Annotated in this window: 57 protein-coding genes and 2 pseudogenes; 44 read left to right on the forward strand and 15 right to left on the reverse strand. The window is 49.3% G+C overall.

Going from position 1 to position 49911, the window contains the following annotated elements; genetic code table 11:
- The 7 genes and pseudogenes from ACMGGX_RS19190 to ACMGGX_RS19220 all read right to left on the reverse strand — a co-directional run.
- A partial coding sequence (locus ACMGGX_RS19190) for a RecT family recombinase (RefSeq protein ID WP_420298769.1) occupies positions 1-1077 on the reverse strand: 1077 nt, incomplete at its 3' end.
- Between the two features lie 9 nt (positions 1078-1086).
- Positions 1087-4224 (reverse strand): RecE family exodeoxyribonuclease, encoded by a 3138-nt coding sequence (locus tag ACMGGX_RS19195; RefSeq protein WP_182383653.1) that lies wholly within the window; start codon positions 4222-4224, stop codon positions 1087-1089.
- 140 nt (positions 4225-4364) lie between these two features.
- A complete protein-coding gene (locus tag ACMGGX_RS19200) occupies positions 4365-4529 on the reverse strand; it encodes a YdaE family protein (RefSeq protein ID WP_182383652.1) in 165 nt (54 codons plus the stop codon).
- Positions 4522-4677 (reverse strand): annotated as a pseudogene (locus ACMGGX_RS19205) (hypothetical protein); the annotation flags it as partial. The gene ACMGGX_RS19200 and the pseudogene ACMGGX_RS19205, both read right to left, overlap by 8 nt.
- A gap of 323 nt (positions 4678-5000) precedes the next feature.
- Positions 5001-5354 carry a hemolysin XhlA gene (locus tag ACMGGX_RS19210; RefSeq protein WP_249421950.1) on the reverse strand — a complete coding sequence of 118 codons (354 nt, stop codon included), beginning with the start codon at positions 5352-5354 and terminating at the stop codon, positions 5001-5003.
- Entirely contained in the window at positions 5347-5799 is a 453-nt protein-coding gene (locus tag ACMGGX_RS19215; RefSeq protein WP_182383651.1) for a hypothetical protein, read from the reverse strand. The genes ACMGGX_RS19210 and ACMGGX_RS19215 overlap by 8 nt, the downstream gene beginning before the upstream one ends.
- A gap of 1 nt (position 5800) precedes the next feature.
- Positions 5801-6232 carry a helix-turn-helix domain-containing protein gene (locus ACMGGX_RS19220; RefSeq protein ID WP_249421949.1) on the reverse strand — a complete coding sequence of 144 codons (432 nt, stop codon included), beginning with the start codon at positions 6230-6232 and terminating at the stop codon, positions 5801-5803.
- A 49-nt stretch (positions 6233-6281) separates the two neighbouring features.
- On the opposite strand from ACMGGX_RS19220, the gene ACMGGX_RS19225 reads away from it, so the two are divergent.
- The 4 genes from ACMGGX_RS19225 to ACMGGX_RS19240 all read left to right on the forward strand — a co-directional run bounded on the left by ACMGGX_RS19225 (position 6282) and on the right by ACMGGX_RS19240 (position 8739).
- Positions 6282-6500 carry a transcriptional regulator gene (locus ACMGGX_RS19225; RefSeq protein WP_100170173.1) on the forward strand — a complete coding sequence of 73 codons (219 nt, stop codon included), beginning with the start codon at positions 6282-6284 and terminating at the stop codon, positions 6498-6500.
- Between the two features lie 2 nt (positions 6501-6502).
- Complete coding sequence (locus tag ACMGGX_RS19230; protein ID WP_182383650.1) at positions 6503-7054, forward strand: toxin YdaT family protein; 552 nt, start codon at positions 6503-6505, stop codon at positions 7052-7054.
- An 84-nt stretch (positions 7055-7138) separates the two neighbouring features.
- Positions 7139-8056, forward strand: a complete 918-nt coding sequence (locus ACMGGX_RS19235; RefSeq protein ID WP_182383649.1) for a replication protein — start codon at positions 7139-7141, stop codon at positions 8054-8056.
- Positions 8053-8739 (forward strand): replication protein P, encoded by a 687-nt coding sequence (locus tag ACMGGX_RS19240; protein ID WP_420298770.1) that lies wholly within the window; start codon positions 8053-8055, stop codon positions 8737-8739. Before ACMGGX_RS19235 ends, ACMGGX_RS19240 begins: the two co-directional genes overlap by 4 nt.
- A gap of 186 nt (positions 8740-8925) precedes the next feature.
- Here ACMGGX_RS19240 and ACMGGX_RS19245 read toward each other — a convergent pair whose 3' ends face one another.
- The 4 genes from ACMGGX_RS19245 to ACMGGX_RS19260 all read right to left on the reverse strand — a co-directional run bounded on the left by ACMGGX_RS19245 (position 8926) and on the right by ACMGGX_RS19260 (position 15788).
- Positions 8926-9735 carry a hypothetical protein gene (locus ACMGGX_RS19245; RefSeq protein ID WP_420298771.1) on the reverse strand — a complete coding sequence of 270 codons (810 nt, stop codon included), beginning with the start codon at positions 9733-9735 and terminating at the stop codon, positions 8926-8928.
- 30 nt (positions 9736-9765) lie between these two features.
- A complete protein-coding gene (locus ACMGGX_RS19250; protein ID WP_420298772.1) occupies positions 9766-10287 on the reverse strand; it encodes a hypothetical protein in 522 nt (173 codons plus the stop codon).
- 573 nt (positions 10288-10860) lie between these two features.
- The gene (locus tag ACMGGX_RS19255; RefSeq protein ID WP_420298773.1) at positions 10861-13101 is read right to left on the reverse strand and encodes a KAP family P-loop NTPase fold protein; all 2241 of its coding nucleotides are present in this window, start codon (positions 13099-13101) and stop codon (positions 10861-10863) included.
- 668 nt (positions 13102-13769) lie between these two features.
- A complete protein-coding gene (locus tag ACMGGX_RS19260; RefSeq protein ID WP_420298774.1) occupies positions 13770-15788 on the reverse strand; it encodes a hypothetical protein in 2019 nt (672 codons plus the stop codon).
- An 848-nt stretch (positions 15789-16636) separates the two neighbouring features.
- Here ACMGGX_RS19260 and ACMGGX_RS19265 point away from each other — a divergent pair.
- The 6 genes from ACMGGX_RS19265 (at position 16637) to ACMGGX_RS19290 (ending at position 19252) form a co-directional block, all read left to right on the forward strand.
- Entirely contained in the window at positions 16637-16861 is a 225-nt protein-coding gene (locus tag ACMGGX_RS19265) for a DinI family protein (RefSeq protein ID WP_420298775.1), read from the forward strand.
- Positions 16862-16967: 106 nt separating this feature from the next.
- On the forward strand, positions 16968-17210 hold the full coding sequence (locus tag ACMGGX_RS19270; protein WP_224065701.1) for a hypothetical protein: 243 nt from the start codon (positions 16968-16970) through the stop codon (positions 17208-17210).
- A 39-nt stretch (positions 17211-17249) separates the two neighbouring features.
- Positions 17250-17852 (forward strand): DUF1367 family protein, encoded by a 603-nt coding sequence (locus tag ACMGGX_RS19275; RefSeq protein ID WP_420298776.1) that lies wholly within the window; start codon positions 17250-17252, stop codon positions 17850-17852.
- Between the two features lie 4 nt (positions 17853-17856).
- Positions 17857-18057 carry a hypothetical protein gene (locus tag ACMGGX_RS19280; protein WP_420298777.1) on the forward strand — a complete coding sequence of 67 codons (201 nt, stop codon included), beginning with the start codon at positions 17857-17859 and terminating at the stop codon, positions 18055-18057.
- A gap of 2 nt (positions 18058-18059) precedes the next feature.
- Positions 18060-18422, forward strand: a complete 363-nt coding sequence (gene rusA, locus ACMGGX_RS19285; protein ID WP_420298778.1) for a crossover junction endodeoxyribonuclease RusA — start codon at positions 18060-18062, stop codon at positions 18420-18422.
- On the forward strand, positions 18419-19252 hold the full coding sequence (locus tag ACMGGX_RS19290; protein ID WP_420298779.1) for an antitermination protein: 834 nt from the start codon (positions 18419-18421) through the stop codon (positions 19250-19252). The genes rusA and ACMGGX_RS19290 overlap by 4 nt, the downstream gene beginning before the upstream one ends.
- Before the next feature lie 132 nt (positions 19253-19384).
- On the opposite strand, the gene ACMGGX_RS19295 is transcribed toward ACMGGX_RS19290, so the two are convergent.
- Positions 19385-19648, reverse strand: coding sequence for a hypothetical protein (locus tag ACMGGX_RS19295; RefSeq protein ID WP_420298780.1), 264 nt, complete (start codon positions 19646-19648; stop codon positions 19385-19387).
- A 216-nt stretch (positions 19649-19864) separates the two neighbouring features.
- On the opposite strand from ACMGGX_RS19295, the gene ACMGGX_RS19300 reads away from it, so the two are divergent.
- The 5 genes from ACMGGX_RS19300 to ACMGGX_RS19320 all read left to right on the forward strand — a co-directional run bounded on the left by ACMGGX_RS19300 (position 19865) and on the right by ACMGGX_RS19320 (position 22191).
- Positions 19865-20086, forward strand: coding sequence for a class II holin family protein (locus ACMGGX_RS19300; protein ID WP_420298781.1), 222 nt, complete (start codon positions 19865-19867; stop codon positions 20084-20086).
- A complete protein-coding gene (locus ACMGGX_RS19305) occupies positions 20064-20558 on the forward strand; it encodes a lysozyme (RefSeq protein ID WP_202783590.1) in 495 nt (164 codons plus the stop codon). The genes ACMGGX_RS19300 and ACMGGX_RS19305 overlap by 23 nt, the downstream gene beginning before the upstream one ends.
- Positions 20555-21016: a lysis protein gene (locus ACMGGX_RS19310; RefSeq protein ID WP_420298782.1), complete on the forward strand. Its 462-nt coding sequence runs from the start codon at positions 20555-20557 to the stop codon at positions 21014-21016. Before ACMGGX_RS19305 ends, ACMGGX_RS19310 begins: the two co-directional genes overlap by 4 nt.
- Positions 21017-21270: 254 nt before the next feature.
- Positions 21271-21816: a KilA-N domain-containing protein gene (locus ACMGGX_RS19315; protein WP_420298783.1), complete on the forward strand. Its 546-nt coding sequence runs from the start codon at positions 21271-21273 to the stop codon at positions 21814-21816.
- 129 nt (positions 21817-21945) lie between these two features.
- Positions 21946-22191, forward strand: a complete 246-nt coding sequence (locus tag ACMGGX_RS19320) for a hypothetical protein (protein ID WP_047958750.1) — start codon at positions 21946-21948, stop codon at positions 22189-22191.
- Positions 22192-22232: 41 nt separating this feature from the next.
- Here ACMGGX_RS19320 and ACMGGX_RS19325 read toward each other — a convergent pair whose 3' ends face one another.
- Complete coding sequence (locus tag ACMGGX_RS19325; RefSeq protein WP_420298784.1) at positions 22233-22595, reverse strand: hypothetical protein; 363 nt, start codon at positions 22593-22595, stop codon at positions 22233-22235.
- A 429-nt stretch (positions 22596-23024) separates the two neighbouring features.
- On the opposite strand from ACMGGX_RS19325, the gene ACMGGX_RS19330 reads away from it, so the two are divergent.
- Complete coding sequence (locus ACMGGX_RS19330) at positions 23025-23456, forward strand: hypothetical protein (protein ID WP_420298785.1); 432 nt, start codon at positions 23025-23027, stop codon at positions 23454-23456.
- Between the two features lie 61 nt (positions 23457-23517).
- On the opposite strand, the gene ACMGGX_RS19335 is transcribed toward ACMGGX_RS19330, so the two are convergent.
- The gene (locus ACMGGX_RS19335; RefSeq protein ID WP_420298786.1) at positions 23518-23982 is read right to left on the reverse strand and encodes a hypothetical protein; all 465 of its coding nucleotides are present in this window, start codon (positions 23980-23982) and stop codon (positions 23518-23520) included.
- A 52-nt stretch (positions 23983-24034) separates the two neighbouring features.
- Between ACMGGX_RS19335 and ACMGGX_RS19340 the strand changes: the two are divergent.
- The 26 genes and pseudogenes from ACMGGX_RS19340 (at position 24035) to ACMGGX_RS19465 (ending at position 47105) form a co-directional block, all read left to right on the forward strand.
- Positions 24035-25032: pseudogene (locus ACMGGX_RS19340) on the forward strand (terminase small subunit).
- Positions 25010-26317: a terminase large subunit domain-containing protein gene (locus ACMGGX_RS19345; protein ID WP_420298787.1), complete on the forward strand. Its 1308-nt coding sequence runs from the start codon at positions 25010-25012 to the stop codon at positions 26315-26317. Before ACMGGX_RS19340 ends, ACMGGX_RS19345 begins: the two are co-directional and overlap by 23 nt.
- 1 nt (position 26318) lies before the next feature.
- Complete coding sequence (locus ACMGGX_RS19350; protein ID WP_420298788.1) at positions 26319-27707, forward strand: DUF4055 domain-containing protein; 1389 nt, start codon at positions 26319-26321, stop codon at positions 27705-27707.
- Position 27708: 1 nt separating this feature from the next.
- Positions 27709-28806: a phage minor head protein gene (locus ACMGGX_RS19355; protein ID WP_420298789.1), complete on the forward strand. Its 1098-nt coding sequence runs from the start codon at positions 27709-27711 to the stop codon at positions 28804-28806.
- An 80-nt stretch (positions 28807-28886) separates the two neighbouring features.
- Positions 28887-29657: a hypothetical protein gene (locus ACMGGX_RS19360; RefSeq protein ID WP_065102449.1), complete on the forward strand. Its 771-nt coding sequence runs from the start codon at positions 28887-28889 to the stop codon at positions 29655-29657.
- 11 nt (positions 29658-29668) lie between these two features.
- Positions 29669-30622 (forward strand): major capsid protein, encoded by a 954-nt coding sequence (locus tag ACMGGX_RS19365; protein ID WP_370883815.1) that lies wholly within the window; start codon positions 29669-29671, stop codon positions 30620-30622.
- 53 nt (positions 30623-30675) lie between these two features.
- Positions 30676-30903, forward strand: coding sequence for an Ig-like domain-containing protein (locus tag ACMGGX_RS19370; RefSeq protein ID WP_420298798.1), 228 nt, complete (start codon positions 30676-30678; stop codon positions 30901-30903).
- Positions 30904-30939: 36 nt separating this feature from the next.
- A complete protein-coding gene (locus ACMGGX_RS19375; protein WP_370883814.1) occupies positions 30940-31422 on the forward strand; it encodes a DnaT-like ssDNA-binding protein in 483 nt (160 codons plus the stop codon).
- A complete protein-coding gene (locus ACMGGX_RS19380) occupies positions 31422-31772 on the forward strand; it encodes a hypothetical protein (RefSeq protein WP_420298790.1) in 351 nt (116 codons plus the stop codon). Before ACMGGX_RS19375 ends, ACMGGX_RS19380 begins: the two co-directional genes overlap by 1 nt.
- 1 nt (position 31773) lies before the next feature.
- Positions 31774-32358 carry a hypothetical protein gene (locus ACMGGX_RS19385; RefSeq protein ID WP_420298791.1) on the forward strand — a complete coding sequence of 195 codons (585 nt, stop codon included), beginning with the start codon at positions 31774-31776 and terminating at the stop codon, positions 32356-32358.
- On the forward strand, positions 32355-32765 hold the full coding sequence (locus ACMGGX_RS19390) for a DUF4128 domain-containing protein (RefSeq protein WP_063944176.1): 411 nt from the start codon (positions 32355-32357) through the stop codon (positions 32763-32765). The genes ACMGGX_RS19385 and ACMGGX_RS19390 overlap by 4 nt, the downstream gene beginning before the upstream one ends.
- A gap of 66 nt (positions 32766-32831) precedes the next feature.
- Entirely contained in the window at positions 32832-33503 is a 672-nt protein-coding gene (locus tag ACMGGX_RS19395) for a phage tail protein (RefSeq protein WP_025913016.1), read from the forward strand.
- A gap of 64 nt (positions 33504-33567) precedes the next feature.
- Positions 33568-33879: a phage tail assembly chaperone gene (locus tag ACMGGX_RS19400; RefSeq protein ID WP_023344275.1), complete on the forward strand. Its 312-nt coding sequence runs from the start codon at positions 33568-33570 to the stop codon at positions 33877-33879.
- Between the two features lie 47 nt (positions 33880-33926).
- Complete coding sequence (locus tag ACMGGX_RS19405) at positions 33927-34190, forward strand: DUF1799 domain-containing protein (protein ID WP_370552061.1); 264 nt, start codon at positions 33927-33929, stop codon at positions 34188-34190.
- On the forward strand, positions 34187-37099 hold the full coding sequence (locus tag ACMGGX_RS19410; RefSeq protein ID WP_420298792.1) for a phage tail tape measure protein: 2913 nt from the start codon (positions 34187-34189) through the stop codon (positions 37097-37099). Before ACMGGX_RS19405 ends, ACMGGX_RS19410 begins: the two co-directional genes overlap by 4 nt.
- A 75-nt stretch (positions 37100-37174) precedes the next feature.
- Positions 37175-37978, forward strand: a complete 804-nt coding sequence (locus tag ACMGGX_RS19415) for a DUF6694 family lipoprotein (protein WP_313148659.1) — start codon at positions 37175-37177, stop codon at positions 37976-37978.
- A gap of 55 nt (positions 37979-38033) precedes the next feature.
- On the forward strand, positions 38034-38381 hold the full coding sequence (locus ACMGGX_RS19420) for a phage tail protein (RefSeq protein ID WP_420298793.1): 348 nt from the start codon (positions 38034-38036) through the stop codon (positions 38379-38381).
- Positions 38378-39133, forward strand: coding sequence for a phage minor tail protein L (locus ACMGGX_RS19425; protein ID WP_317454781.1), 756 nt, complete (start codon positions 38378-38380; stop codon positions 39131-39133). The genes ACMGGX_RS19420 and ACMGGX_RS19425 overlap by 4 nt, the downstream gene beginning before the upstream one ends.
- Before the next feature lies 1 nt (position 39134).
- Entirely contained in the window at positions 39135-39857 is a 723-nt protein-coding gene (locus ACMGGX_RS19430) for a C40 family peptidase (protein WP_088205518.1), read from the forward strand.
- Positions 39857-40447 carry a tail assembly protein gene (locus ACMGGX_RS19435; RefSeq protein WP_063440014.1) on the forward strand — a complete coding sequence of 197 codons (591 nt, stop codon included), beginning with the start codon at positions 39857-39859 and terminating at the stop codon, positions 40445-40447. The genes ACMGGX_RS19430 and ACMGGX_RS19435 overlap by 1 nt, the downstream gene beginning before the upstream one ends.
- Before the next feature lie 60 nt (positions 40448-40507).
- Positions 40508-41074, forward strand: coding sequence for a hypothetical protein (locus ACMGGX_RS19440; RefSeq protein WP_420298794.1), 567 nt, complete (start codon positions 40508-40510; stop codon positions 41072-41074).
- Between the two features lie 62 nt (positions 41075-41136).
- Positions 41137-44322 (forward strand): host specificity protein J, encoded by a 3186-nt coding sequence (locus ACMGGX_RS19445; RefSeq protein WP_420298795.1) that lies wholly within the window; start codon positions 41137-41139, stop codon positions 44320-44322.
- Positions 44322-44624 carry a hypothetical protein gene (locus ACMGGX_RS19450; RefSeq protein WP_063440020.1) on the forward strand — a complete coding sequence of 101 codons (303 nt, stop codon included), beginning with the start codon at positions 44322-44324 and terminating at the stop codon, positions 44622-44624. The genes ACMGGX_RS19445 and ACMGGX_RS19450 overlap by 1 nt, the downstream gene beginning before the upstream one ends.
- Positions 44624-45301 carry a hypothetical protein gene (locus ACMGGX_RS19455; protein WP_074166714.1) on the forward strand — a complete coding sequence of 226 codons (678 nt, stop codon included), beginning with the start codon at positions 44624-44626 and terminating at the stop codon, positions 45299-45301. The genes ACMGGX_RS19450 and ACMGGX_RS19455 overlap by 1 nt, the downstream gene beginning before the upstream one ends.
- Before the next feature lie 104 nt (positions 45302-45405).
- Positions 45406-45645: a phage exclusion lipoprotein Cor gene (cor, locus tag ACMGGX_RS19460; RefSeq protein ID WP_074166715.1), complete on the forward strand. Its 240-nt coding sequence runs from the start codon at positions 45406-45408 to the stop codon at positions 45643-45645.
- Positions 45646-45701: 56 nt separating this feature from the next.
- Entirely contained in the window at positions 45702-47105 is a 1404-nt protein-coding gene (locus tag ACMGGX_RS19465; RefSeq protein ID WP_420298796.1) for a tail fiber domain-containing protein, read from the forward strand.
- A 286-nt stretch (positions 47106-47391) separates the two neighbouring features.
- Here ACMGGX_RS19465 and ACMGGX_RS19470 read toward each other — a convergent pair whose 3' ends face one another.
- Positions 47392-47925: a DUF2778 domain-containing protein gene (locus tag ACMGGX_RS19470; RefSeq protein ID WP_063440026.1), complete on the reverse strand. Its 534-nt coding sequence runs from the start codon at positions 47923-47925 to the stop codon at positions 47392-47394.
- Positions 47926-48279: 354 nt separating this feature from the next.
- Here ACMGGX_RS19470 and ACMGGX_RS19475 point away from each other — a divergent pair, with 354 nt between their 5' ends.
- Both ACMGGX_RS19475 and ACMGGX_RS19480 read left to right on the forward strand, forming a co-directional pair.
- Positions 48280-48699, forward strand: a complete 420-nt coding sequence (locus ACMGGX_RS19475; RefSeq protein WP_063440027.1) for a translesion error-prone DNA polymerase V autoproteolytic subunit — start codon at positions 48280-48282, stop codon at positions 48697-48699.
- 2 nt (positions 48700-48701) lie between these two features.
- The coding region (locus ACMGGX_RS19480; RefSeq protein ID WP_420298797.1) for a Y-family DNA polymerase at positions 48702-49911 on the forward strand (1210 nt) is incomplete at its 3' end.

The following is a 49911-nucleotide window of genomic DNA, read 5'->3' on the forward strand; positions in this document are numbered from 1 at the left end:
ATATTCCGGTTTCATATCCGCCAGGGTGATGCTGAACTGACCATGCAGCTCGTCGCCCAGATGGCGTTTAGACGATGCAAGAACGCGCTCTACCTCTGCGAACCGCGCAGCTGCATCGGGTTCATCTGAAGGTGGCAAGGAATTGATGGCTGCTTCGACTTTGTTCCGTGCATCAACCTGGTAATAACGCTTCACGGCCTTGTTTTTCAGCTCAGTGAACAGGGCAGAACCCAGGGTTGCTTTCACGGTTTCAATATCTGCGCGAAGAGCTTTAGCGCTATCCACATCCTGAGCCGCCTCGATGCGGTCACGAAAATCATCAGCAAGAGCATCGATGTTTTGAGCTGATTCCTGAGCCGTTTGAGTGGTAGTTACGTTGTCACCTGAAATGTCTGCGAGGCTAACGAGCTGCGCCGGTGCCGGGTTTACCTCTCGTTCTTCTCGTCGATCATCGAGCTCATCAGGGGTGTAAACGCCCAGAATCACATCCGGGCAGAACAGTCTCGCCCAGCGTTTGACGGCCAGGTACGCCAGCTGCTGGCGAGGGTCATCAGCCCAAAGGGTAGAGTTACGGGTTCGGGCCTGAGCCAGCAGCAAATCAAGTTCTCTCGGCTGATCTTCGCCTTTCAGCGTTGCGCTGATAATGATGCCGATCCCTGCTTCGTCAGCCAGGGTCCAGCCCGGGACTCGGTACTCGCCTTTGTCGCCTTTACGGATATGGAATTTCCCAACGACCTTTTCCCATGGCCCGTACCACTCATATTCAAAACGGCTGGCCAGCACGCCACTGCGTGAAATGACGGCATTAACCAGCTGCGCTTCATACCCGAGCACACCGTTAATCAGGTGCGTTTTCTGCGCCACGGCAAAGGGATTCATCTGCCACTGTGCCGCTTGCATCGCAACTGCCATGCAGTCGGCCTGGTTGCCCTGCAGGTGTTTAGGAACGGTGGCAGTGCCCTGCGCCATGATCTGCGCAAATGTACTGATGGCGTTCAGATACTGGGAATCGAACAGAGCCACGTTGGAGTTAATAACGGTGTTCTGGTCAGCAACGGTAACGTTAGTGTTATGCATAAATCCCCCTTAAGCCTGAGTGCGCAGCGCTTCGAGGCGGCGCAGGTCAAAGTCGTTCAGTTCATCGGTGTAATTGGTAGTGATCGGCGCTGGCCAGTCGCCCGTGTCGAAACCTGTGGCGATGGCGCGCATTGTTTTGCGGTACTCAAGCATGCCCAGTTCCAGCAGTTCGGTGGATGCCTCAATGATGGCGATCCAGTGGTAGTTCTCGTCTTTGTTGACGAAAATCCAGAAGAACTGGTCCAGCGCCGCGGTCTCGCAATACATAGCCGCACTGAGGTGGTAGTCCCGGTCAATGATTTCCCGGTGCAGCCTGGCGCGTAGGCTTTCTTGCTTCACGTTCCACATGCTGATGGTTTTCAGGTCCGCACCGATGCGCACGCCGTCCAGTTCAATTTCAAGGTCCGGACGTACACGCACTTCCAATCCGGTTTCGTCGTCAAAGCCGAAGTAACTCACTTCAACGGCGCGGCTTGGATGTGTCAGCAGCATGCCCGCGGTCGGGTGCGCCAGTAGTGCGGACTGAATTGCTCGCGCGGTGGCCAACTGCTGGCGGGTAACCAAAATCTTTTCGCCAGGGTTGTCGCGCCAGGCATCCAGCAGCTCGTCTGCGAACACGGCATCGGGCTTAACCGACTTAACTGCCTGGATCATGTCTGCCTTGGTGCCGGACACTTTCAGCGGCGTCGGTTTCTGCGCTTCCTGTGCGACCAGATCAGGATTGATGATCGCTAATTGCTCGAGTAGCGCATCACGGCTGCCGCTGGTTTTAACCGGCGTCTGCAGAGTGGCGTTGTACTCTTTAATGCATGCCTTCATTGCCGTTGCTGTCTGCTTCTGGCCTTCTTCAATACGCTGGTACTCAGCAGGGAGAGCCATATAGCTTTGAGCCGTTTCTTCCAGACTGGCGCCAAGCGGCACTGGAGCGGGAAGGGACGCGTTATGTTCTTCAAGTAACGCTTTAATCTCGTCAGTACTTAGCAGCGCCGGCAGGCTGGCGTTGTACGCTTCGATGAACTCGCGCAGAGTTGCGGTGGTGGTGAAAGCACCCTCTGGGATCTCAGGTTCTACGCTGAATTCTGCTTCCAGGTTTTCCGGCTGCAGTGCAAGGGCGTGCACCAGATTTCCCATGTCCAGCACTTTGGATGCTGTGCGCGGGATAGTTTTAGCCACATGGCGCGCGTTGAAGTACATCAGGCTGACGCGGGCATCTTTCACCTGGGTTGAGCTAATGCCGTTCGCTGCGTGATAAACGTCATTCGGTAGGCCTTCGTAGCGGCCAGGCTCGAAGTAAGCCGGGTATTCAATTACTGGTTCTGCTTGCTGTTCTTCCAACGCTACGGAATCTGTCTGCGAATTAGCTGCATCAGTGCTTTCGCCCGTTGGTACCGAACCAACATCTTCGTCTTTTTCTGGCTTAGCCGTTTCCATCTGCACATCGTTGGTGGTCTCCGCTGCGTTTTCCGTTTTTTCGACTTTATTTGAGGAGGTATCGACGACCGGTTCGGTATTTCCACCCATCAGGCCATCGATGGAGAAGACGCCGCTGCCGAGATTTTCAACCTGCGGTTGTTCACCTGGGGCTTCAGTCTCAACTACAGGAGTAGGCAACGGCAGTAACTCCACAGCAGAGATAAACTCAGCCGTCATGGTTTTATTAACAAACTCAAGATGAGCCGCTGGCGTGTGGTGGACGTTTTCCGGCGCGATGCGGATCAGATTGAAGATTGCCGCACGGTTCACCGCCAATATGCCTGGTTGATTGCGTAAGATTGCGCTCCATGACTTCCATGGTTCTTCTTTCTTAGCCAAGATTTCTTTGGCACGTCGTAACACGCTCGAAGGAATTTCGAAGTGGTGGAAGTCCATAGGCAGTAGGGCGCATGCGATCTCAAGATCGAGGGTGTCCAGAGTGTGATGCGCGCCTTCGCCGCGATCCGTTACGCAGCCACCGTCGGCATTAGTACCAGAATCGGTGCGCTGAACATTACTGATGCGATTACCGGCTACCCACTCGCGAACGAGAATTCCGCGGTCAATATAATCAGTCGCCGCCCAGATTCGGGTGAAACGGAGAACCAAAGCGAGTTCGTGGCGCTTCTCCTGGCTGAACACCTTGCGAATGGCGTCGGTATAGCGCCAAAGGTCTTTGGTATCGTAACCCTTCACCTCTTCGCAGTTTTCTGCCGCCAGCAGCAGGTTCTGGACATAGCTGTTGTCAGTATCCATCTCCAGCGCGCTGATACCTTCGTATTCTTCGCGGGTTAAGTGGTGACGCAGTTCGTCGGCGGTGAACTGGGCGAGTAGCTGCTTGCGGAACGGCATACGAACGACTGGATAACGTGTGGTTTCGTCATCACTTTCGTCAATCTGGATACCGTTATCAGGATCTAGATCCTTAGCAGTTGCAACGTCTTCGATGCTGGTGCTTTCTGATTTGAGAAGAGCAAGCTTTCCGCTTCTCCACTCTCTAACTAACTCATTGCGGTCACCTGCATCTACTCTCAACCAGTCGGCCATGAAAGCAGCAAGTAGCTTTACTTCGTGCTCTTCATCTGGCGCAAATACCTGCTTAATCGCCTGAACTAGTTTCCACTCAGCGTTCAGGCTGAGTTCGTCAACTTCAGGGATATCGATCTTCGCCTGTAGCAGGTTCTGGAGATAGGTGTTGCCTTCATCCAGTGACATTTCGCTGGCAGCCAGTTGCTGCTTTTTAGTGATATGTGACTGGTATTTGTCGCTGGTCAGATGGACGGCATAACGAACTGCTGGAGTGCGGTTTTCAAGCGGGACACTCTCGACGGTAGTTTCGACTTTAACGGTAGTTTCCGGTGCCGCTGTGTTGTCCATGGCTCCAGTAGACTCAGCACCAGCCTTTGGCAGCCAGGTGCGTCCATCGTCCTGCAGTTCGTAGCGTTTGCACCAGGTGTAATCCACGGTGCTTTCTTCAGGCAGATCGTTGTAAACAGGGAAATCGGTGCGAACCGGTTTGACGTAATCCTTACCGCGTCCGGTTTCAATACCGGCATCTTCTAGCTCAACATCGAGCTGCAGGTTGGCACGGGCTTCTGATTTCGCAGTGAACCAAATCACTGCGTCTTCTTTGCCAGATTTCTGCGTAGCCTTAACTACATAGAAAAATTCCATGTGAGATCCTCTTTTTTGGATGTAAGATCCCCGGGCCAGAGATAGCGCCCATTGGGTGAACTTTGGTTTTTTAAGTAGTTTTCCGGTGTAACTTTGGTCGGGAGCACCGGACGTACGGGCCGCCTTGCGCGGCTTTTACGTTATGCCTCGTGGGCCATTTGGTCGTAGGAAGCACAACGTTCAGAGCAGTATTCTTTTTCTTTGCGCGCCAGCTCTGCGCCGTTGCGATAGAGAAGGGTACTTTTGACTACTTCCTCCGGTTCAACCGGCTTGCCGCAGTACCCGCATTTTGTTGAGTTACACATCTGGATTCCCCTTTTGCGCTAGCAGGTAGCACAAGCGGCGAAGGAGTACCTCGAAGAAGTTCAGCTTTACAGCCTGCTGCCGTCCTGGTTTGCGTGCGAAATCAATCATTCTCACCCTCGTTTGCCTTATCGCCGGCCAGCGGAACGTTTACACCTGATGCGCGTTAATCTCTCCACCTCATCCGACTGTTCGTATGCCGTCGGCGGCTACTTCGTGGGCTTCCTGCCTTGGTGGTTTGTAGTGCGTCTTGGTATTAATAGTAAATCACCACTTTACTTTAAGGTCAAGCGTTGCATTTATAAAAGGTACATCACTGCTTTACCTCTGCGTTTGGAATTCTCGTAATGTGTGAATGCAGGCAAAAAAATCCCGACGCTAAGGTCGGGATTGGGGAGTTCGGGATAGTAATTTTGGTTGCGGGGGCTGGTGCGTTAGGATAAAAAATCCGGCGCGGCGGCCAGGTAGAAGCGTTATTTAAGAATTAATCCATTAAGCGCATCTAAAATTTTTGAGACATAGTTGCCAAAAATGTAAGCGCAGAAAGCAAAGACGATACTAACCACAGTAGCTGATGCCTTTATTGTTGTTTTTGCTGAATTTATACCTTTCTCAATTTCCGCTAATCTTGAATCCATAGACTTAATATCTGACTTAATTTCAGCAATGTCGCGCTTTATGTACTCTACATCAGATTCGAGTTTGGCAACTCTTGCCTGCATATCATCACCTCCACCATTGCCTCCGCCATATTTACTATCTTGGCTCAGACCGTTAGCGGCTTCAATATCCGCATTAGGTAATAATATAACCTTACGCTCAGCCATCGATTTTGTTTCTCCATTCCTTAGAGACTGCAAAGAAAGATTTTTTCACATCAATGACTTCCCATTCAGAATTTGGAGTAGGCGGTTTAAAAAGAAGAGATGCTTCAAGCGTATAATAGCCAGGCCCTTTTGCAATGAAGGATTGAATAACTGACATCGTAGCTACATATTCGCCGCTGCTACCCCACTGAGGTTGGTACTGAAAAATTTCTTTAAGATTCGACTCAATAGAAACAGTTTCACCATCGTAGAAAACTTCGATTTCTAATGAATAATTATCAACCCCGTTAAAGTCAATGACGCCAAAATTAACTGATAAAAGTTGCTCCGACGGAAAATCGTTGCATGACATTGCAATGCCTGGAGTAGGGTCCCCAACTGTTATTCCTGGTGCTATAAGCCCTGAATAAACAAAAGCAATTTTGGCCTGCTCTACTTTAGACATTTTATTCACCCTGCGACCGAATGCGCCCCTTCATGTACTTTTCATAAAGCTCGTCCAGCTCCTTCAGACGAATCGAGAAGATGCGAAGCATGTTCTGTTGCTCTTCTTCCGGTAGTTGTCGGTAGAGCTCGAGCAGGCGCTGTTCGTCCGGCTTAAGACCATCCTTTTCGCCCACGTCCTCACCAAGCAGCCAAGGCACAGAAACGCCGGCTGCATCAGCAACTGCTAGGGCTGACTCTTTGCTGATCTTACCGGTTCGAAACCACCCGGTTACAGCTTGCTTACTAACATTAGCCACCTTGGCCATCTCTGTTTTAGAGAAGCCTTTGCCGTTCAATTCAGTCAGCCTGGATATAAGACTCTGGTTGGGATCTTTTTTATTCATACGTTGATTGTAAACAATAGCTTTACTAGTTGATAGGCAGTCCTGCATTGACTAAGAAGTAAATTGATGCTTTACTTTGCTCATTTAAGGAGGTCCCATGACTGGTATTGAAAACGCGATTCGCCGATCAGGCTCAGCCAGCGCTCTGGGCGCGCAGATCGGCGTTTCAAAAATGGCCGTTTCGTTGTGGCGCCGTAAAGGCATCCCAGCTGAACGAGTACTTTCAGTGTTTGAAGTAACAGGCGTAACTCCCCATGAGCTACGCCCCGATCTTTATCCAAACCAGACTGATGGTTTACCTAAACAGGAGCCTTAACTATGCAGACTGTTTCATTTCAACAGAGTAGCAAAGCCTCGGTTAATCCTCTGATATTCCGGTGTCATCAAAGTGAACCGGCAGCGCAGGATATTGATCATCGCGATATCTGCTCAGCGGTACGAGCTTGGGCTGCGGTAGAAGGGCGCGTAACTGTTGCGCTTCAAATTCAAGAAGCAGCGGAAGAACTCGATCTTGGTGGCGTGGATTTCTCTGGCCAGGCCGATGTCTGGAACGTGAAGCTGTTCCGTTGGCTCGACAACAAAGAAGACTCCGCATCCTACCGTAGAAACGTCGAGCAGCTGGTGCCCGCGATCATGTCTGTATTGCCGCTTAGATACCGCGACCGTGTCGTAAAGAACGACTCGTTTGCCTACCGGATGGCCAGGTTGGAAAAGGAAGTGAGTGAGGCGAAGCAAGCTCTGATGCTTGATGCGCCGAAGCAGGAAAAGCTAAAGGAGTTAGGCGAGGGGATTTTCGAAATGTTCCGTGTCGATCCGGATCTTACAGCGCCGCTGCTAGCGATGGTCACAACCATGTTGGGGGCGATATGAAGATTTCAGAAAAGGCGAAAGCCGGTCTGCGCTAACAGAACCGACTTTCAGGTGCAAAAACGGAGTGTAATTGCGGAGCTAAGTATGTCAAACACAGCTGAAATTATCAATTTCCCCCACAGAACCGAACAACCGGGAGGTCGTATGGCCGACCTGTCGAACGGGTATACCAAGGTCGCTAACGAGATCCAACAGCTCAAACCTCGTCTGAGAATGTCAGGCAGGGAGTGGCAGTGCTTTGAAGCAGTGATCTGGCTTACCTACGGCTGGAACAAGAAGCAGGATCGTGTGACGAACACGGTGATCGCTGAGCTTACAGGGCTGAGTGACTCGCATGTTTCTGATGCGCTCAAATCACTCGCAGAACGCAAAATTATCTTTAGTCAGAAGCAGGGCGTGATGAAAACGGTCGGTATAAATACTGACCTTTCAGCCTGGATTTTAGACAAACCGAAAACGGGAAAAGTCTTCCCGAAATCGGGAAAAGTGTTACCGAAAACGGGAAAAACCTTCCCGGAAACGGTAGACACCCAAGACTATAACAAGAACAATATTAAAATATCCTCGTCTCGGAATTCTGACGAATCCCGAAACCAGAAAACTGAAAAGTTTCTCTCACGCCATCCAGAAGCTGCCGCCGGGATATACACCCCGGCAGGTAAATCATGGGGATCCGCTGACGACCTCAAGGCCGCACGCTGGATTTACGACAGGCTTCTCACCGTAAACGCATCGCTATCTGAACCAAACTGGGCTGAATGGGCAAACACCATCAGGCTTATGCGTGTCCAGGACAAGCGTACTCACTACGAAATCTGTGACCTGTTCCAGTGGGCCAACCGGGACGAGTTCTGGAAAGACAACATCCTGAGCCCCTCGAGTCTGCGCAAACAGTGGGATCAGCTCACTACCAGGCGGCTGCGTGCAACCGGAACGGCAAAACCTTCCCGGGGCAGCATCGACCTGCATAACACCGACTGGATTGTCGGGGTGCTGGAATGAAAAACCTTGCCGAGAGCATTCGCGATTTTGACCGGGAACAGGCTCGCCGCGTGGCGCACAACCTACCTGAGCAGTACACCGAGCGCGAACAAACGCAGCAGGTGGCGCAGATTATCAACGGGCTGTTCGTACAGCTGGCGGCCGCGTTCCCTGCAAGCCTGGTTAATCGCAGCCAGGAAGACGTGAACGAGATCCGCCGTCAGTGGGTGCTAGCCTTCAAAGAAAACGGGATCACCACTCTGGAGCAGGTTGAAGCGGGAATGCGCATGGTGCGTCGTCAGGAGCGTCCATTCCTGCCTTCGCCAGGCCAGTTCATCAAGTGGTGCAGGGAAGGGCGCTGTGTGCTGGGGATCACCACCGCTGACGTGATGGCTGAATACTGGAAGTGGCGCAAGCTGGTGTTCCCGTACCCGAGCAGCGAGCAGTATCCCTGGCCAAAGCCGGTTTTTTACCACATCTGTCTGGAGCTGCGGCGCCGTGGAACAGAGGGTCAGTTGAGCCAGAAAGAGCTTGAGCATGAGGCTGGCGATATTCTGGACATGTGGGAAAAGCGGGTGCTGGCCGGGAAGCCAATCCCGCCTGTTTGTCGGGCGCTAGCAGCTCCAGTATCGTCGAAGGGACCGACACCAGCCGAGCTTTTGAAAGAGAAATATGAGCGGATGAAGGCCGAAGGGAGGGCATAGGGAACAAATGGTCTGCTATGAGCGAGGAGTGGACTTTTGCCTCTGTGTGAAGAGAGGCGGGTAGACCTCTAAAAGAGTATGCACTGTTTTTAAGGGATGCTTACAATAACAGCTGAACTCAACTGTTGCATCTACTATGTTTGCATAAAATTACCTTACTTCCAGAAACCTGGCCAAAATGTCTGGCTAATGAAAGTAGAGCTCATCTATAACTGTAGAATAAGCCAAAGAGCAATAACTTATTAGGAACTTAATGCATTCATCTAAAATAAATTCTTTGTATTCGATTGGCATATGCGAACTGTCTGGTAATTCACCTTGATGAACATAGCTACACCTCAAGGCATAAATAAATGACAGTATATTGGAGGATTTTGGCATATCCGCACTATTACCCATCAGTGCATTATAACCACGATTTAGGAACTGTTCTTGCTCACCTTGAGCATGCGATATTAGAATCTTTAGGTAGTGAGATAATGCGTCCTTTGCCACATCATCTGGGAGCGTGTCGGGAATGCTTCTAGTTATCGAAAATGCCCACAAAATATCTTGGTACGAAGATAAGAACCACCGTCCTGTAAAGTGTTCTTCATTGATCAGTCTTGCCTTACCGACTGGGTTGTAAGTTAAGTCTACATTAACAAATAGACTTTTCTTTTTAGGTTTTTCGGGTTCAATCTTGCCTATAGCAGAAACTCTCAGCGTATCCAGCCATTCCTTATTGATTTGTTCGTCTGATTTTTCCTTTGCATTACCAAACCCATATTCCGTAGCAGTAGTAAGCAATTCAAAACAGTACCATAGCTCCGATAACTTGATGGTCTTCGCATGAACTCGATTGTAAAGTTCAGACTTACTATTAGTAAAGGAGACTTCCATTGCAACCGCTAGCTGAAATCTTTCGCTAAAATTCTTTAAAAGGTTTTGCTTGTCTTCAACTATAAAATCTTTAAATGTTCCGTATAGAAAATCAACATCTGTTTGTTTAATCATGTTTCCCTCATGAAATTGAGTTTAACTAATTTATTTTATAAACACTCTTGTACCTGCTACCACAGATGCTCTTAAATCAACTTCAGGTTCGCAGGAGCCTACTCTGTATGAGTAAGACTGCTGTTGATCGTAGGCGACATCAATGAGTTCTATAAGGGACTCAGTAGCCCTCAAAGCTTCTGTAGGTATAATTCGAGGCCCATAGGTGCTCACAATACCGGGCTTCATGTGCGCAACCTCTTCATGTCTAATCTTGACGATAGGGGTTGCAAATGACATAAACCGCTCTGCTGCTAACTTAACGTCGGCATATGTACCGGGATATGTGCCTTTCTCCAACAGCATCTTAGTATTACGTACTTTCTTGGTTCTATCTGCCAAACGAGCGATACGCAGAATTAATAATTCAACTATCGCATTTAGCGCGATAAGCTGATTACCCATTTCATATCTCGTTGGGCAGGATGCCAGAGTCCCCATTAACTCCTGATGTGTGTAGATAGATACCAGAGCAAACCAGGCTTCGTTTTGTACCTCTTCTAGAATAGTCATGAGCTTGTCGTTGCGTTTGAAGTTAGATAGGCACCTAATATGATGCCTAGGTGATCCTCAGTCAACGCTGTGGTGATGGTTGATGAAAAGCCACAGCAGTCTATGATATGATTTTTTGTTAATTCCGTTAGTATTGTATGCCGACTGTTAACGACCATTCTGCATTAGTACGGAAAGGGGAGCCCATTCAGGGGCCACATGTAAGATTGAAGTCTTTTGCCTCGGAATGACCTCTTAGTTAACAAAAATGTCAGCAGACATTTTTGTTAACTAAATTATTAAATCTTAAGTTGCTTCAAGTCTGTGATACCACATTGATGTATAAGTATTTAGCATAGTCTATGCCTATCACTTTTAGAAGCTCTTTGGTTCTCCAACGTCCGCTGTAGGCACAGAGCGGACAAGCTAACTGAGCTAAAGGTCGGCTCTGAGCTAACAGCGGGCATCATTTCCGATCGTTGAAAACATAAAGCAGCCTGCTGTAACTCCCACCAGGCTGCGGTAAACAACGGCGCCAATAAGCTGGTTGCGACCTTACTCATCGATGCTCACCGCTACCAGGAGGGGCATAATCTAAAACCGGTTTCTTTTAATCGATGTCTCAACCTGCTTAGCCATTTCAGCCAGCGGGCCTGCTTTCCTGATGTTTTCAATGCGTTCTCTGATTTGGTCTGGTTCCCCGAAAAAGTCAGCTAGGTCACTCAGTTTCAGGGCGGTGAAACGTCCTTCTGCAGAGCTGGTTCCGTGATAACGCAATTGTAACAGCAGTTTCAAAAAGGCTTCATCATCCCGGATTTGATCCTGAACCCAGGTCCTAACTGCTTCAACGCCGCTGATATCACGCCATGCCCAGATATAACCGTTTAACTGAGGGAAACTGGCCAGTTGGTCGGTGATCACTTTCCCATTCAGACGGTGTGCCAGAGTTTCACATAAGGAGTCGAGTTGAAGAGATGGTATCCACTTTTCCTGCTCATGTACTGCTCTGTCTCCAACTCTTCCGTGCTGCCACAGCAGATGACGCATATATTCTGCTATCCAGTACCAGGCCTGACCGTTTTTAAACTGTGTGGACAGGAGGTCGAAAAATTCTTGATCGCTTTCCTTTTGTATCTTAATGATGAGGCGGTCCGTCACGCTCCAGGTGTCTAGGTCATGTATAGAAAACCAGTCATTCTGGTCTCGGTAGCGCTGCAACATTTTATCTCCGGAATCAAAGAAGAACTGCGCCATTCCACGGCATTGCTCCGGTGTCCTTGTTGCAATCTGTTGTGTGGTGATCTGGGTCAGAATGTGTTCAAACCAGGTCTGGGAGGACAAACCCTTACTCTGGATATACCCGAGCAGACGTTCAGCAAGCCTATGTTGTTGTTCGGGATTTCCGGCGATGCCGAATATCTCATTGAGCATTTCAGGTGAAAGTACATTCTGTGGGGCGGAAAAAGCGAAATAATAGCGCCAGTATGCTTGGCTGCCCAGACGTTTGCCAGCAGTCAGCAGGGCACTCTCCTGTTCGGGAGTCGGTACAAAGAGTTTGATGGGCGAGTCAGTTTTCCAGCCGGAGATACCAGGGACCCAGCGAGCAAGGGCATGCACCGCATGGGCTTCGGCAGGGAAATAACGGGCAAGGTGCGACTTTAGGCTCTCCGCCATCTCTGCCTGCTCTAACTCACTTACATGCCCGTCACCGGCGGCTACGACCGCTCGTTCTGACAGGTATTCTTCTACCCAGTCATAAAGACCCGCATTTGTTGTGCGGAGCAGTTGAAGGAAGCACAAATCCGGGAAATACACATAATCCCGCATGCCCGGGTATAGGAAGGTCAGGGCATTCATCACCATTTGAACCTCCCTGGGGGTTTTTAATGCTCCCCCGTAGACGTCAGCCACTTGTGTCAATTGATCTAGCAAAATACGATCCGGAGCATGCCCGTTTACTTTACTGTATAAGGCGGCAGCGGTATCCCTAAATTTTCTGCGCAAGACAAAGGTTTCTGGGCGCGGTAAACCGAATGATATCTGAACAATTTTCTGCAGATATAGGTTACCGTCGGGTACTCCCAGCCCCAGGCTGATAGCCTGGGAGAGGATGGCTTTGTCATAACAGAGAAGGTATCGAAAGCGAGGAAAGTCTCCAACAGATTTAACTAGCCTTATCACCTCAACTGCCTGTGCTGGCTCGAGACGATCCAGATCATCGAGCAGTACAATAAAGCTAAGATCCATTTCATCTATTTTCTTGGCAATTTCGGTCCGCATCTCTGCCGTGGTTTTCTCCTTTTCCTTGAGCCAGCGAGATTCTGATAGCGCTTTCAACGCGCCACTGGCATCAGGGACGCCGGGAATGACGGCGGCGGCTGAGGCGACGGGGGCGAGATTGCGGGCAGTCGCCCGGGTATAGTCCATTATCGTCCTTGCCGTCCGTGTCAGGGATTTCCGCTGTCTGAGAGTTGCCCTTTCCTCAGGCGCTAGTCGCTGTTCCTCTTCAGCAGCAATGATGTTGGCGACAGGAAGCAGTAACGATGCCACCAGACTTGTGTCGCTCCCGTCGAGCCAGGGGGATATTGTCAACACAAAAGTGCGCTCATCTATTTGTTCGTCGAGAGCATTGCGCAGCAGGTTGAGGAGACTAGTTTTCCCTGATCCCCATGGGCCTTCGATGCCGATTACTGCGCTACCCTCACGGCCGATACCCTTAACGGCAATGGCTAACTGGGTGGCAATATGGGTGAAGCCATACCGGTCTTCATCGGCGGAACAGACTGCGCGATCCGGATGTTGGCCCTGAAGGTTGTCTGCGTGTGGTTGGTTCATATTCACAAATCTCCGTAAATGCAGTCGATGCTGCGCAGTGTCTGTGACCTTGTTCCGTTTTCATGCAAGGCCAGCAGAAGACTGACCTTTGGTTAGTGTGCGTTTAGGTAAGTGCTTTTGCGGATGGCTCAGCAACGTATCTCAATAAATAATGCCATAGTATATGAGGGGAATGTACATACTTCTTGTCCCCTCTGCGAAAGTGACGGGCCGGGATATAGAGGACAACGATTTAGTGTCTCTAGCCGAAATTATAAATGCTCATGGCTAAGGAAAGCTAAGAGTATGCTGGACGCATAGAGAACTGCTAAAACTGTGAACCTTGAAAAGTTTGTCTCTGCGCCAGATTATTTCTTTTAACGTTAATAGTATTATCAGTGAAATTCTGGTAACTAACCGAGAGTATTTTTCCTTAAACATGGAAATGAATCAGGCGTTTCCGCATGCAATGGAGAACAATGGCGTTTATGATTCTATCTGTTACTTTTTTGAGAAAGATTACAGTTTTAATTCTCCGATGCTTTATGTATCAATAACTATATGACCTCGTAAAATCTACTGTTATTCTATTAGAAAGATATTATGGTTAAATGTATTCATTGAGTATGTGAGAGCCAGATACTCAATGAATAATGTTTTTTTAAGCAGGAAGTTGGTTATTTTGTTAGTTATATATATTCTTTCAATCTCTCCTGTTGTTCAGTTTTAATTGTTTCTAAATTTGTTGATGCATGACATACTCCAAATGCAATGTCTTTATTGATCTGAAGGAAATATTTAAAAATATTAGTGTTATCAATAAGGCTTGCTAACTGTATTGGGTTTTTGAATTGGTTAATTAAATCATTTGCTTGTAATTTGTCATTTTCCCACAAACGATGACTGGCTGTAGTTACAGATGAGAGTTCTCCATGGTCATTAATTATTTTCGTTACACCTACCGTTGGGTTATTAAGTATTTTACTTAGGGCGGAATAGTCTGTAACATATACTCCATCAAATAAACCAGGAAGTGAAAATGGTAAATTGTTCACAATTACAGGCACTATTTCAAAATCATCAATGTTCAACCCAAAATGTTGATGGAAAACTTCAGGATGAGTCATTAGTCCATATTTCAATCGTTTGACTTGTATGGCTGCTTCTTTGAAAAGATCAAATTTCTTTTTGGCTTTCGCTACTGAACCGCCAGATAAATTTGTATTCTTACATTCAAATATGAAAACTTTATTGTCAAGTTGCATTACGGCATCATATTCATATTGATCATCTCCACGCTTGAAACTGAAGTAGTGATAATTATGATTTAAACTTGAAAGCAAACTATGTATTTCTCTTTCAAACCCGATCCCTTTTTTGGATAGGTCAATTTTTAAAGAAGAGAACTGAGACAGAATGATATTGGTTAATCCAGGGCTAAAATAACCAACTGTAATAAAATAATAGCTACCATCGCTCATTTTTATCAATGGACTATCGTAAACATCTCTACTTTCACTTGTGAAAGTTACTAGGTCTATGAATATTTTGGCTTTTTGATAAGATATGCCTACAGAAACAAAATAACCGTTAAGCTCCTCTAGTTTAAAGGTTCTGGGCGCTTCAAATTTATTTGCTAAATATTCAAGCGTCGCATAACACCTGACCCATTCCCGTAGAGTTAAACCGGCTAATAAAAGGGAGTGGTCACTTAAATAAAGGGTATCTAAAAGCGCAACATAGCTTGGTATTTCTGAGACAGTGATTGATCTACCATTATTTAAGTCCGAAAGGTATTCAATCCCACTCACTGTTTTATGGACGTTGAATTTAACCATGCCCTCATTAAAGTTTTGAGACAATTTAGCGTATAGACGCTCATTAGAAATGAAATCAAATCTTTCAAAGGGGTTTATTGTCCTATCAAATTCATAAAATTCTTTTATTTCTGACTTTAATATTTCCTCTGGTAAAGTTGATTCATCGAAGACGGTAATTTCACCATCAAAGTGTAAACAACTGCATACTGCTGAATCTAAGTTATTCCATAGCATGGAATAAAAAAAGATTGCTCTTGCATTAGTTAAATCTTCATCGTCGACTGTTACCATTTGAGGTAGTGTAATATATTTCCCTTGTGAAAGCCTGTGCTTGAAGTTAAGCATTTTAAAGCTTAATGATATAAAATCTACAATCTTTGTAATTACATCATCAGGTGAAAATGTGATGTTTTCCGAACTCGTTATAGATGCTGTCGACAGATCAAAAAATGGGGTGTTGTTTTTAAGGTTTTCAAGGTGATTGTTTATTTCATTTTTTAATTTTGTTGATTCATTAAAGGCTTCTTTTAATATTGCAGAGCACTGCGTGGCAACAGATTTTTTACTTAGTGGCAAATTATCCAGTTCAAATTTAATAAGATCGTACAATCTCTCAGCAGAAGTTGACAATAATAAAAGTTTATCTATCTTTTGTGTTAAATCCTTATCCGAAATAGCTGCCCTTAACTCATTGAGACACGCGTTCCTTTTACTTCTATTAGCTACGTTATGCGTAATAACATTGGCTGGACTGCTTAAGACCTTATGAAGAAAACGGAAAAGCTTATCTTCTGGGTTTTGCGATAACGCCCTAATAATTTTTTTTGGTTTAAATTTAAAGTAATCATTTTCAAGTTCAGTGTAAAAATTATCGCTGTTAGTAGACAATTTGCAATTCCTATATTTAATGAATGTATTTTTTGCAACGTGAATTTCTGTGCTGATTAGTCTATCCTATATAAAAATATAAACTTTTCAAGTTGAATCTTTGTTCAAAAAACAGTCGATTTGAAACCTAAAATAAATTTCATTCAATATGTAATGATTAGATGTGGGGATTTATTGAGTGCTAATGTTTTTGTACATTGTTATGAATCGATAACGGTGCAGAGTTCATCTGATTATCACCTGTGTTGGAGAGAGGATTTCGCAATTGATTACCAAAAAAGTTTCTTAGAAGAAGTTAAGCCTTGGTTGATGTTGCGAAATCATAAATGCTTTTTTCCAGGAGTTACATCCAGGTTGAAATCCTTAATGCAAATGAGGTGAGATCATAACGCTACTTACTAAAAAATATATGATTTCCTTTTTATCTTTCATGTAAAAGCAAAAGATGACCGGTAAAATGTTTGCCTTAAGTTCTCAAAAGAATTTCTGTATATTACTTATCCTCGTAACGGTAGGAGGTTACAAAAATAATTGTTATTTACTTTTGTTAGACGCATGAATTCCTTCAATGGAACAACTTATACTCAACCCAAACGCACTCAAATGTGACGTTACAATAAGTCTTGGTGACATTGTGAGTTCTTTTTACGGAACTAAACGACGCATTGTGCGTGATAAAAAATCACCAAGAATTGGTATGTTTTATCACTTTCTCATCTCCACGCGTGCATATCAAGAGATTGGCATGCGTGGCATGGCCATTCAGACACTTAAAACGTTGCAAAATCCTTTACATATGTTTATAAATATACTGTATATGTGTACAGTAATTCATTGCGGAGGGAAAAATGAAAATCGAGCTAACCATTGATCGCATGAAGAAACTTCCTGATGGAGCTATACCAGCACTAGAGTCAGAGCTGCTCAAAAGGCTCAATAAACAGTTCGATGATTGCCAGCTTACGATTAAGCGTGCCGGCAATGATGGGTTGACTGTTTTCGGAGGCGACAAGAAAGAGGTCGAACACATCCTGCAGGAGACCTGGGAAAGCGCGGACGAGTGGTTTTATTAATCGCGTGAATTTCACTGGAGCAGTTTCAAAGAGTATCGCTGTTTGCGTTCCCCTGGCTGTTCCCGATTACTGTTTACCGCGTCAATAAGTCGCTCTGGGGGAAATAGTGTGTAGTGCAGATGCCTTTAATGCAGATGATCAATGGTACGATGTGGTCAGAAGGGCCGATAAAGCAGTTATCTATAGCTTCCCGGCGGAAGGGAGATATCTGGTTTATCGAGTAAATGGAATAGTTTCATTAAGACCGTTACTCGAAGAGGAAGAAATATTCACTCTCAACGGATTTATGCAATTTGCTAAACGGCTGGGGTACCGAGTTACACCACCGTCTGATATTATTCTTTCATAGGCCTGAACAACCTATACCTGATGCGCCACGGAGAGAACCATGGCGCTAGAATTACAACTTATCAAACACCACTCAGGAATACTGATCCCGGCTACGCCCGAGACCAGCGATATTCTGCAATCCAAAACCCGGCTCGGTGATGTTCTTGTTGCCGAGTTCAGGCGGGTACGAAACCCGGCATTCCATCGACGTTTTTTCGCGCTTCTCAATCTCGGTTTTGAATACTGGGAACCAATCGGCGGGGCTATCTCGAGTAACGAGCGGAAGCTGATTACCGGCTACGCCAGGTTCCTGGCTTTTTATGGCGGGAATGAGAGCGCGCTGATCGATGCAGCCGAGCAGTATCTTGAGCAGATTGCTTATCGACGCGTCGCAAATGGCATTAGCCTGTGCAAATCCTTCGATGCTTACCGCTCCTGGGTGATCGTCGAAGCAGGGCACTTTGATGCCATTCAGCTGCCAGACGGAACACTCAAAAAACATCCTCGAAGCATCTCGTTTGCCAACATGGACGAACTTGAGTTTCAGCAGCTCTATAAAGCTGCGCTCGATGTCCTCTGGCGCTGGGTCCTGTCCCGTTCATTCCGCAGTCGCGATGAGGCCGAAAATGTCGCCGCGCAGCTGCTTGGCTTTGCGGGGTGATGGAATGAAGAAGACCTGGTTCCACCACACCAATTGCAGCACCGAACAGGCCGACGAACTGGTTAAGCGTTACAAAGCGCGCGGCGTGCGAGTTGAGCGCAGCCTTAACCCGGATTACGTGACCTGGACTGTCAGTGCATTGCTGCCAACCTCAAATACGCCAGCCCGCCCGGATAACCGCTGGCGAAACCGGATGTGGGGGTGAACGTGAAGACATATCAAATCACTTTGCCCTGGCCGCCGAGCAACAACCGGTATTACCGGCACAACCGCGGGCGCACTCACATTAGCGCAGATGGCGTCGCGTATCGCTATGCGGTCGCCAGTCTCATTCGAAGCGCCCGGCTTAATATCCGCACGGCCGCACCACTCAAAATCCGAATTGAATGCCACATGCCCGACCGCCGGCGCCGCGATCTGGATAATCTGCAGAAAGCTACATTCGACGCTTTAACCAAGGCGGGATTCTGGCTGGATGACTGTCAGGTTGTCGACTATCGCGTTGTGAAAATGCCTGTCGTTAAGGGCGGGAAATTAGAACTCACCATCACCGAGCTGGAGACCGCATGAATCTTGAAAATACCCTCAAATATCACTTCGCCAAATCGACAATGATTAGCGACTCTCCGCGCTCTACGGCGTCAGACTCATTAAGCGGAACGGATATCATGGCTGCGATGGGCATGACGCAGGAACGGGCTGCTTTGGGTTACAGCGCCTTTCTCGGGAAGATGGGTATCAGCAACAATGACCGGGAGAGGGCGATTGAGTTGCTGGCCCAGTACGCGTTGACTAAGTGCGATCGGGTTGCGGCGCTTCGCAAACTGGATGCCTGGGTTAAGCCATTAGTGATGCACCAGTTGGCCACCTTCGCGTTCGAGGATTATTCCCGCAGCGCCGCCAGCGTGAAGCAGTGCGATGGCTGCAATGGTGAAGGGTTTATCGACGCTGAGGTTTTCAGCATGAAGTCTCACACTCCGGCAAAAGAGAAGAAATTCGGGAAGATGTCTTTGAACATGGGCGCGGAGGATATTCGTCCTTTTGGGTATGAGGTGCATAGACAGGTCAGGGAGGTAGCGCGCGTTCTCTGCCCTCAGTGTAAGGGGAAGAAGGTTGTCAGCTGCGCCTGTAGAGATTGTCATGGACGCGGGAAAACCGTTAATCAGGCTCTTACAGAACGGCAGGGTGTTCCGGTACTCGCTGATTGCAAGCGCTGCAGCGGGCGCGGGTATGAACGAATTCCATCAACTGAGGCTTACGCCGCGGTGTGTCAGATAACGGATGCAATAAGCCTCGATACCTGGAAGAAGTCTGTTAAGCCATTCTTCGACCAGCTAATCACCAAGTTTGATATCGAAGAGGCTTGGGCTGATGCGCAGCTCAAGCAGATAACAAAATAGGGCGTGAATTTATCGTGAGCTATTTACTTTTCCCGAATCTGTGGTAATTTTGCTCTAACGATGGGTTATTGCCTTCGTTAAGGTAGTAACACAAACAAGCCCTACGGTTTTTACCGTGGGGCTTTTGCATTTTTAGAAGAAGAACTCGCTTTTGCTAAAACTTTTGTAGGATTGTTTTGCAGTCGAGTCATTTTGTACTTCTGCTTCTAGTTGGTCATACAGCGATTTTTCTGCATCCATAAACCCATAAACTGAAACAACTTTGTTTATATATGGACCGTAATCATCATACGCACCACTGCTAATAAGGCGAGCCTTATTGGTAGGAATTTTGAGTTTGCACAGGAAATGGTCGAAAAGCGCTTTGCTGTTTTGATGTACTCGAACGATATGCATATGTATCTCCTTGGTTGTCCTTGAGTGTTTATCGGCAGATCGCATTTTTTTTTGAGCTTTATTCTTTTAGGAATATTAAGTAAAACTCAACTTCCGCTATGCGCTGCCTTTTCAATTTCAGGCTCCGACACCCACCTCGATCATCGTTGTCGTTAACTCAGTCCGAGTGCCCAATCCCTTTACATAAAGCACCCCGAAACCATCGGAGGTGAGAGCATGTTACGAATGGAAAAAATCACAACGGGTGCGGCATATGGCGCTTCAGCCGGTAGCATCCTTAACGGCGTGCTGAATGCCTACAGCCCAGAGCAATGGAACGCAATCGGCGTGTTGGTGGGTATTATCCTTGCCGTACTCACGTACCTGACAAATCTCTACTTCAAAATCCGCGAAAACAACCGCAGCAGGAGCCAAGATGAACCCGACACTCCGAAATAAGCTGGTGGGCGCCGTTGTTGGCGGAGCCAGCGCAATCACTATTGCAGCTGTGATGCTGGGCAATGCGGATGGACTTGAAGGAAGACGCTATTACGCTTATCAAGACGTCGTTGGTGTCTGGACTGTTTGCGATGGGCATACCGGCGCTGACATTCGCCGCGGTCACAGATACACCGATAAAGAATGTGACGCTTTGCTTCAATCCGACCTGCGCAAGGTAGCTGCAGCTATCGACCCGCTGATAAAAGTCCATATTCCCGAAACCACTCGTGCCGCACTTTACTCTTTCACCTATAACGTAGGCGCTGGAGCGTTTAGCAGATCGACGCTGCTGAAAAAATTAAATTCCGGCGACGTTCCGGGTGCATGCAAAGAACTGCAGCGCTGGACGTATGCCGGTGGCAAACAGTGGAAGGGGCTTATCACTCGGCGCGAGATTGAGCGTGAAGTTTGCGAGTGGGGCCAGAAATGAGCCGATTAACAGCCATCATCTGCACTGTCGTTATCTGCCTCCTTGTTTCCATGACATGGGCGATTAACCATTACCATAGCAACGCCATCATCTATAAAGGGCAGCGCGATAAGGCTACTGAACAGCTCAGCCTTGCGAACGCCATCATCAAAGACATGCAGACCCGCCAGCGTGACGCAGCGGCACTGGATGCTAAATACACGAAGGAATTAGCCGATGCGAAATCTCAGCTTGAAGATCTGCAGCATTGCGTTAGCACTGGTAAGTGTGGGCTGCAATTCAATGCCAGATGTCCCGCGAACGGAACGGCCGGCACCAGCGGCATGGGCGATGCTTCCGGCCCCCGACTTACTGACTCCGCTGAACGGGATTATTTCACCCTCAGAGAACGAATTGTCGCAGTGACGAAGCAGGTGGGATATTTGCAGGACTACATCAAAGATCAGTGCCTGAAATAAAAAATTTTCGAGTGGTCATGTCGATTCGTGACTATTAAAACGTATTCATAGCTATTAACTGGATACCTATATCTATCTGAATTTTAATGATTTAATTAAGCCTCGCTTACTGCGGGGCTTTTTTATGCGCATCTCACGCGCACATCAACGAGAGCCTTTCAGTAAGCGAGCCTGAGAAATGCCGTTATAGGTGGCGACCTCTCTCGGGCGGCTTTTCTGTGAGACAGGCTCACTTTCTAAAAGGTAAAGACGCTATGACAAATCAAACCGTGAATGTTTACGGCGTATCTGTCAGGGTTGACTCTGCAGGAAGATACAACCTTAACGATCTGCATGCAGCAGCTGTTGCCAATGGAGAGGCGACAGAATCACAAAGGCCGAACAAATTTATTCGAAGTGCAAATGTAAAGCGTTTCGTTTCTGCACTGGACTCCAGAGGACAAAAATGTCGTCTGAAAGAAAATCAATCACTTAACATTGTGAATGGTGGTGTGAACCAAGGTGTTTGGGCGGCTGAATTATTAGCTATTCGCTATGCGGCATGGATTAAGCCTGAGTTTGAAATTCAGGTGTACGAAACATTCCGAGAAGCTGTTCTTAGTAGCATTACCAGCATGAATCGACTTAACCGCCTCGACTTGCTGATCGCGACGGAGACCAAAGAGGTCAGTGCCTGCGCTAGGGCAATGAACAAATGGGGCGTTGGTGGCCGCAAGAAACTACTCAACGGTGCGCGTGAGCGGATCGTCAGCCAGATGGACCCTGACATGGTCACGTTAATGGAAGAAAAAGCTAGCTAACCGGCTCACAATTGAGCGCGTTGATTAGAGAGCCACTATTACAACGGTTCAGCGTTATAAAAACTCGTATATGGGTGGGTTTGATAGATTGATGGTGGTATTGTCATTGAAAACCAAAGGAGATTTTTAATGACAGATTATGAGATTGAGGACATTGCGGGGACTATGATTCCTTTTAGAGGCTTACAATTATTGTCGATTGGCCCGATGAAGAGGCTCGTTTGGCAATGGGAGGTCAATGGCAATCTAAGAAGTCACAGTGAAATTATTCAGGATGGGGTTGCTTTAAGTGCTTCGCAACTTAGTGAGCAGCTTGCCTCAGCTATTGAGGGTATAAAGGCTAAATACCCAGATGAAGAATTCATTAGGCATTAAGTGTCGAAAACATAAAATACAACCGCCTACGGGCGGTTTTTTTAGTCCCATATGAATCGTGTCGTTTGTGGGGTGAAAGTTATGGTGGCTTGGTTCCAGTTTTTTCCGGCAAGAATTTTCTCTATGCATTGTGTAGCGTAAAGGGCATCTGGTGGAGTGAAAGATATATATTCGCTTTCGCTGGTTAACTTGAAGTCATGTATTGAAGCGATTGCGGTGCGTCCTTCATTGTCAATGTTGCGGAAACAGGAAATCCTCGCTTCGTAAAACGTGTCGGGTAAACCCTCTAGCATGCATCCTGTGGCCCATTGCAAAAGCTGTTCATTTGAATACTCCGGCTGAGTGGTTGGAGCTTCCTGCTGCTTACTTATGAGCCGCTTAAATGTATTGAGAAAGGAAAACATGTCACCTCCATGGTTTTTTTCAAGGTTAGCATAGTATTGCAATCCACCCGGAGAGATCCATCGTTAGGGTAACATCCATGATAAGGGATAATGACAATGATATCCCCACATGAGGATAAGCCCATGAAGCACTGAAGTGGATAGTCCGAAGCCGAAAGGCAATGCAGCAGTCATTAAGCTGCCCCGAGTCGCATAATGGCGAGAAGGTATAGCAGACCGATGTGAGGATAAATAAGGGAACATGCTCCGGTAAAGCAGCACGAACGCTATACGCGCACCGGTTATAAGCGGCGATGAAGCACCAACAACTCAAGGGCATGGGTGTGGCCACTCCGGGAAGTGTCAGCCATTACAAAGCTCACCTACTGGTGGGCTTGATAATGGTGATGGTACGTCTATCGTTTAATTAAACAAGCGAGGCATGCCTGTATGTTCAAACCAACAAAATATATTCTCATTACATTTACGATGTTTACCGTATTTGCTCAAGCCGATGATGAATCGCAGGTTTCTGACGTTGTTTATGAGTGTGGGGATGGTTACATTGTGAGTTTTCATCAATCCAAAGTAACCAATGATGTTGTTCTTCTACAGAATAATCGTTTGATTTCAAAGTTTTCACCGCCAGTTCAGCAGGCAGTAACCACTTTAGAAGGTGACCTTGTTAGCAGTACCATTCTTACTGATGCAAGTGGGCTTGAAGGTATGACAATCCAGCAACAAGCAGTTGCTTTAGCTGAACGAAATAATATTGAGTTTGTTTATCAACGAAGGAGTAAAGCACCTTGGAATGAAAGAACGGGTCTGATAATTTTAGACGCAGGGCAACAGAAGATAATTCCTTGTAAGAAATCAAATTGATAGGTTCAGGGCTGTTTTTTATTGCCATCCCCTGCGAAATGGGCAGGCGATGGCATAATACTCACTCAGTATCGGTGTTGCTCAACGGAGTAACTTTATCCATCTGCTTTGCCGATAGCTCCGCTTTCAACTTTGAAAGCAATGACGCTTCGATTGCATTTAACATGGACTCGGTTTGAGCGTTGAACCCAGCGAATTTAATCACGCGTTTTGTTACTTTTCCTTTTTCGGCACTTGCATCTAAGCCGAAATCAGCGGTACTAATCTTTGTACCCACTCCGCCCTTGAGGGAGTTTCCGTAATACTCTTCAATTTCTACAGTTTCGGAAATCAGGGTTCTTCTTGCGATTGATAATTCTTGCTCAATCTTTGCATAAGCATGAAGAGACTCAGTGGTTATCTCGTCTCTATCTAGAGCACCAGAGGTGCCTTGAATACCCGGGTTTTTAATTGCCGGTTCTTCGAGCTCAAGAACGCTCAATGACGCCATTCTCACAATGGTAGAAAGTAGTGCATCGATCATCATAATAAACCTCCACAATTTTCCATCAGCATAACAAGTAAATGTAGGAATCAAAATGGCAAAACCGGACTGGGGCGAGCTACAGCAACGGTTCCTGTCCGAACATGCCGCAACCGGCGTATCACCAAAGGAATGGTGTGAAGCGCAGGGACTGAACTACGCTACCGCCCGTCGATATATCAAAAAACCTTCTGCGCAAAAACCTGCGCTAGAAAAAAGTGCGCACTGCGCAGAAAGATACAAAGCGCAAAAGAGCTGGTGGATGATGATGGACTTACTGCTCAGCAGCGCTTATTTGTCGCGGAGTACCTGAAGGATGGCAATGCCACACAGGCAGGTATCCGGGCTGGCTACAGTAAAAAATCAGCTGAACAAATCGGCTATCAACTCCTTCAGAAAACTTCAGTTGCGCAAGCCATTGCGCAGCAGCAGAAAGCCTCGATTGCGCGCACGCTTGGCAGTGCCGATGAAGTCCTCGCGCAGATGTGGCAGCTTGCCACCTTCGATGCAAACCAGCTTTCGCAGTATCGCCGCGGCGCTTGTCGTTATTGCTGGGGCTTTGGCCATCACTACCAGTGGCGCGATGCAGTTGAGTTCGACGAAGCACTCGGCAAAAACTGAAGGCAAAGGAGGGTGTAAGACCACCGCGAGGACACTGGCGGCTACGGTTACGATCACAACCGAGAACCTAACCCTGAATGCCCGCGCTGTAATGGTGACGGCATTGGCCAGCCTTACTTCCCTGATACACGCAAACTCCCGGCCTCTTCCAGGCTCGCCTATTCAGGCGTGAAGGTTGGCAAAAATAGCGTCGAAATCGCAGCCATCAGCCGTGAAAAAATGTTCGAAGCGGTGATGAAACGCCTTGGCCTGGCTGATAGCGAGTTTGCGCAGCGCCTGCAGCAGATTGAAATCGAACGCCGGCAGCTTGAGGTCGAGAAACTCCGCAAGGAGCTGGCCGGTGATGGTGATGATGACGAACCGACCCCAGTGCAGATCAATATCAACGTAGTGGATGCGAGGGCAGACGATGGGGATCAGCCCGACACTTAACATTCCTCAGGCGCGCTTCCTCGCGATGCAGCACAAATTCAAAGCCTATGTTGCCGGGTTCGGTTCAGGTAAGACGTGGGTGGGGTGTGGTGGCATCTGCAAAGGGATGTGGGAGCACCCGAAGATTAACCAGGGCTATTTTGCGCCAACATATCCGCAGATCCGTGACATCTTCTACCCGACGATTGAAGAGGTGGCCTTCGACTGGGGGTTAACCGTCAAAATCAACGAGGGTAACAAAGAGGTTCACTTCTATGAGGGGCGACGGTACCGCGGGACAACTATCTGCCGCTCGATGGAGAAACCAGGCTCAATAGTCGGCTTTAAAATCGGTAATGCGATGGTTGATGAGCTGGACGTCATGGCGGCTGCTAAAGCGCAGCAGGCCTGGCGAAAAATCATCGCTCGTATGCGTTACAAGGTTGATGGGCTACGTAATGGCATCGATGTAACGACCACACCGGAAGGTTTCAAATTCGTCTATCAGCAGTTCGTGAAGGCGGTACGTGAAAAGCCCCAACTGGCAGCCCTGTATGGGCTGATTCAGGCCAGCACATTCGACAATGCGAAGAATCTACCGCCTGATTACATTCCATCGCTGCTTAGTTCTTACCCTGACGAACTGATTCAGGCCTATCTGCGCGGGAAGTTCACCAACCTTAACAGCGGGACGATTTACCACACCTTTAACCGCAAGCTGAATAACTGTTCTGACGAGATTCAGGACGGTGATCCGCTGTTTATCGGTATGGACTTCAACGTTGGAAAAATGGCCGCGATTGTTCACGTTAAGCGTAATGGCCTGCCGCGCGCGGTCCGTGAGCTGGTGAAGATCTACGACACGCCAGCGATGATTAAGCGTATCCAGGAAGAGTTCTGGCGCTACGAGGATGGCCGATACGTTAAAAGCCGGGAGATTTACATCTATCCGGATGCCTCTGGCGACTCCCGCAAGTCCCAGAACGCCAGCAAGACCGATATTGCTCAGCTCAACGATGCCGGATTCAGCGTCATTGTTGATGACGCCAACCCGCCGGTTAAAGACCGCATCAACTCGATGAACGCCATGTTCTGCAATGCCAACGGTGAACGCCGCTATCTGGTTAACGTTCAGAACTGCCCGGTTTACACCGAAAGCCTCGAGCAGCAAATCTGGGCGGCAAATGGCGAACCGGACAAATCAGCAGATAACGATCACCCCAATGATGCTGGTGGGTACTTCATCGTGAAGGATTACCCGATCGTAAAACCGGCATACTCAATCACCATGGACACCACTTTCTGATATGGCAAACGACGACATCACCTGGGTTCGACCAGAACACCGGGCGGCTTCTGCTGCCTGGAGGAAATACAGGGACTTCTGCAAAGGATCTGAGGCGGTAAAGGCAGCGGGTAATAAGTACCTGCCTTATCTCGACCCAACTGATAAATCCACGCGCAACCGTAAGCGTAATGAGGACTATCTAAGCCGTGCGGTGTTCTACTCAATTGCTGGCAACACGAAAATCGGCATGCTTGGCATGGCATATCGAAAGGATCCTACCTTTAATGGTCCTGAGAAGCTGAAATACCTGCTGGACAATGCTGACGGGGCCGGTACCAGCATCTATCAGCAGTCTCAGCTGGTGGCTGAGAACGTGCTGGAGGTCGCGCGAGAGGGGCTTTATGTCGACTATGCAGAAGCCTCCGATGAGGCGATCATTCTCCGCTATCCGGCAGAGAACATCATCAACTGGAGAACAAAGCGCATTAACGGGCGCGATCAACTGGTGCTGGTGGTGCTGCGCGAATGCGTAGAAGAGCCGGATGGTTACGCTTACAAGGATGAAATCCAGTACCGCGAGCTGGCGCTGGAAGAAGGGCGGTTCATCTGCCGGGTATGGCGCCGGGCTGGTGGCACCGCAAGCGGAACCTACACCGTTGATAGTGAGTACCACCCTAAGCCGAAAGGAAAGGACTACTGGGACGAAATCCCGTTCACTTTTGTCGGCGCTCAGAACAACGATCCCACTATCGATGATTCACCCCTGGCCGCGCTGGTGGAGATAAACCACGGACATTACCGTAACAGTGCTGACTATGAAGACAGCGTGTGGTTCTGTGGCCAGGTGCAGCCGTACATGACTGGGCTCGATACCGGCTGGCGCGATCACCTCGAGAAGAAGGGCGTGAAAATTGGTTCCCGATCACCGCTTTTGCTTCCCAAGGAGGGCTCGTTTGGCTATGCCCAGGCGCAGCCGAACATGCTGGCTAAAGAGGCCATGGACAGTAAGCGCGATTACATGGTGCAGCTGGGCGCCCGACTGATTGAGCAGAACGCCACGGCGAAGACGGCAACCCAGGCGAGCGGTGAGCAAACATCATCAACATCAGTGCTCGGTATCTGTGTTTCAAACGTTTCTGAGGCCTATACACTGGCGCTTGGCTGGTGTGCGAAATACCTCGGCATCAAGGGCGAAACGACGAGTTACACCATCAATCAGGAATTCATCGCGAAGGTTGCTGAGTCGGGCATGGTGACGGCAATCGTCAATGCCTGGCAGTCCGGTGCGCTGCGCGATAGCGATATGATTCGCGCGCTGCAGAAGCTTGATCTCATTGACCCGGCCGACAGTCCGGACGAGGTTATTGATGCACTTCGCAATCAGGCACCAACGTTGACGGGAGGCTGATATGCCCACCATTAACGAAAGTCTGCGCGATGAGTCGATCGCACATTCCGTCTGGTTAAGCCGCTACGCCACCGGCGTGGCAAACCGGATGGTGAAGTTGCTTAACGAGACGGATGCTGACCTGTTGGCACGTCTACTGGATGCGCTGGACAGATTGCCTCCTGAGAGCTTCACCGTTAGCCGTCTGCAGAGTTTACTGGGCAGCGTGCGCGATCTTAACCATCAGGCCGTAGCCACCATGCAGGCAGGGCTCGAGACTGAGTTGGTGGCGCTGGCAAAGAACGAAGCCAGTTATCAGCTGAGCCTGTTCGATTCCCTTTTGCCATCACAGGTCTTGTCTCACTATCCGCTGCAGGGCATCACCGCCGATATGGTGTATGCCGCGGCGATGGCGCAGCCCTTTCAGGGGCGGCTGCTGAGTGAGTGGGCGGATAATCTGGAATCGGACAGGCTGGCGCGTATCGTGAACGCCGTCCGCAGGGGCTATCTTGCCGGCGACACGGTAGAAACTATAGCCCGCAATGTTCGTGGCCACGCCAACAAAGACTATCGCGACGGCGCGCTGCAGATGAGCAGGGCAAATGCCGCCAGCATCGCTAAAACAGCTGTGAATCATCTGGCTGCCACAGCGCGCAACAGCTTCACCAGCGCCAATAGCGATATCGTGAAAGGCAAACAGTGGCTGTCTACGCTGGACAATAAAACCAGCCACGACTGCATTATTCGTGACCTGCTGCGTTACACCCTGGATAACAAACCGGTCGGGCATAAGGTGCCTTACCTGCAGGGACCCGGGAAGATTCATTTCTGCTGTCGTTCTACTGAAACCCTGATTCTCAAGTCCTGGCGCGAACTCGGCATTGATATTGATGAGATGGACGAGGGCACTCGTGCCAGCATGGATGGCCAGGTGCCAGCTAAAACCACGTATCTGGAATGGCTCGGGCGTCAGCCAGCTCAACGGCAGGATCAGGTTTTGGGTGCCGAGCGTGGCCGTCTGTTCCGAGCCGGTGAAATCAACCTGGCTGATATGTTCACTGACAAAGGCGAATGGATCAGCCTGGAACGCTTGAAGCAGCTCTCAGGCACTGACAACTAACAACCACTTCTTACTTCACGCCCTGGCATCTGCCGGGGCTTTTTTATGGGCGAGGCCCGGCAAAATCCCGAGGGGAAAATATGTTAATTCGAAACATGCTTCTGAAATTCTATGCACCAGAAAGCGGCGGCGAGGGCAGCGGTGGCGGTGGTATCGAAATCACCCCTGAAATCCAGAAGCTTATTGATGAGCGTGTGACCAGCGAAGTCACTGGCCTGAAATCGAAAAACTCTGAGCTGCTGGGCACAATTAAGCAGCAGAAAGAAAACCTGTCCCGCTTTGAAGGTATCGATCCAGACGCTGTGCGCGGCATTCTCCAGCGTTTTTCCGACGACGAAGAGGCAAAGCTGATTGCCGCCGGAAAAATCGATGAGGTGCTCGATAAGCGCACCGAGCGTCTGCGTGCTGACGTCGACAAGCAAATTAAAGCCGCAAACGAGCGCGCGGACAAAGCCGAAGCGTTCTCCAACAAATTCCGGGATCGAGTTCTGGGCGATGCAATCCGTGCAGCAGCCTCAAAAGCTGGCGCGCTGCCGGAAGCATCCGACGATCTGATTCTGCGTGCCAAAGGCACATTCCAGCTCAACGACGAAGGCGAGGCCGTAGCAGTTGATGCAAATGGCGATGTTCTATTCGGTAAAGACGGCAAAACCCCACTAAGCCCGCTTGAGTGGGCGGAGTCTCTTAAGGAGACGGCTCCGCATCTGTTCCCACGCGCGGAAGGCACCGGCGCGGGCGGACACAAACCAAACGGTGGTGGAAGCCTCAAACGTTCCGAAATGAGCGCCAGCGACAAAGCGGACTATATCCGCAAGCATGGCCAGCAGGCCTTCCTCAAACTTCCAAAATAAGGGATTAACCCATGTCTACCACTGTTAATAGTGACCTGATCATTTATGACGACCTGGCGCAGACCGCTTTCCTTGAGCGACGACAGGATAACCTCGCAATCTTCAACGCCTCTTCCAACGGTGCGATCCTGCTGGATAACGAGCTGATTGAAGGCGATTTCCGCAAGCGAGCCTTCTACAAAGTGGGCGGTTCTATCGAATCGCGTGACACGAACTCCACCGATAAAGTGACGGGCAAGAAGATTGGCGCCGGCGAATCCGTATCCGTCAAAGCACCGTGGAAATATGGCCCGTATGAAACCACCGAAGAGGCATTCAAACGCCGCGGCCGCTCTGTCGACGAATTCTCCGAAGTGATCGGCGTTGATGTGGCAGATGCCACGCTGGAAGGCTACGTGAAATATGGCCTGAAAGCACTGACTGCGGCGATTGGTGCTAACACCGACATGGTCGTAACTGCCGACATTGAGACCGACGGTAAAAAGACCCTGACGCGTGGCCTGCGCAAATATGGTGACAAGTTTAACCGCGTGGCTCTGTTCGTGATGCACTCTGCGACCTATTTCGACATTGTCGATGAGGCGATTGCCAACAAAATCTACGAAGAAGCAGGCGTGGTGGTTTACGGCGGGCAGCCGGGCACGCTTGGTAAACCTGTGCTGGTGACCGACACCATGGACGCTGATGCGATCCTTGGGCTGGTGGCTGGGGCTGTTACAGTCACTGAGTCTCAGGCGCCGGGATTCCGTTCCTACGATATCAACGATCAGGAAAACCTTGCGGTTGGCTATCGCGCTGAAGGTACCGTGAACGTTGAACTGCTGGGCTACAGCTGGGATACCGCAAAAGGTGATAACCCTGACCTGACCGCCATTGGAACTGCGGGAAACTGGAAGAAGCACTTTACCAGCAACAAATCTACGGCAGGCGTGCTGATTAAGCTGGGATCCGCAGTGGGGGAGTAACGCTGTCAGCGGATAAAACCTCCGCAACCGCTGACAGCACAGATGCGGTCACCATTTCCCTGAAGTACACGCTAAATGGCGCAGGTGTTTCCAGCAAAACTGTTACCTGGAGTTCAACGGGCGGTACGCTAAGCACGGCCAGTTCTCAGACCGGTTCTGCTGGTGGGGCGACAGTCAAACTCACCTCTGATACAGCAGGCACCTTTACCGTCACCGGTACTGTTGATGGTATTGCTAAATCCAGTGAGAAAATCACCTTCACCGCACCTGCTGCAGGCTAACCGATGGGGCGTAAGCCCCATTCTATGGAAGCTCAGATGATTAATACCGATATCACCGCCGCTGACGTTAACAGTTACGCCAGCGAAGATGAACTGGCGTCATTTGCGGAAATACGCGGCATTGAACTGCCTGACAAGATTACACCTTTGCTGATTAAGTCAATGGACTACCTGGAAGGGCTTGATTGGGTAGGTTCCAAAGCAGACCCTCGACAGCCGCTGGCCTGGCCACGCGCAAATGTCATTCTGGATGGACACGACTTCCCACCCGACCAGGTGCCGCGGCAGGTTATCACCGCACAATGCATGCTGGCTATCGAGGCAATTGATGGCGATTTGCTTTCAAGCGTTCGTGAGGCCGCGGTTAAAACCGAACGTGTCGAAGGCGCCGTTACCATGACCTATGCGGTTGCCGATGGTGAGGCGTTTACACCTTCTTACCCGGCGGTAATGGCTATTCTCGGCGACCTGGCTGGTGGGCGTGGATATGCAATCAATGCTTTCGCGGAGCGCTCGTAATGGCCATCAACTATCAGCGAATGCAGGCGACAACGACTCGTTTGCTCAAGCAGAACGGCATTGCATACAACGTCACGCGTAAGGGCACGTTAATCGTCATCGGTGGTGTGGAGCATCGTTCCGAGGATATCCAGTTCACCGCCACAGGAGTGAAGACGGATTACGTACCTGGAGAAATTGACGGAACGGTCATAGAAAACGGCGATGTACGGATTGTCTTCACTGCTGAGAAGGACATTAAAATCGGCGATCTGATCGTCGTGGACGGCGTAAGCCACCGCGTGGTTAAACCTAACCCCGTGAAACCGGGCCCTGTGGTGATCTGCTACAAAGCTCAGTTGAGGGCATAACGTGGACGATAATAAGGCGTTCATGGCTGCCATCACCGCGTTCGTGGACAAAGCCAAAGCGAATCAGGAAGAGGTCGTACGTGCTGTCTGCATTCGGATCCTTAATCAACTGGTGATGATGTCACCTGTCGGCAACCCCGAACTCTGGGGCATCAACCAGACGGCAGCCTCTTACAATCAGGCGGTATACGACCATAACGAAGCGCAAAAATCGGACCCTAATAATCTGACTAAAACCGGGCGACTCAAGAAGAAGGCTCGACTGGTGGATGGGATGGATATCAAAGCGCCGCCCGGATATACCGGTGGACGGTTTCGGGGCAACTGGCAGGTGTCTTTTGATGCACCGACCACAGATGAAACGGGACGTGTCGATAAAACCGGAAATCTGACAAAAGCCGCAGGAAATTACACGCTGTCGCTGTTCAAAGTCGGGATGAAGGCTATTTATTTCTGCAACAACGTCCCTTACGCGTATCGACTGGAGATGGGGCACTCTTCCCAAGCTCCGGGAGGCATGGTACGCATTACTGCTGCTGAGCTTCAGCGATTTTTTGAGGATGCAGTAAGGGAGGTGACTAAATGATCCCCGATATCGCGGCGGCGCTGGCCGCCAGGCTCGGCGAGTGGGCTGATGCTGAAGGGATCCCAGTTGCATGGGAAAACGTGCCTTTCACACCGCCATCTGATGGGCTCTATCTTGCTGTCCATGACATGCCCGCCACGCCGCGTACGGTAGACCTTGGATTGCGCTGCCGCATTTATTCAGGTGTATACCAGATTAACGTTGTGGCCCCAGCCGGCACAGGCCGTAGCGATGTTGTGGCCCTGGCTGATCGCGTGGCTGAATTGTTCCCCGAGGGGCAGGAGATTGAAGGCAGGGGTTTTACATGCTGGATAGATCAAACGCCTGGTGTTTTCCGCGGGGTCACTACATCTGTCGCTTATACCGTTCCCGTTAGTCTCAATTATCGAGCTGATATCTCCAGCTAATCCTCACAACCTACTAAACCTGACCGGCTCTTTGCCGGTTTTCCCGTTTCTAAAGGAGTAACCAATATGGGCTTTGCATTGCCTAATGGCGCCCACGTCTATCTGGCATCGGGCTATGGCCCAGCCATTTCTTTCACCGGGGCGACGAACGCCGAAAACATGGTAATCACCGTGAGTGAAGCGGACGCACTCAAGGTGGGTGATATTGTTCATGTGAACTGCAACTGGTCCGGTGTTGATAACGTCATTGCAAAAATTGATGCGATTGCCGAAAGCGCCGTAACTCTTCGCAACATCAATACCACCAACAAAAACAAATATGCCGCTGGTGGCGGTACCGGTTCGATCCGCAAGGTGCTTGAATGGACCGAGCTGCCGCAAATTACTGAGGTGTCGAAATCAGGTGGCGATCAGAACACTACACAGATTCAGTTCCTCAGCGATGATCGCCAGCGCAACCTGAATACCTATAAATCCGCAGTCTCCCAGACCTACTCGATCGCTCACGACTCAACTCTCCCGGTATATCCGTTGCTGCGCCAACTGGACGAAGACGAAGAGACGGTTGCGGCTTACATGTACGTGCCGAAGGCGAAGGAAAACCGTTACTGGGCGGCCACGGCGTCCTTTGACGATACGCCAACTACTGCGGTTAACGAGGTAGAGACAGTGAGTGTGGTGCTGAACCTGCAGTCACCGGCGATGACGTTCTACAAGGTGACTGACGCTGCCGCCTGACCCGTCAGAGCTTTCACTATTCAATGCCTCCCATAACGGAGGCTTTTTTTGTTAAGAGGTATCGATGGCGACCAAATTCACCCTTCAGCCCAAACCAACATTTAAGGCCAATGTCTCGATCCCCCGAGCCGGCGATGAGGATGGCGTGCTGACGTTCACGTTTAATCACAAACCACTTAAAGAACTGGCTGACCTGGAAAAACTCGAAGGCAAAACCGCCACTGATTTTCTGATGGAAATCATTTCTGGCTGGGCACTTCCCGATGCATTCAACGCGGAAAACCTGTCGGTGCTGCTGGAAAACTATCCGGCGGCAATGAAGGCAATCCCGGAAACCTACTACCGCGAGCTGATGGGGCAGCGCGAAAAAAACTGATAGCGGTTGCCTCTGCGTTCTATACGCCTGAACCCACCCCGGCAGACCTGGCGCCATATGGTCTTTCGCCGGATGACTACGACGATCAATACATCGACGTCTGGCCAGATGTATGGCCTTCATTCCTGGTGTTTCAGGCTGTCAGCACGCAGTGGCGCACGGGCATGGGAGGCGCATCAGGGCTTGATTATAACGTGCTGCCCTGGGTGATGAGCCTGCACCACGTTGAGGACGAGGCAACCGCGCTTTCGGACATCCGAATCATGGAGAGCGCCGCACTAAAAGTTATGCATAAAGAGAGGTCGGAATGAGTAATGACATCGCCACGATTTCCCTGCGCGTAAATACCACTGAGCTGGAGCGCGGTAACCAGGCACTAGATCGCTTTCAGGAGACCGCGTCCGCCGCGGCAGGTAAAGCGGATGACCTGAACAGTACGTTCCGCACCGGCATTGATAACCAGAAGAAGAACAGCGAAAGCCTGAAGCAGCAGCGTCAGGAACTGCAGAACCTGCTGAATAAAATTAGTCCGGTAAACAAGGCGCTGGATGAGCTGGACACTATCCAGGAGAGCCTGGCGAAGTTTCGCGGTAAAGGGCTGCTAGGGGATGAAGACTTTACTCGCTACAACAGCGTGCTTGAGACGACCCGAGCTAAACTGGCGCAGGTCATGGAGTCTGAGACCGCAGAGGGGCGGGCTCGCATTAAACAGGCACAGGCAGCGCAGCGTGCAGCTGCGGCGGGCAAGACCTTTATCGATTCGCTGGAAGAGCAGGTCACAGCAATCGGAAAAACGCGCGTAGAATTGTTAGAGCTAAAAGCATCCCAACTTGGCGTGTCCGATCGTGCTGCACCGATGATCGCCCGACTGAAAGAGCAGGAGGAAGCTTGGAAGTCAGGAGCGATCAGCGCGGGGCAATACCGCAACGCGATGCGTTATCTACCGATGCAAATGACCGACATCGTGACTTCATTGGCGTCCGGTATGCCGGTTTATATGGTAGCCATTCAGCAGGGCGGCCAGCTGCGCGATTCGTTTGGCGGTGTAGGCAATGCTCTGAAAGCGATGTTGTCGATGGTGACTCCTGCCCGAGTGGCCATTGGTGGCTTGGCTGGTGCCGTTCTGATTGCGGCAAAAGCGGGAGCGGACTACTTCACCGCCTACGACGAAATTAACAAGGCCATTATCAGGACAGGCAACATTGCTGGCACGTCAGCGCTCCAGGTAATGGCTTCCTCCCAGTCGATTGCTGCTTCTACTGGTGCTACTGTAGAAACCGTTCAGAGTCTAATGACTGAACTGATTAGCATGGGATCGCTCACACAGCAGCAGCTTGAAAAAGTGGCAGGCTCTACGGCACTTGCAGTTCAAACCGGTATTGTTTCGGCGCAGGACATCACCAAGGCATATCAGGATATAGAAAAGGATCCGGTTAAAGCCCTTCAGAGTCTAAACGAACAATACAATTTCCTGACTGTTTCACAGCTTAAGCATATTGATGAGCTGGTGAAACAGAAGGACCAGACCGCGGCCGTTACACAGGCTATTGACCTGTTTGGTGATACGATGGCAGAACGCGGAGAGCAGGCTTATGACTCGCTGACACCGTTTGGTCGCCTGTGGCTGGATATCAAAGACTGGGCGTCTGAGGCCATGCAGAATATCGGTCAGTGGGTAGCTGAGCTGGCATCAAACACACTGAAGGAATTCAACGCAATTTATTACAGCGTTGCGATAGTTTTCCAGAAACTGAACCAGATCATTTCTTCCTCTATCGCTGCTGCGATTAATCTCATTCCTGACTGGGCGAAAACGGATACTTTGCAGGGATGGCAGGACTATAACGAACAAATGGCCGGTGCTTATGGAGACAGTGTTTCTCAGCTGAAAAAAGACTGGGATGCGGCTGATATCAGCGCAGGTAAATACCTCGATACGACCAGAAAGATAAGTACCGCAACCACCCAGAAGGATCGGGAAGGAGTCGCTTCTTTTGGTAAAAAGACCAAAACCGGAAAGCAGGGCACTTTATCGGCTGGCGATCGCAGTACGGATGCTGCCCAGGCCGAGCTACTGGCGCTTCAGGCACAGTTACGCGCGCTGCAGCAGCATAAAGGGCTGAACGATACTATTAGCCAACAGCGCAAAGCCCTTTGGACTACGGAAGCGAAATTTCAGGTGCTGGAAGAGGCCTCCCGATCTCGCTCTCTGACAAAGCAGGAGCAATCTCTGCTCGCGAGTAAAGACCAGGTGCTACAGTTAGCGCGGCAGAAAGCCCTGTTGGGTGATCAGATTTCCGCGCAGGAACTGCTGAACAAGCGCATGGATACCTCGCAGAAATACGTCACGCAAATGGCTGAGAAACAGGCCGCATTACTGGGTGGCGCGGGGATGAGTGACCGCCAGGCGCAGCGAGAGCTGGCAAAAAGTCAGCTCGCCGCCGGCTGGAAAAATACGGGTGGTTCGCTGGATGAAGAGGGATATCAGAAACAGCTTAAGGCAGCTAACGATTACTATAATGCTGAGGATCAGCTACGCGGTGATTGGCTGACCGGCGCGAAAAAGGGATGGGTTGATTTCGAAGACAGCGCGACCAATGTGTACTCCCAGGTGCAGACGGTTACTAGTAACGCGTTCACCGGCATGACCAGCACCCTGACTGATTTCTTCACCACAGGTAAATCTAACTTCTCAGATTTCCTTTCTACTTTCCTCAAGGGCATCGCCCAGATGCTGACCCAACTGGCTCTGGTTAATGGAATGAAGTCAGCGTTTGGTGGAACCGGTATCGGCGCGTTCTTTGGTTTCTCAGGTGGTGGTTTGGTCCCCGGTTTTGATGGAGGCGGCTACACGGGAGATGGCGGTAAATACCAACCGAAAGGCGTTGTACACGGCGGTGAGTTTGTGTTTACGAAGGAAGCGACCCGTGCACTGGGTATCGGCAATCTGTATGCGCTTATGCGTGGAGCTCAGGGGTATGCAAACGGCGGTTATGTTGGCCGCGCCCCGATGTATGGGCTGCAATCTTCGGCAACTGGCGGCGTAACCGTTCAAACGTCCGTGAACGTTCATAACCAGAACACTCAGCAGCAGACTTCTGGTGACAGTGACGCAATTTCTCGGGCTTACAAGCAGACCATTGATCAGTCAGTACGCGCAGGTATAGCCAAACAGCTCCAGCCTGGAGGTCTCATCTGGAATGCAACGAAATCAAGATAAAGTGCCTCCGCAGATTTTGCCGTTATGCCAATTCCTGATAGGATTAATCTCAATTTTTACTGATGGAATAGGGACATGAAAAAAATTGTAGGTGTGTTATTTCTTTCCTTCTTATTAGCCGGGTGCGATAAACCTAAAATTGACTCATCAACTGATGACGCAATGAAATCATCTATAGCCAAGGTCAGAGAATCACTTCCGGAAAATAAACGGGAGGAATTTGATAATGCTTTAAAGGTCGTAGCGTTCAGTAACATTAATATGGCTGATCTGATGCGAGCATCGTCAGAAAGTGACAAAGAAGATCTAAGCAAGAAGATGCGCGAGCCCCTGTCTGGCAAAACTGGTGAGGAAATCATCTCTTATGCCCAGCAAGTAACTGCCGAGAGGGAACTTAAGCAGAAAGAGCAGGCAATTCAGGAAATCAAAGAGCTTGAACAGAAAAAAGCTGACTCTGAGAAGGCCAAAGAAGAACTCAAAAAAGTACAGGTTCTATCATCTCGATTTAGCCTGGAACCTGAAGAGTATGGGAAGCCACAACCTATTATTCGCCTTGTTGTGAAAAACAATACTGATAAAGCTATTTCCCGTGTGTACTTCAATGGAGTGATAGCCAGCGATGGACGTTCAGTTCCATGGCTGGAAAAAGATTTTAACTACGAAATTGCTGGCGGGCTTGAACCGGGTGAAGAAGCTACTTGGGCATTGGCTCCGAATAAGTTTTCTGAATGGGGGCAGGTTGATGCTCCAGCTGATGCGGTCTTCACAGTTACAGTAACGAGAGTAAATGGTGCAAATAAAGAAGCGATGTTTGATGCTTCTGGCTTTACAGAGAAAGAAAACAGCAGGCTTGAAGATTTAAAGAAAAGATATCTTTGAGCTGACTTATCAACTTAACCCGCTTCGGCGGGTTTTTTTTATGCCCGGGGGAAACATGGCGATCGAAATATTTAACTGGCGAACCCAGATTCAGGCGGGCATGGAAGGGGAGTTCACTTACGCAACACGCTCTGCATCCTTTGGCGACGGCTTTGAACAGATCGCCGGTGAAGGGATCAACCCTGAAAAACAGTCATGGCCGATGACCTTAACGGGAAAAAAAGCAGAGATGCTCGATGCACTGAGTTTTTGCCGCAAACACATCACAAAATCCTTTATCTGGACGTCTCCTGTCGGCGAAACCGGTTTATACCGGATTGAAGCTGATTCCATTAAAGTCCAGCCGCTATCCAGCAAGGTGATGACCATAAAAGCAACCTTCAAACAGGCATACGCACCATGATTACTGAAGATTATCAACGCCTCGAACCTGGTGAAAAAATACGTCTTCTTGAGGTAGACGGTTCTGCGTTTGGCCTGGAGGACGTTCTGCGCTTTCACGCTTATAACCTCCCGCATACTGAAGAAGAGATTGCGGCTGCTGGTGGCGACGAATCAAAGTTAAAGGCGAAGAGTATCTGGTGGCAGGGCGAAGAGTATGGTGCCTGGCCATATAAGCTCGAGGGACTGGAAGCTTCAACCGATGGCAGTAGCGCCCAGCCTACGCTCACCGTTGCCAACATTGACAGCTCTATCACTGCACTCTGTCTGGCCTATGACGATATGCTGCAGGCCAAAGTTACGATTCATGACACTTTTGCGCATTACCTGGATGCGCGCAATTTCCCGGATGGAAATCCAACAGCAGATCCCTTGCAGGTGAGAAAGCGGGTTTTCTATATCGACGGTAAAAATAGCGAGCTTCCCGATGAAAGTATCGAGTTTGTTCTTACCAGCCCGATGGATCTGCAGGGGTTAATGATCCCGACCAGGCAGCTGCATTCCCTTTGCACATGGTGCATCCGGAATAGGTACCGCACCGGCGATGGGTGCGATTATGCCGGCACGCTTTACTTCGACAGAAACAACAATCCGGTAAGCGATCCCTCATTGGATCAATGCAACGGCACGCTCACCGCCTGCAAGCTTCGGTTTGGTGAACACAATGAACTTCCTTTCGGTGGTTTTCCGGGAACATCTTTGATCAGGAGCTAATATGCGTCAGAAAACGATTCAGGCCATCCTGGCGCATGCTGCGAAAGAATATCCCCGCGAATGCTGTGGTGTGATAGCGCAGAAAAGCCGGGTGGAACGCTATTTCCCATGCCGTAATCTGGCTGCTGAACCAACGGAACAGTTTCACCTTTCACCAGAGGATTACGCCGCTGCTGAAGACTGGGGGACGATAACGGGAATCGTACATAGTCACCCTGACGCGACGACCCAACCAAGCGAACTGGACAAGGCTCAATGCGATGCAACGTTGCTGCCCTGGCATATTGTCAGTTGGCCTGAAGGAGACTTTCGTACCATTACTCCCCGAGGTGAATTGCCGTTGCTCGGGCGCCCGTTTGTGCTCGGACACTACGACTGTTGGGGGCTGGTGATGAGCTATTTCCGGCAGGAGCATGATGTCGAACTTCAGGATTACCGTGTTGATTATCCGTGGTGGGAGGACTCCTATCCGGATAATTTCTATCAGGATTGCTGGTACGAATGTGGGTTCCGAGAATTCAGTGGATCACCAATGCCGGGCGATTTGATCATCATGCAGGTGGAATCGAATAAGTGGAACCATTCAGGGATCTTGCTGGAGGGGAACATGCTTCTCCATCATCTTTATGGTCACCTCAGTCAACGTGTGCCATATGGAGGTTACTGGATGGAGAGAACCATGAAAATTGTCAGGCATAAAAGCCTAATCATGCAGGAGGGATAATGTGCGAATCCGTCCGTACTGTTCGTCTATATGGTGTTTTGGGTACTACGTTTGGCCGCGAATTCCAACTTTCGGTAGCCTCACCAAAAGAAGCCATCCGCGCATTGTGCGTTATCGTGCCAGGCTTCGAGCGTTTTTTGAATACCAGCAAGCAGCGCGGCCTAACCTACGCTGTTTTCAGCGGTAAGCGTAACCTGAACGATGACGAACTCTCTATGGATCAGAGTAGTGCTGATATCCGTATTGCGCCGGTTATCCTCGGGAGTAAACGTGGTGGAGTATTCCAGACCATCTTAGGCGTGGCTTTGGTCGCAGTTGGTGCTGTGGCGTCATACTTTGGCGGTGGTGCTGTCGGCGTTCCTCTAATGCAATTTGGCGCTGCGATGGCCCTTGGCGGTGTCGTACAAATGCTTTCTCCACAGACAACCGGACTTGCCAGCAAGCAATCGGCAGACAACAAGGCCAGCTACGCATTTGGTGGAGTAACCAATACGACAGCCCAAGGAAATCCGGTACCGCTTCTTTACGGCAAGCGACGAATCGGTGGTGCGATCATTTCTGCTGGCATTTATGTTGACGATCAGCAGTAGCTATAGTGCCAAGCTAAGAGTATCTTCTTGAAAGAACGCATTATAAGACTGGAAATGCTTATGGATGGTTATGCTATAGACTTTCAAGATTTACTTGGATTAAGAAAATTAAACGAGCCTGGTTTGGACAGAAGGGCGTTCACAGACTGGGCTGAAAACCAGATTTCTGCTGGCAATGAGTCTTCAAATCTTTTGATTTTGGCATCTTTGGGATTAGATAAGGAAATCTCGAAAGATGAGGTATTTCGCTACTTTGATGGCTACGTTGATGAGATTGGGGAAGTGTTGCCTACTGAACGAGTCGCGTTCATATTGGCAATGCGACTAACATTCAAAAAGCTCACCTATTCTGAACTTGAGGATGATGTCTGGAGTGAATTAACTAGAACTTTTGCTAAATGGTATGACTTGCCAAATGGCCTTTTATATAGAGTAATGACGTACTGGAGCGCATTGCATGATGATTTTACAAATAATTATGAATATGAGGTTGGGTATTATTACCTGAACTATCCGCGACACGGTGACATTCCTCGTTCGGAACAATTAGAGTACGTTCGTAATTGTGCAATTCGCTTTCTCCGTATTTTCGATGAGCACTATTATTTTGGTTTGCTTATCAAATAATATTTAATTCAACATTGTTCTAATTATGGCCACCTCCGGGTGGCTTTTTTTATGGGCGCAATATGGCTATAGCAACCGCTATTAAAGGCCGCAAGGGCGGCAGTTCAAGCTCAAGAACTCCTACAGAACAGCCAGACGATCTGCAGTCAGTAGCCAAGGCAAAAATCCTTCTCGCGCTGGGAGAGGGGGAGTTTGCTGGTGGCCTTACTGCGCGCGATATTTATCTCGATGGCACCGCACTTGAGAACGCAGATGGTTCACAGAACTTCAGCGGTGTGGCGTGGGAGTTTCGTTCTGGAACTCAGGCGCAAAAATACATTCAAGGGATCCCGGGTACCGAAAATGAAATCAATGTAGGCTCCGAAGTTTCCAGCTCTACAGCGTGGACGCGCACGTTCACTAATACGCAGCTTTCAGCTGTTCGCCTGCGTCTAAAATGGCCTTCTCTCTTCAAACAGGAGGATGATGGCGATCTGGTTGGCTATTCGGTCAACTATGCAATTGACCTGCAGACAGATGGCGGCTCCTGGCAGACAGTGCTGAATACCAGCGTGACCGGGAAAACGACGTCAGGTTACGAGCGCAGCCACCGTATTGATTTACCTCAGGCGGGCAGCACCTGGACCATCAGGCTGCGCAAAATTACAGCCGATGCCAATAGCGCGAAGATTGGCGACACGATGACGCTGCAAAGCTTCACAGAAGTAATCGACGCCAAACTTCGATATCCGAACTCTGCGCTTTTGTACATTGAATTTGACTCGAGCCAGTTCAATGGCTCAATTCCGCAAATTTCCTGCGAGCCTCGCGGACGTGTTATTCGTGTGCCCGATACCTATGACCCGGAAACACGAACGTACAGCGGCACCTGGACGGGCGCATTTAAGTGGGCATGGACGGATAACCCTGCGTGGATATTTTACGATCTGGTGGTCACTGACCGCTTCGGCCTTGGTAATCGGCTAACGGCAGCCAACATCGACAAATGGACTCTTTATCAGGTCGCTCAATATTGTGATCAATCGGTACCGGACGGTAAGGGTGGTAGCGGAACTGAACCGCGTTACACCTGCAACGTTTACATTCAGGATCGAAATGACGCTTACACTGTCCTGCGTGACTTTGCTGCCATTTTTCGAGGCATGACCTACTGGGGAGACGAGCAGATTGTTGCCCTTGCAGACATGCCCAGAGATGTCGATTTTACCTACACGCACGCTAACGTAGTCGACGGCAAATTTGTTTATTCCAGCAGCACAACCAAAAGTCGCTACACAAATGCTCTTGTTTCCTGGTCAGATCCGGCAAATGGCTATGCTGATGCAATGGAGCCCGTCTTCGAGCAGGCTTTGGTGGCGCGCTATGGTTTCAACCAGCTTGAGATCACCGCCATCGGTTGCACCCGGCAGTCTGAGGCTAACAGAAAAGGGCGCTGGGGAATCCTGACCAACAATAAAGATAGGATTGTAACGTTTGACGTTGGTCTGGACGGTAATATTCCTCAGCCGGGCTACATAATTGCTGTTTCTGATCGCAATCTCTCTGGTCGAGATTTAGGCGGTCGATTATCCGCGGTTAATGGTCGTGTACTCAAACTTGACCGGGTGCCAAGTGCTAAGGCCGGTGACAGGATAATGGTAAACCTGCCGTCGGGTATTACCCAATCCCGGACGATTCAGTCCCTGTCAGGTGGAATGGTTACCGTGACAACCGCCTTTAGCGAATTTCCGCAGACTGAGGCTGTATGGGTTATTGAATCTGATGAACTTTATGCGCAGCAGTACAGGGTAATTAGTGTCACCGATAACAATGACGGGACATATACCATCACGGGGGCAAATCACGATCCGGATAAATATGCCCGTATCGATACAGGTGCCGTTATAGATCAGCGGCCGGTAAGTGTCATCCTTCCAGGTAATCAGTCGCCGCCAGTCAACATCGCGATCAGCTCGTTTTCGGTGATTCAGCAAAATATCAGCGTCGAAACCATGCGCGTAAGCTGGGGCCAGGCACAAAATGCCATCGCCTATGAGGCGCAATGGCGCCGCAACGACGGAAACTGGGTTAACGTGCCTCGCAGTTCCACCACGTCATTCGACGTCCCGGGGATTTACGCCGGACGCTATCTGGTGCGCGTGCGTGCTATCAACGCAGCGGAAATTTCTTCCGGATGGGGATATTCAGAAGAGAAGACGTTGACCGGCAAAGTTGGCAATCCTCCCAAGCCAGTGGGCTTTATGGCTACGGGCATTAACTGGGGTATTCGTCTGAACTGGGGGTTCCCGGAAAACACCGGCGATACCCTCAAAACAGAAATCCAGTACACGGCCAACAGCGATTTTTCCGATCCGTTGCTGCTATCGGACGTACCTTATCCATCTGCTGAATATACCCAGCTCGGGCTGAAAGCCGGGCAGGAATTCTGGTATCGCGCCCAGCTGGTCGACAGAACGGGTAACGAGTCCGGCTATACCGACTGGATCAGGGGAATGTCTAACGATAATGCTGATGATTATCTGGGTGAAATCGCAGATGATTTCCTTACCTCGGCCGACGGCGACCGCCTGACCAGTGATATTGATACCAATCTTGAAGCTGCAATGCAGAACGCGCTGGCCAACCACAGAACAGTTGAACATCAATGGGCGCAATACGGAGAGGTACGCGCCGATATCCTCGTTGTGAAAACTACTATTGCTGAGGTGGATAGGGCAATGGCCGAAATGTCGACACAGGTGCAGGCGCAGATCGACAACGTCACCGCTTCCCTAGAAGACAAGCTCACAGCCGTCGTCGATGCCTCCGGTGCTTCGGCAATCTACACCCTCAAAACAGGCGTGAGGATAAACGGCGTGATGTACAACGCTGGGATGTCGATTGCTGTGCTTGCTGAGGCCGGGAAACCGGTAGTTACCCGTATTGGGTTCAACGCTAATCAGTTTGTACTGATGAGTGGCAGTGGTGACGCCCAGTATTCACCGTTCGCGGTGGTTAATGGTCAGGTCTTTATGAGCTCAGCATTTATTCAGGATGGCACGATCACCAATGCTAAAATTGGCAACTTCATCCAGTCCAACAATTACGTACCAGGGCAGTCCGGGTGGAAACTGGACAAAGGCGGTACCTGGGAAAACTACGGCAGCGATGGGCAGGGCGCAAGAAAGACCACGAACGTTACTGACAGCATCAGGGATGCGAACGGTGTCCTCCGCGTACAGATTGGTAAACTTACAGGAGTATTTTAATGACGTGGGGCATTCAGACATGGGATGCCAATGGCAATCCGAACAATTATGGTATTAAGCCAGTTTCAGTGGTCGGACGTATTCAACTTTCTGAGGGACAAAACTCTGGAAGCTGGTCGTTTACCATTCCGGCAGGAATGAAGGTCGGGTTTGTCGTTTCTCTGGATAAGGGGGCGGTCTCGGTAGGGCGCAGTATCGTCGCCAGCGGAAATACGATAACTCTTGGCGCGGCAAACAGCGTTGGGATTGGAAATTATCCAGCCTCTGAATGTGAGCTCGTAGTTTTTGTGGAGAAAGCATAATGGCAGATTATGGCGCACTGATAGCTCTGGATAATGGAAATCCCTTTATTACGCCTCAGTCCACGCCATTTTGTCTCTACAGGAGGGTAGTGGTTAACTCAGTAGCAAGCGGGGCATATCACGGTGCATCTGCAACAATAGCTCTGGACGTTTCTTATCCGGCGATGGTTTTTTGCAAAACGAGTGATACTGCTCAGCCTACTATGGTTACTGCAGCCAGATCAGGAGGAAATATTCTTGTTGGATCAAGCAATGCCTATGGACAGGCACATACATTAACGGCTTACATCTTTGCTATTTATCCTCAGACATTGCCAAAATGGGGATTTGCTATCTGGGATGCCACCGGGAAGTTGGTTCTGACAAACGAGAGTCGGATATTGAGTGACCTTGTGACTGTTGGGACGCCTGGAGCTACGACAGGTGGAATTAATATTGACGTCACTTTGCCTGGTAGTTATGCGGTGGCACCCGCTATTCTTGGCTCCCAGATCATCCAGAACAATAACACTAAACCACCCACTATTGTGAATATCACAGCCTACTCAGGATGTCGGTTTAATGGTTCATCAACCAGAATTAATGCCGCGCCCTCGACCACGGCTACCGGTTCTGCTGCGGGTGGGACAACGACTGGAATAGCTTTGACGGCTATCAACACCGCCGCCTATGATTGATCGTTTTAAGCGATCAAATTCATTTAATTGATCTGTCATATCTATTTTATATTTCAGTACCGCTGCGTTAGTTTTCACTTAATAAAAACTAATCAAGGTGTGAAATGACGAAAATAATGTTAGCGATGGCATTTTGCCTGTTTCTTTCTGCTTGCTCTGGTTCAGTTCTGCAAAAGCAAAAGCCATTATGCGAGGCAGACGCACTTATTGGAGGTCAGGTTCTGTCGGTACAGATTTACGATGTGCGCAAAGTAGCCAATCAGACAGAATATAGGGCAGGCTACCCCTTCAATTGGCGATGGGTGAGCAAAAATAACTTCACCAGGTCGACCTGTTCAAAGTGAACAAAACAAGAACCCGCTTCGGCGGGTTTTTTATTATCTGCACTCAGGAGTCTTTTATGTCGGCAGGTACCCTCACCCTGACAAATGGATCCGCTATTGTTGGCGGTTCCGGAACCTCTTTTACTACCGAACTTGCCGCAGGTGACTTCATTGTCTCTACTGTGGGCGGCGTTCCGTACACGTTACCAGTAAAAACGGTAGATAGTGATACCCAACTGATACTGGTCAGCAACTTCACCGGGCCAACGCAATCTGGTGCGGCCTGGTCAGCCGTCCCCCGTGTGGCGCTGAATATGGTAACTGCCGCGCTGGTGGCGCAAAGCGCTGAAGCACTGCGTGGACTGAATTACGACAAACAGAACTGGCAACAGGTTTTTAGTGCTGCTGGTAACATTACTGTGAAGCTACCAGACGGTACAACGTTTACGGGACCATCATGGCCGTATGTAATCAGCCAGACAAGCTCGTTGAACGGGAAAACGGGTGGAACAGTAACCGGGAATTTAATGGTAACTCAGGGTAGCAGCATTGGCGTATCTACTCAGGAAGGTGGTGATAAGACTGTAAAGCTATACAACATCACAGGGGATGGGAGTGTAGGAGGTTATGTAAACGCTGTGGGAGGGGCCTGGTATAACGGGAACTGGTCTCTGGGCGGTGTTCGGGGGAGCGGGACTAATTTAGACAGAGCGCAGTTAAATGTTAATAGCGGAACTGGTACGGCGGGTTCATTTTTGTTTTACCCCGATGAGAGATTCAAATCATCTTCGTGTGGAGCTGATGGGGCTGGTTATGGTGGCTCATGGTCAGACATTAACACATGGCAAAGAAATATCTCTTTTTTCCGAGGTAACGTGTCCGTTAATAATGATGCAGGGTTTATCCCTTTTGCCCGTTGGCATAGTCAATGCAGTGGTGGATACTCTTCAACAGTAGGGCTTGGTTCTATAGCTACCGGGCCTAGTTCGTGGGCGGATGTAGCAATAACAACACTCGGGGATGGTGGTTCTGCCGGGCAACGTATATTTCAATTCACGACAGCAAACGGTGATATATACGCCAACGCTGGTGGAAATCTTTCCGGTAACTATATTTTCCAGAAGCAGCCTAACTGTGACATTACGCTGAAGCACGATATTAAATATGATGATGGTTATCAGTCATACGAGAATATCAAGAAATTCCTGCCAGCAACTTACGTCTACAACGATGACCCTCGTAAGAGAGTTCGCCGGGGTGTAATCGCTCAGGACGTCATGAAGATTGATAGTGAGTACGTAAAGCTGGTCCCTGCCGCGCCAAAGTTTGATAGCGAAGGAAACAGAGTTGATGCTGATGATACGTTGGCACTGGATAACAACGTTATCATGCTCGATACAGCACTGGCTCTCAATTACGTCATTAAGCAGTTGGAAAAAACACAGAAAGGACTTGATGAGTTTAAGAAAAAATTTTCTTAGTCATGGAAGTTTAGCGCCGCGGCCCAATCGAAAGAACAAGCAGCGGCGGCATCGATAATTCTGATGACCAAAAATTATTTCTTCAGAAGTTTCTTCAGTCTTATCAGCAAGAACGCTATTAATGCGGACAGAGAAAATTTAATCAAAATTATTGTGAAATCATAGTTATTCATGGCCTCTTCTCCATCACCTGATATCCGAATATGTTGCATGAAAACATCATTAATCCAGCTATCTGGGATGAGGATAAAACAGACGATAAGCAAAGTAACGAATATTATGATTTTCATCTCACACCACATTTACTGAAGTCAGGAACACCACGTACATCAATACGCCCGTATGCCATTAATCCTTTTCCGCCGGGTACAGTCACTTTTTTCCGTTTGAGTAATGCATTACGAAGAATCTGGAAATCGGCTGCTCTGTAAAGGGTGATGCAGCCCCACGATACACCAGAACCATCAGTATTGAGAGGATGGAGTCTGAAACTGCCACGTTTCGTACCGTTAACATAGACGTAATCGCTCATGGTTTGCGCACTGTACAAACCGAACCATTCAGAGTGATGGTTTTTATACAGGTGTGCCAGATCAATTATTTCAGCTCTCGCCTGGTTAACGAAACTACCAGTGGGTCGATCAACAATCCAGTAAGTACCGGGTGGAATCGCGGCTTTTTCAATATCTGAGCAGTTAGGATTGTTGATATATCGTTCGATCCCTGACAGAACGTCAAATGATCCAATACCATAACAGTCCAGCTTGAGCGTTTTCCCATCTGACGACAGCCGGCCATAATCCATCATGCAAATCTGCAAGCTCTTACTCCTGTTTTCGATTATCAATTCGCCGGAATGATAATAGATAATAAACGGCTGGTTAACCTACTAATTTTTCAGTGTAAGGTAGGTTAGTTATACACCAGTTTGGTAGTAAGTAGCGGTGATGCCGGTAATGCCCAATGCCTTTTGCTGGCGGAGATCACTCAGGGTTGGTCTAAATATACGCATCTGAGTCAGAACTCGAAAAATTTACAAAGGTTATAATTCGAGGAGAGATAGAAACTTACAAGCGAAGCGGTGAAGCTTTGTACAGCCATAAGGAATCCGCAGTATTGCGAACCCTCAAAAAGAAAACTACTGTATATAAAAACAGTATTTGAGGTGTACGCAATGGACTTCATTAGGCCAACAGAACTGCGAGAAATTATCGCTCTCCCGCTATTCAGTGACTTAGTTCAGTGTGGTTTCCCAAGCCCCGCAGCTGATTACGTTGAACAGCGTATCGATCTCAATGAGTTACTTGTCGCTCATCCGAGCTCCACCTATTTCGTCAAAGCCGCAGGTGATTCAATGATCGAAGCCGGGATCAGCGATGGTGATCTGCTGGTGGTGGACAGCTCACGCACTGCTGAGCATGGTGACATTGTCATCGCCGCGGTGGAGGGTGAGTTCACTGTTAAGCGCCTGCAACTGCGCCCGACCGTGCAGCTCAATCCTATGAACAGCGCTTACTCGCCGATTATTGTCGGCAGCGAGGACACGCTTAATGTGTTCGGCGTTGTTACTTTCATCGTCAAATCGGCGAGCTGAGTATGTTTGCGCTCTGTGATGTGAATTCGTTCTACGCTTCATGCGAGACCGTATTCAGGCCTGACCTGAGAGGGCGCCCGGTTGTCGTTCTCTCGAATAACGATGGCTGTGTAATCGCACGCAGTGCCGAGGCCAAGGCCGCTGGAATTACCATGGGAGAGCCTTTCTTCAAGCAAAAGGAGCTTTTCCGGCGCGCTGGCGTTGTCTGCTTCAGCAGTAACTACGAGCTGTATGCTGATATGTCGAACCGGGTAATGACGACGCTAGAGGAAATGAGCCCCCGCGTCGAAATTTACAGTATCGATGAAGCTTTTTGTGATCTTACTGGAGTGCGAAACTGCCGGGACCTGACCGAGTTCGGCAAGGAGATCCGCGCTACGGTTCTGAAGCGTACGCACCTCACCGTTGGCGTTGGCATTGCCCAGACAAAAACACTCGCTAAACTCGCCAACCACGCCGCAAAGAAATGGCAGCGGCAGACTGGCGGAGTAGTTGATTTATCGAATATCGATCGCCAGCGCCGACTCCTTGCCCTGGTACCCGTAGAGGACGTCTGGGGCGTTGGCCTCCGCATAAGTAAGAAGCTTAACGCCATGGGCATTAAAACGGCTCTGGACCTCTCAGAACAAAGCACATGGATTATACGTAAACACTTTAACGTGGTACTCGAGCGAACGGTCCGGGAGTTGCGCGGCGAGCCTTGTCTTGATCTGGAGGAGTTTGCGCCAGCAAAGCAGGAAATCGTCTGCAGTCGGTCATTCGGCGAACGCGTCACGGACTATGAGCAGATGCGCCAGGCTATTTGCAGCTATGCGGCCCGTGGCGCTGAAAAACTTCGGGGTGAGCATCAGTACTGCCGCTTTATCTCTGCGTTCGTGAAAACCTCTCCCTTTGCGCTTAACGAGCCCTATTACGGTAACAGTGCGTCCATGAAGCTTCTCACACCCACTCAGGATTCCCGCGACATCATCAACGCCGCGGTAAAGTGCCTGGACAAAATCTGGCAGGATGGCCATCGCTATCAAAAGGCTGGAATCTTGCTGGGGGATTTTTTCAGCCAAGGCGTGGCTCAGTTGAACCTGTTCGACGAAAACGCGCCGCGTGCTGGTAGCGAAAGGTTGATGGAAGTTCTGGATTATCTGAACGCGAAAGATGGAAAGGGAACGCTTTATTTTGCCGGGCAGGGCATACAGCAGCAGTGGCAGATGAAAC

Source organism: Enterobacter sp. BNK-29, assembly GCF_048684785.1.
GTDB lineage: Bacteria > Pseudomonadota > Gammaproteobacteria > Enterobacterales > Enterobacteriaceae > Enterobacter > Enterobacter cloacae_M.

Bases quoted from the DNA above. Each gene is read 5' to 3' on its own strand.
- ACMGGX_RS19195 (WP_182383653.1), bottom strand. From the start codon at position 4,224: ATGGAATTTTTCTATGTAGTTAAGGCTACGCAGAAATCTGGCAAAGAA.
- ACMGGX_RS19200 (WP_182383652.1), bottom strand. From the start codon at position 4,529: ATGTGTAACTCAACAAAATGCGGGTACTGCGGCAAGCCGGTTGAACCG.
- ACMGGX_RS19210 (WP_249421950.1), bottom strand. From the start codon at position 5,354: ATGGCTGAGCGTAAGGTTATATTATTACCTAATGCGGATATTGAAGCC.
- ACMGGX_RS19215 (WP_182383651.1), bottom strand. From the start codon at position 5,799: ATGTCTAAAGTAGAGCAGGCCAAAATTGCTTTTGTTTATTCAGGGCTT.
- ACMGGX_RS19220 (WP_249421949.1), bottom strand. From the start codon at position 6,232: ATGCAGGACTGCCTATCAACTAGTAAAGCTATTGTTTACAATCAACGT.
- ACMGGX_RS19225 (WP_100170173.1), top strand. From the start codon at position 6,282: ATGACTGGTATTGAAAACGCGATTCGCCGATCAGGCTCAGCCAGCGCT.
- ACMGGX_RS19230 (WP_182383650.1), top strand. From the start codon at position 6,503: ATGCAGACTGTTTCATTTCAACAGAGTAGCAAAGCCTCGGTTAATCCT.
- ACMGGX_RS19235 (WP_182383649.1), top strand. From the start codon at position 7,139: ATGTCAAACACAGCTGAAATTATCAATTTCCCCCACAGAACCGAACAA.
- ACMGGX_RS19240 (WP_420298770.1), top strand. From the start codon at position 8,053: ATGAAAAACCTTGCCGAGAGCATTCGCGATTTTGACCGGGAACAGGCT.
- ACMGGX_RS19245 (WP_420298771.1), bottom strand. From the start codon at position 9,735: ATGATTAAACAAACAGATGTTGATTTTCTATACGGAACATTTAAAGAT.
- ACMGGX_RS19250 (WP_420298772.1), bottom strand. From the start codon at position 10,287: ATGACTATTCTAGAAGAGGTACAAAACGAAGCCTGGTTTGCTCTGGTA.
- ACMGGX_RS19255 (WP_420298773.1), bottom strand. From the start codon at position 13,101: ATGAACCAACCACACGCAGACAACCTTCAGGGCCAACATCCGGATCGC.
- ACMGGX_RS19265 (WP_420298775.1), top strand. From the start codon at position 16,637: ATGAAAATCGAGCTAACCATTGATCGCATGAAGAAACTTCCTGATGGA.
- ACMGGX_RS19275 (WP_420298776.1), top strand. From the start codon at position 17,250: ATGGCGCTAGAATTACAACTTATCAAACACCACTCAGGAATACTGATC.
- ACMGGX_RS19280 (WP_420298777.1), top strand. From the start codon at position 17,857: ATGAAGAAGACCTGGTTCCACCACACCAATTGCAGCACCGAACAGGCC.
- ACMGGX_RS19290 (WP_420298779.1), top strand. From the start codon at position 18,419: ATGAATCTTGAAAATACCCTCAAATATCACTTCGCCAAATCGACAATG.
- ACMGGX_RS19295 (WP_420298780.1), bottom strand. From the start codon at position 19,648: ATGCATATCGTTCGAGTACATCAAAACAGCAAAGCGCTTTTCGACCAT.
- ACMGGX_RS19300 (WP_420298781.1), top strand. From the start codon at position 19,865: ATGTTACGAATGGAAAAAATCACAACGGGTGCGGCATATGGCGCTTCA.
- ACMGGX_RS19305 (WP_202783590.1), top strand. From the start codon at position 20,064: ATGAACCCGACACTCCGAAATAAGCTGGTGGGCGCCGTTGTTGGCGGA.
- ACMGGX_RS19310 (WP_420298782.1), top strand. From the start codon at position 20,555: ATGAGCCGATTAACAGCCATCATCTGCACTGTCGTTATCTGCCTCCTT.
- ACMGGX_RS19315 (WP_420298783.1), top strand. From the start codon at position 21,271: ATGACAAATCAAACCGTGAATGTTTACGGCGTATCTGTCAGGGTTGAC.
- ACMGGX_RS19320 (WP_047958750.1), top strand. From the start codon at position 21,946: ATGACAGATTATGAGATTGAGGACATTGCGGGGACTATGATTCCTTTT.
- ACMGGX_RS19325 (WP_420298784.1), bottom strand. From the start codon at position 22,595: ATGTTTTCCTTTCTCAATACATTTAAGCGGCTCATAAGTAAGCAGCAG.
- ACMGGX_RS19330 (WP_420298785.1), top strand. From the start codon at position 23,025: ATGTTCAAACCAACAAAATATATTCTCATTACATTTACGATGTTTACC.
- ACMGGX_RS19335 (WP_420298786.1), bottom strand. From the start codon at position 23,982: ATGATGATCGATGCACTACTTTCTACCATTGTGAGAATGGCGTCATTG.
- ACMGGX_RS19345 (WP_420298787.1), top strand. From the start codon at position 25,010: ATGGGGATCAGCCCGACACTTAACATTCCTCAGGCGCGCTTCCTCGCG.
- ACMGGX_RS19350 (WP_420298788.1), top strand. From the start codon at position 26,319: ATGGCAAACGACGACATCACCTGGGTTCGACCAGAACACCGGGCGGCT.
- ACMGGX_RS19355 (WP_420298789.1), top strand. From the start codon at position 27,709: ATGCCCACCATTAACGAAAGTCTGCGCGATGAGTCGATCGCACATTCC.
- ACMGGX_RS19360 (WP_065102449.1), top strand. From the start codon at position 28,887: ATGTTAATTCGAAACATGCTTCTGAAATTCTATGCACCAGAAAGCGGC.
- ACMGGX_RS19365 (WP_370883815.1), top strand. From the start codon at position 29,669: ATGTCTACCACTGTTAATAGTGACCTGATCATTTATGACGACCTGGCG.
- ACMGGX_RS19375 (WP_370883814.1), top strand. From the start codon at position 30,940: ATGATTAATACCGATATCACCGCCGCTGACGTTAACAGTTACGCCAGC.
- ACMGGX_RS19380 (WP_420298790.1), top strand. From the start codon at position 31,422: ATGGCCATCAACTATCAGCGAATGCAGGCGACAACGACTCGTTTGCTC.
- ACMGGX_RS19390 (WP_063944176.1), top strand. From the start codon at position 32,355: ATGATCCCCGATATCGCGGCGGCGCTGGCCGCCAGGCTCGGCGAGTGG.
- ACMGGX_RS19395 (WP_025913016.1), top strand. From the start codon at position 32,832: ATGGGCTTTGCATTGCCTAATGGCGCCCACGTCTATCTGGCATCGGGC.
- ACMGGX_RS19400 (WP_023344275.1), top strand. From the start codon at position 33,568: ATGGCGACCAAATTCACCCTTCAGCCCAAACCAACATTTAAGGCCAAT.
- ACMGGX_RS19410 (WP_420298792.1), top strand. From the start codon at position 34,187: ATGAGTAATGACATCGCCACGATTTCCCTGCGCGTAAATACCACTGAG.
- ACMGGX_RS19415 (WP_313148659.1), top strand. From the start codon at position 37,175: ATGAAAAAAATTGTAGGTGTGTTATTTCTTTCCTTCTTATTAGCCGGG.
- ACMGGX_RS19420 (WP_420298793.1), top strand. From the start codon at position 38,034: ATGGCGATCGAAATATTTAACTGGCGAACCCAGATTCAGGCGGGCATG.
- ACMGGX_RS19425 (WP_317454781.1), top strand. From the start codon at position 38,378: ATGATTACTGAAGATTATCAACGCCTCGAACCTGGTGAAAAAATACGT.
- ACMGGX_RS19430 (WP_088205518.1), top strand. From the start codon at position 39,135: ATGCGTCAGAAAACGATTCAGGCCATCCTGGCGCATGCTGCGAAAGAA.
- ACMGGX_RS19435 (WP_063440014.1), top strand. From the start codon at position 39,857: ATGTGCGAATCCGTCCGTACTGTTCGTCTATATGGTGTTTTGGGTACT.
- ACMGGX_RS19440 (WP_420298794.1), top strand. From the start codon at position 40,508: ATGGATGGTTATGCTATAGACTTTCAAGATTTACTTGGATTAAGAAAA.
- ACMGGX_RS19445 (WP_420298795.1), top strand. From the start codon at position 41,137: ATGGCTATAGCAACCGCTATTAAAGGCCGCAAGGGCGGCAGTTCAAGC.
- ACMGGX_RS19450 (WP_063440020.1), top strand. From the start codon at position 44,322: ATGACGTGGGGCATTCAGACATGGGATGCCAATGGCAATCCGAACAAT.
- ACMGGX_RS19455 (WP_074166714.1), top strand. From the start codon at position 44,624: ATGGCAGATTATGGCGCACTGATAGCTCTGGATAATGGAAATCCCTTT.
- cor (WP_074166715.1), top strand. From the start codon at position 45,406: ATGACGAAAATAATGTTAGCGATGGCATTTTGCCTGTTTCTTTCTGCT.
- ACMGGX_RS19465 (WP_420298796.1), top strand. From the start codon at position 45,702: ATGTCGGCAGGTACCCTCACCCTGACAAATGGATCCGCTATTGTTGGC.
- ACMGGX_RS19475 (WP_063440027.1), top strand. From the start codon at position 48,280: ATGGACTTCATTAGGCCAACAGAACTGCGAGAAATTATCGCTCTCCCG.